Annotated in this window: 59 protein-coding genes (2 of these 59 cut by a window edge); 26 read left to right on the top strand and 33 right to left on the bottom strand. The window is 68.8% G+C overall.

The features are described 5' to 3' along the window. Both AB0E63_RS08415 and AB0E63_RS08410 read left to right on the top strand, forming a co-directional pair. On the top strand, nucleotides 1–323 hold the 3' end of the coding sequence (locus tag AB0E63_RS08415) for an amino acid ABC transporter ATP-binding protein (RefSeq protein ID WP_360363190.1). It extends 445 nt beyond the left edge of the window; 323 of the gene's 768 nt are visible here — the last part of the coding sequence; its start codon lies beyond the left edge, outside the window; the stop codon is at nucleotides 321–323. Between the two features lie 7 nt (nucleotides 324–330). Beyond that, nucleotides 331–1,578 carry an FAD-dependent oxidoreductase gene (locus AB0E63_RS08410; protein ID WP_360363188.1) on the top strand — a complete coding sequence of 416 codons (1,248 nt, stop codon included), beginning with the start codon at nucleotides 331–333 and terminating at the stop codon, nucleotides 1,576–1,578. On the opposite strand, the gene AB0E63_RS08405 is transcribed toward AB0E63_RS08410, so the two are convergent. Beyond that, complete coding sequence (locus tag AB0E63_RS08405) at nucleotides 1,553–1,984, bottom strand: DUF2000 domain-containing protein (protein ID WP_360363186.1); 432 nt, start codon at nucleotides 1,982–1,984, stop codon at nucleotides 1,553–1,555. The two genes, AB0E63_RS08410 and AB0E63_RS08405, sit on opposite strands and share 26 nt — an antisense overlap. Nucleotides 1,985–2,035: 51 nt before the next feature. Beyond that, nucleotides 2,036–2,866 carry a M55 family metallopeptidase gene (locus AB0E63_RS08400; protein ID WP_360363184.1) on the bottom strand — a complete coding sequence of 277 codons (831 nt, stop codon included), beginning with the start codon at nucleotides 2,864–2,866 and terminating at the stop codon, nucleotides 2,036–2,038. 12 nt (nucleotides 2,867–2,878) lie between these two features. Between AB0E63_RS08400 and AB0E63_RS08395 the strand changes: the two genes are divergently transcribed. Then, entirely contained in the window at nucleotides 2,879–3,682 is an 804-nt protein-coding gene (locus tag AB0E63_RS08395; protein WP_360363182.1) for an AraC family transcriptional regulator, read from the top strand. Here the strand turns inward: AB0E63_RS08395 and AB0E63_RS08390 are convergent. From AB0E63_RS08390 to AB0E63_RS08350, 9 genes are all read right to left on the bottom strand, one after another. Then, nucleotides 3,654–3,890, bottom strand: a complete 237-nt coding sequence (locus AB0E63_RS08390; RefSeq protein WP_360363180.1) for a hypothetical protein — start codon at nucleotides 3,888–3,890, stop codon at nucleotides 3,654–3,656. The genes AB0E63_RS08395 and AB0E63_RS08390 overlap by 29 nt on opposite strands. Before the next feature lie 186 nt (nucleotides 3,891–4,076). Beyond that, nucleotides 4,077–6,833: an AAA family ATPase gene (locus tag AB0E63_RS08385; protein WP_360363178.1), complete on the bottom strand. Its 2,757-nt coding sequence runs from the start codon at nucleotides 6,831–6,833 to the stop codon at nucleotides 4,077–4,079. 240 nt (nucleotides 6,834–7,073) lie between these two features. Then, a complete protein-coding gene (locus AB0E63_RS08380; protein WP_360363176.1) occupies nucleotides 7,074–8,606 on the bottom strand; it encodes an amino acid permease in 1,533 nt (510 codons plus the stop codon). A gap of 73 nt (nucleotides 8,607–8,679) precedes the next feature. Beyond that, on the bottom strand, nucleotides 8,680–9,399 hold the full coding sequence (locus tag AB0E63_RS08375) for an FCD domain-containing protein (protein WP_360363174.1): 720 nt from the start codon (nucleotides 9,397–9,399) through the stop codon (nucleotides 8,680–8,682). Between the two features lie 9 nt (nucleotides 9,400–9,408). After that, on the bottom strand, nucleotides 9,409–10,185 hold the full coding sequence (locus AB0E63_RS08370) for a 3-oxoacyl-ACP reductase (protein WP_360363172.1): 777 nt from the start codon (nucleotides 10,183–10,185) through the stop codon (nucleotides 9,409–9,411). Continuing rightward, the gene (locus tag AB0E63_RS08365) at nucleotides 10,186–11,532 is read right to left on the bottom strand and encodes an aldehyde dehydrogenase family protein (protein ID WP_360363170.1); all 1,347 of its coding nucleotides are present in this window, start codon (nucleotides 11,530–11,532) and stop codon (nucleotides 10,186–10,188) included. Between the two features lie 115 nt (nucleotides 11,533–11,647). After that, nucleotides 11,648–12,355 carry a gamma-glutamyl-gamma-aminobutyrate hydrolase family protein gene (locus tag AB0E63_RS08360; RefSeq protein ID WP_360363168.1) on the bottom strand — a complete coding sequence of 236 codons (708 nt, stop codon included), beginning with the start codon at nucleotides 12,353–12,355 and terminating at the stop codon, nucleotides 11,648–11,650. Further along, nucleotides 12,336–13,694: a glutamine synthetase family protein gene (locus AB0E63_RS08355; protein WP_360363166.1), complete on the bottom strand. Its 1,359-nt coding sequence runs from the start codon at nucleotides 13,692–13,694 to the stop codon at nucleotides 12,336–12,338. The genes AB0E63_RS08360 and AB0E63_RS08355 overlap by 20 nt, the downstream gene beginning before the upstream one ends. A 78-nt stretch (nucleotides 13,695–13,772) precedes the next feature. Then, nucleotides 13,773–14,597, bottom strand: coding sequence for an AraC family transcriptional regulator (locus tag AB0E63_RS08350; protein WP_360363164.1), 825 nt, complete (start codon nucleotides 14,595–14,597; stop codon nucleotides 13,773–13,775). A gap of 66 nt (nucleotides 14,598–14,663) precedes the next feature. Between AB0E63_RS08350 and AB0E63_RS08345 the strand changes: the two genes are divergently transcribed. The 3 genes from AB0E63_RS08345 to AB0E63_RS08335 all read left to right on the top strand — a co-directional run bounded on the left by AB0E63_RS08345 (nucleotide 14,664) and on the right by AB0E63_RS08335 (nucleotide 17,414). Then, nucleotides 14,664–15,104, top strand: coding sequence for a VOC family protein (locus tag AB0E63_RS08345; RefSeq protein WP_360363162.1), 441 nt, complete (start codon nucleotides 14,664–14,666; stop codon nucleotides 15,102–15,104). A gap of 132 nt (nucleotides 15,105–15,236) precedes the next feature. Further along, a complete protein-coding gene (locus tag AB0E63_RS08340) occupies nucleotides 15,237–16,211 on the top strand; it encodes a zinc metalloprotease (RefSeq protein ID WP_360363160.1) in 975 nt (324 codons plus the stop codon). 69 nt (nucleotides 16,212–16,280) lie between these two features. Further along, entirely contained in the window at nucleotides 16,281–17,414 is a 1,134-nt protein-coding gene (locus tag AB0E63_RS08335; protein WP_360363158.1) for a D-alanyl-D-alanine carboxypeptidase, read from the top strand. On the opposite strand, the gene AB0E63_RS08330 is transcribed toward AB0E63_RS08335, so the two are convergent. From AB0E63_RS08330 to trpS, 3 genes are read right to left on the bottom strand one after another with little or no spacing between them, the layout of a single operon-like run. Beyond that, entirely contained in the window at nucleotides 17,411–18,478 is a 1,068-nt protein-coding gene (locus AB0E63_RS08330; RefSeq protein WP_360363156.1) for a YihY/virulence factor BrkB family protein, read from the bottom strand. The genes AB0E63_RS08335 and AB0E63_RS08330 overlap by 4 nt on opposite strands. Nucleotides 18,479–18,506: 28 nt before the next feature. Further along, a complete protein-coding gene (locus tag AB0E63_RS08325) occupies nucleotides 18,507–19,019 on the bottom strand; it encodes a 2'-5' RNA ligase family protein (protein WP_360363154.1) in 513 nt (170 codons plus the stop codon). Between the two features lie 8 nt (nucleotides 19,020–19,027). Further along, complete coding sequence (trpS, locus tag AB0E63_RS08320; RefSeq protein WP_360363152.1) at nucleotides 19,028–20,083, bottom strand: tryptophan--tRNA ligase; 1,056 nt, start codon at nucleotides 20,081–20,083, stop codon at nucleotides 19,028–19,030. Between the two features lie 72 nt (nucleotides 20,084–20,155). On the opposite strand from trpS, the gene AB0E63_RS08315 reads away from it, so the two are divergent. Further along, nucleotides 20,156–20,722 (top strand): alpha/beta hydrolase, encoded by a 567-nt coding sequence (locus tag AB0E63_RS08315; protein ID WP_360363150.1) that lies wholly within the window; start codon nucleotides 20,156–20,158, stop codon nucleotides 20,720–20,722. Here the strand turns inward: AB0E63_RS08315 and AB0E63_RS08310 are convergent. From AB0E63_RS08310 to AB0E63_RS08285, 6 genes are all read right to left on the bottom strand, one after another. Continuing rightward, on the bottom strand, nucleotides 20,696–21,097 hold the full coding sequence (locus AB0E63_RS08310; RefSeq protein ID WP_360363148.1) for a hypothetical protein: 402 nt from the start codon (nucleotides 21,095–21,097) through the stop codon (nucleotides 20,696–20,698). The two genes, AB0E63_RS08315 and AB0E63_RS08310, sit on opposite strands and share 27 nt — an antisense overlap. A 90-nt stretch (nucleotides 21,098–21,187) precedes the next feature. Next, the gene (gene ngcE, locus AB0E63_RS08305) at nucleotides 21,188–22,537 is read right to left on the bottom strand and encodes an N-acetylglucosamine/diacetylchitobiose ABC transporter substrate-binding protein (RefSeq protein ID WP_360363146.1); all 1,350 of its coding nucleotides are present in this window, start codon (nucleotides 22,535–22,537) and stop codon (nucleotides 21,188–21,190) included. A gap of 23 nt (nucleotides 22,538–22,560) precedes the next feature. After that, nucleotides 22,561–23,454 (bottom strand): carbohydrate ABC transporter permease, encoded by an 894-nt coding sequence (locus AB0E63_RS08300; RefSeq protein ID WP_360363144.1) that lies wholly within the window; start codon nucleotides 23,452–23,454, stop codon nucleotides 22,561–22,563. After that, nucleotides 23,451–24,446, bottom strand: coding sequence for a sugar ABC transporter permease (locus AB0E63_RS08295; RefSeq protein WP_360363142.1), 996 nt, complete (start codon nucleotides 24,444–24,446; stop codon nucleotides 23,451–23,453). Before AB0E63_RS08295 ends, AB0E63_RS08300 begins: the two co-directional genes overlap by 4 nt. A 2-nt stretch (nucleotides 24,447–24,448) precedes the next feature. Continuing rightward, the gene (gene ngcE / locus AB0E63_RS08290) at nucleotides 24,449–25,867 is read right to left on the bottom strand and encodes an N-acetylglucosamine/diacetylchitobiose ABC transporter substrate-binding protein (RefSeq protein ID WP_360363140.1); all 1,419 of its coding nucleotides are present in this window, start codon (nucleotides 25,865–25,867) and stop codon (nucleotides 24,449–24,451) included. A gap of 23 nt (nucleotides 25,868–25,890) precedes the next feature. Beyond that, entirely contained in the window at nucleotides 25,891–26,682 is a 792-nt protein-coding gene (locus AB0E63_RS08285) for an SIS domain-containing protein (protein WP_360363138.1), read from the bottom strand. A gap of 209 nt (nucleotides 26,683–26,891) precedes the next feature. Here AB0E63_RS08285 and AB0E63_RS08280 point away from each other — a divergent pair, with 209 nt between their 5' ends. Further along, nucleotides 26,892–27,932 (top strand): BadF/BadG/BcrA/BcrD ATPase family protein, encoded by a 1,041-nt coding sequence (locus AB0E63_RS08280; RefSeq protein WP_360363136.1) that lies wholly within the window; start codon nucleotides 26,892–26,894, stop codon nucleotides 27,930–27,932. A gap of 1 nt (nucleotide 27,933) precedes the next feature. Here AB0E63_RS08280 and AB0E63_RS08275 read toward each other — a convergent pair whose 3' ends face one another. Continuing rightward, complete coding sequence (locus AB0E63_RS08275) at nucleotides 27,934–28,317, bottom strand: YciI family protein (RefSeq protein WP_360363134.1); 384 nt, start codon at nucleotides 28,315–28,317, stop codon at nucleotides 27,934–27,936. A gap of 169 nt (nucleotides 28,318–28,486) precedes the next feature. Between AB0E63_RS08275 and AB0E63_RS08270 the strand changes: the two genes are divergently transcribed. Continuing rightward, complete coding sequence (locus AB0E63_RS08270; RefSeq protein WP_360363132.1) at nucleotides 28,487–29,329, top strand: alpha/beta hydrolase; 843 nt, start codon at nucleotides 28,487–28,489, stop codon at nucleotides 29,327–29,329. 1 nt (nucleotide 29,330) lies between these two features. Here the strand turns inward: AB0E63_RS08270 and AB0E63_RS08265 are convergent, their stop codons facing one another. Then, a complete protein-coding gene (locus AB0E63_RS08265; protein ID WP_360363130.1) occupies nucleotides 29,331–29,465 on the bottom strand; it encodes a hypothetical protein in 135 nt (44 codons plus the stop codon). 57 nt (nucleotides 29,466–29,522) lie between these two features. Here AB0E63_RS08265 and AB0E63_RS08260 point away from each other — a divergent pair, with 57 nt between their 5' ends. Both AB0E63_RS08260 and AB0E63_RS08255 read left to right on the top strand, forming a co-directional pair. Then, nucleotides 29,523–30,116, top strand: coding sequence for a helix-turn-helix domain-containing protein (locus tag AB0E63_RS08260; protein WP_360363128.1), 594 nt, complete (start codon nucleotides 29,523–29,525; stop codon nucleotides 30,114–30,116). Nucleotides 30,117–30,118: 2 nt separating this feature from the next. Further along, complete coding sequence (locus AB0E63_RS08255) at nucleotides 30,119–31,411, top strand: MFS transporter (protein ID WP_360363126.1); 1,293 nt, start codon at nucleotides 30,119–30,121, stop codon at nucleotides 31,409–31,411. Here AB0E63_RS08255 and AB0E63_RS08250 read toward each other — a convergent pair. Then, the gene (locus AB0E63_RS08250; RefSeq protein ID WP_360363124.1) at nucleotides 31,353–32,681 is read right to left on the bottom strand and encodes a hemolysin family protein; all 1,329 of its coding nucleotides are present in this window, start codon (nucleotides 32,679–32,681) and stop codon (nucleotides 31,353–31,355) included. The two genes, AB0E63_RS08255 and AB0E63_RS08250, sit on opposite strands and share 59 nt — an antisense overlap. Before the next feature lie 168 nt (nucleotides 32,682–32,849). On the opposite strand from AB0E63_RS08250, the gene galT reads away from it, so the two are divergent. Continuing rightward, on the top strand, nucleotides 32,850–33,896 hold the full coding sequence (galT, locus tag AB0E63_RS08245; RefSeq protein ID WP_360363122.1) for a galactose-1-phosphate uridylyltransferase: 1,047 nt from the start codon (nucleotides 32,850–32,852) through the stop codon (nucleotides 33,894–33,896). Beyond that, a complete protein-coding gene (gene galK / locus AB0E63_RS08240) occupies nucleotides 33,893–35,020 on the top strand; it encodes a galactokinase (protein ID WP_360363120.1) in 1,128 nt (375 codons plus the stop codon). Before galT ends, galK begins: the two co-directional genes overlap by 4 nt. Here the strand turns inward: galK and AB0E63_RS08235 are convergent. Then, nucleotides 35,017–35,829: a DeoR/GlpR family DNA-binding transcription regulator gene (locus AB0E63_RS08235; protein WP_360363118.1), complete on the bottom strand. Its 813-nt coding sequence runs from the start codon at nucleotides 35,827–35,829 to the stop codon at nucleotides 35,017–35,019. The genes galK and AB0E63_RS08235 overlap by 4 nt on opposite strands. Before the next feature lie 79 nt (nucleotides 35,830–35,908). Here AB0E63_RS08235 and AB0E63_RS08230 point away from each other — a divergent pair, with 79 nt between their 5' ends. From AB0E63_RS08230 to AB0E63_RS08205, 6 genes are all read left to right on the top strand, one after another. Next, the gene (locus tag AB0E63_RS08230) at nucleotides 35,909–37,036 is read left to right on the top strand and encodes a GNAT family N-acetyltransferase (RefSeq protein WP_360363116.1); all 1,128 of its coding nucleotides are present in this window, start codon (nucleotides 35,909–35,911) and stop codon (nucleotides 37,034–37,036) included. A gap of 167 nt (nucleotides 37,037–37,203) precedes the next feature. After that, the gene (locus AB0E63_RS08225) at nucleotides 37,204–37,866 is read left to right on the top strand and encodes a GNAT family N-acetyltransferase (RefSeq protein WP_360363114.1); all 663 of its coding nucleotides are present in this window, start codon (nucleotides 37,204–37,206) and stop codon (nucleotides 37,864–37,866) included. 94 nt (nucleotides 37,867–37,960) lie between these two features. Continuing rightward, the gene (locus AB0E63_RS08220; protein ID WP_360363112.1) at nucleotides 37,961–38,764 is read left to right on the top strand and encodes a CAP domain-containing protein; all 804 of its coding nucleotides are present in this window, start codon (nucleotides 37,961–37,963) and stop codon (nucleotides 38,762–38,764) included. A gap of 181 nt (nucleotides 38,765–38,945) precedes the next feature. Beyond that, nucleotides 38,946–39,902 (top strand): CAP domain-containing protein, encoded by a 957-nt coding sequence (locus AB0E63_RS08215; protein WP_360363110.1) that lies wholly within the window; start codon nucleotides 38,946–38,948, stop codon nucleotides 39,900–39,902. A gap of 197 nt (nucleotides 39,903–40,099) precedes the next feature. Beyond that, nucleotides 40,100–41,950 (top strand): hypothetical protein, encoded by a 1,851-nt coding sequence (locus AB0E63_RS08210; RefSeq protein WP_360363108.1) that lies wholly within the window; start codon nucleotides 40,100–40,102, stop codon nucleotides 41,948–41,950. A gap of 24 nt (nucleotides 41,951–41,974) precedes the next feature. Beyond that, on the top strand, nucleotides 41,975–42,277 hold the full coding sequence (locus AB0E63_RS08205; protein WP_360363107.1) for a hypothetical protein: 303 nt from the start codon (nucleotides 41,975–41,977) through the stop codon (nucleotides 42,275–42,277). Here the strand turns inward: AB0E63_RS08205 and AB0E63_RS08200 are convergent. Next, nucleotides 42,272–43,213: a helix-turn-helix domain-containing protein gene (locus AB0E63_RS08200; RefSeq protein ID WP_360363105.1), complete on the bottom strand. Its 942-nt coding sequence runs from the start codon at nucleotides 43,211–43,213 to the stop codon at nucleotides 42,272–42,274. The genes AB0E63_RS08205 and AB0E63_RS08200 overlap by 6 nt on opposite strands. An 82-nt stretch (nucleotides 43,214–43,295) precedes the next feature. Here AB0E63_RS08200 and AB0E63_RS08195 point away from each other — a divergent pair, with 82 nt between their 5' ends. Further along, complete coding sequence (locus AB0E63_RS08195; protein ID WP_360363103.1) at nucleotides 43,296–44,057, top strand: MBL fold metallo-hydrolase; 762 nt, start codon at nucleotides 43,296–43,298, stop codon at nucleotides 44,055–44,057. A gap of 93 nt (nucleotides 44,058–44,150) precedes the next feature. Beyond that, complete coding sequence (locus AB0E63_RS08190; protein WP_360363101.1) at nucleotides 44,151–44,456, top strand: lamin tail domain-containing protein; 306 nt, start codon at nucleotides 44,151–44,153, stop codon at nucleotides 44,454–44,456. A gap of 30 nt (nucleotides 44,457–44,486) precedes the next feature. Here the strand turns inward: AB0E63_RS08190 and AB0E63_RS08185 are convergent, their stop codons facing one another. Continuing rightward, nucleotides 44,487–45,344, bottom strand: coding sequence for an MOSC N-terminal beta barrel domain-containing protein (locus AB0E63_RS08185; protein ID WP_360363100.1), 858 nt, complete (start codon nucleotides 45,342–45,344; stop codon nucleotides 44,487–44,489). A gap of 65 nt (nucleotides 45,345–45,409) precedes the next feature. Between AB0E63_RS08185 and AB0E63_RS08180 the strand changes: the two genes are divergently transcribed. Beyond that, nucleotides 45,410–45,928, top strand: coding sequence for a helix-turn-helix transcriptional regulator (locus AB0E63_RS08180; protein ID WP_360363098.1), 519 nt, complete (start codon nucleotides 45,410–45,412; stop codon nucleotides 45,926–45,928). Here AB0E63_RS08180 and AB0E63_RS08175 read toward each other — a convergent pair. Then, on the bottom strand, nucleotides 45,891–46,697 hold the full coding sequence (locus AB0E63_RS08175) for a fused MFS/spermidine synthase (protein WP_360363096.1): 807 nt from the start codon (nucleotides 46,695–46,697) through the stop codon (nucleotides 45,891–45,893). The two genes, AB0E63_RS08180 and AB0E63_RS08175, sit on opposite strands and share 38 nt — an antisense overlap. Before the next feature lie 16 nt (nucleotides 46,698–46,713). Next, nucleotides 46,714–47,805: a glycerophosphodiester phosphodiesterase gene (locus tag AB0E63_RS08170; RefSeq protein WP_360363094.1), complete on the bottom strand. Its 1,092-nt coding sequence runs from the start codon at nucleotides 47,803–47,805 to the stop codon at nucleotides 46,714–46,716. A 193-nt stretch (nucleotides 47,806–47,998) separates the two neighbouring features. Between AB0E63_RS08170 and AB0E63_RS08165 the strand changes: the two genes are divergently transcribed. After that, nucleotides 47,999–49,003 carry a malate dehydrogenase gene (locus AB0E63_RS08165; RefSeq protein ID WP_360363093.1) on the top strand — a complete coding sequence of 335 codons (1,005 nt, stop codon included), beginning with the start codon at nucleotides 47,999–48,001 and terminating at the stop codon, nucleotides 49,001–49,003. A 159-nt stretch (nucleotides 49,004–49,162) separates the two neighbouring features. Here the strand turns inward: AB0E63_RS08165 and AB0E63_RS08160 are convergent, their stop codons facing one another. From AB0E63_RS08160 to AB0E63_RS08150, 3 genes are read right to left on the bottom strand one after another with little or no spacing between them, the layout of a single operon-like run. Next, the gene (locus AB0E63_RS08160; RefSeq protein WP_360363092.1) at nucleotides 49,163–49,537 is read right to left on the bottom strand and encodes a hypothetical protein; all 375 of its coding nucleotides are present in this window, start codon (nucleotides 49,535–49,537) and stop codon (nucleotides 49,163–49,165) included. Between the two features lie 20 nt (nucleotides 49,538–49,557). Next, nucleotides 49,558–50,268, bottom strand: coding sequence for a transporter substrate-binding domain-containing protein (locus tag AB0E63_RS08155; RefSeq protein WP_360363091.1), 711 nt, complete (start codon nucleotides 50,266–50,268; stop codon nucleotides 49,558–49,560). A 9-nt stretch (nucleotides 50,269–50,277) separates the two neighbouring features. Next, the gene (locus AB0E63_RS08150) at nucleotides 50,278–50,721 is read right to left on the bottom strand and encodes a GNAT family N-acetyltransferase (RefSeq protein WP_360363089.1); all 444 of its coding nucleotides are present in this window, start codon (nucleotides 50,719–50,721) and stop codon (nucleotides 50,278–50,280) included. Between the two features lie 98 nt (nucleotides 50,722–50,819). Between AB0E63_RS08150 and AB0E63_RS08145 the strand changes: the two genes are divergently transcribed. Next, nucleotides 50,820–52,088 (top strand): glycoside hydrolase family 18 protein, encoded by a 1,269-nt coding sequence (locus AB0E63_RS08145; protein WP_360363087.1) that lies wholly within the window; start codon nucleotides 50,820–50,822, stop codon nucleotides 52,086–52,088. Then, nucleotides 52,089–52,379 carry a hypothetical protein gene (locus tag AB0E63_RS08140; RefSeq protein WP_360363085.1) on the top strand — a complete coding sequence of 97 codons (291 nt, stop codon included), beginning with the start codon at nucleotides 52,089–52,091 and terminating at the stop codon, nucleotides 52,377–52,379. Between the two features lie 110 nt (nucleotides 52,380–52,489). On the opposite strand, the gene AB0E63_RS08135 is transcribed toward AB0E63_RS08140, so the two are convergent. Further along, complete coding sequence (locus AB0E63_RS08135; protein ID WP_360363083.1) at nucleotides 52,490–53,455, bottom strand: helix-turn-helix domain-containing protein; 966 nt, start codon at nucleotides 53,453–53,455, stop codon at nucleotides 52,490–52,492. Nucleotides 53,456–53,526: 71 nt separating this feature from the next. On the opposite strand from AB0E63_RS08135, the gene AB0E63_RS08130 reads away from it, so the two are divergent. Continuing rightward, nucleotides 53,527–53,838: a cupin domain-containing protein gene (locus AB0E63_RS08130; RefSeq protein WP_360363081.1), complete on the top strand. Its 312-nt coding sequence runs from the start codon at nucleotides 53,527–53,529 to the stop codon at nucleotides 53,836–53,838. Here AB0E63_RS08130 and AB0E63_RS08125 read toward each other — a convergent pair whose 3' ends face one another. After that, nucleotides 53,839–54,611: the 3' portion of a hypothetical protein gene (locus AB0E63_RS08125; protein WP_360363079.1), read on the bottom strand. Its footprint extends 169 nt past the window's final position; 773 of the gene's 942 nt are visible here — the last part of the coding sequence; its start codon lies off the right edge, out of view — the gene reads right to left on this strand; its stop codon occupies nucleotides 53,839–53,841.

Here is a 54,611-nt window from a genome sequence, read left to right as displayed (position 1 = left end):
TGTCGGGCGGTGAGCAACAGCGGGTCGCGATAGCGCGGGCCCTGGCGCTGAAGCCTTCGGTGCTGTTGTTCGACGAGCCGACGTCGTCGCTGGACCCCGAATCCACCGCGGAGGTACTGCGTGTGATGCGTGAGCTCGCCGATGACGGGATGACCATGGTGCTGGTGACGCATGAGCTCCCGTTCGCGCGGGATGTGGCGGACTGGGTCGTATTCGTCGACGGCGGCCGGATCGTCGAGCAGGGTTCGCCTGCCGACATCCTTGGCAAGCCGCAGGAGCTGCGGACCCGGACGTTCCTCGCGTCGTTCGCGGCCGGGCAGTAGGTCGCCGATGCGCATCATCGTGATCGGCGGCGGGGTGATCGGTCTGTGGTCTGCTGTCGCACTGGCCCGGGCCGGCGCCGACGTGACCGTGCTGGATGCGGGGCCGCAGGCCGGCTTCGCTTCCCCGGCAGCGGCCGGCTGGGTCGTCCCGGCGCTCTCGGCTCCGTTGTCGGGTCCCGGCGTACTGCTGCACTCCGCCCGTCAGGCCCTGCATCGTGCGGCCCCGTTCAGCGTCTCGCCGCGGCTGACTTCTACCTTGCTGCGGTGGATCGTCGGTTTCGTGCGCAGCGGTTCGGCCCGGAGGTACTCCGCCGGGCTGCGCGCCGTACTGGATCTCGGTGCCGGATGTGTGGACGACTTCGGGCGGTTGCAGGAGATGGCGGATCTGGAGCTGCGGCAAACCGGTCTGTTGATGGCCGCGGTGACACAGTCCGGTCTGGATGACGTGGCTCAGCTGGCGGAAGCTACAACGGCCGCTGGATACAAGGGCGGCTACGAGATCCTGGACGGGCATGCGGCACGGCTGCGCGAACCTGCGCTGGGGTCTGCGGTGGCTGGTGCTGTGCACGCTGTCGACGAGGTGCAAGTGCGGCCGGAGCACGTCCTGCATGCGTTGCGCTCTGAGCTCGCCAAAGCCGGCGGCCGGTTGGTGATCGGTACGGCGAGCCGCCTCAGTCCGGGGTGGCGGGTCGAGAGCAGTGCGGGTACGTTCACCGCCGACCGTCTCCTGGTGGCCGCAGGTGCGTGGTCGACCGAGCTTCTCGCCGTACTGGGCGTGCGGATTCCTTTGATGGCTGCGACCGGCTACAGCATCACCACGGCCGGGACTGGGCTCGCGCCGAGGGTCGCGGTGAAGCTGGTCGAGCCGAGTATCGCGGTCACTCCGTTTGCAGACGGCGTTCGCGTTGCTGCACGGCTGGACCTGGGCCGGCCGGGCGGTCCGATCGCGGAACGCCGCCTGGCCACCGTCCTCGATCGAGTGACGCCTTACTTCGCCGACTGGCGCCCCGGGTTGTCAACGGCAACCTTCGCCGGCATGCGCCCCGCCACCCCCGACAGCCTGCCGCTGATCGGCCCGATCCCCGGCCACCAGGGCCTGTACGTCGCCACCGGCCACGGAATGCTCGGCCTGACCCTCGCCCCCGGCACCGCGCGACACGTCGTCCCCTTGGTCCTGGACAACGTGCGAGCGCCGGAGCTCACGCCCTTCGCCCCCGAGCGCTACCTCCTCAGGGGTGCATCGTGGCGCCCTTGAGGACCTTGTCGACTGCGTTCTTCGGGCCGTAGACGGCGATGCCGACCAGGTCGAGCTCGGCCGTCGGGACCGCCCGGACCGCGGCGCGGTTGTCCCGGTCGTTGCCAGTAGCAAACAAGTCCTGCGTGAAGACGGAGTGCTCGATCTCTCGCCGGAGCGCCCGCTCATGCGCGATCGCCATGAACTCCTTCGAGCCCTCGAACACCAGCACCGGCTGCCGGAACATCGGCAGATACCGGGTCCCGTCAGCATCCTCGTACGGCTCCCCGACGACCTCAGGATGCGTCCCCGCGATCCCACTCACCATGAAAGCCGTCACGTTCAAGCGCTGCCAGACCGCAAGGTCGTCCCGCAGCAGGACCGCGATCTTCGTGTCGAACCGGATCGGCTCAGCTTCATCAGTCACCCCAGCAGACTGCCCTGCCGCACACCTGCCTGGCTTGTACGTTCCAAACCTCTAGCAGTACGGCGGGTTGGAGGTGACGGCCGTGGCTACGCGGAGGAAGAGGTTGAAGAGGCGGTAGAGGTGGAGGGTGTCGCCTTCGACGGTCACTGTGCGGTCGTCGCGGCGGGTGACTCCGGGGATGGCGGTGAGGTGGGAGGTGACCGAGGCGGATTGCCAGCGGACGGTCAGGCGGCGGGTGGTGGCGGGGTTGGCGGTGATGCCGGGGAGGGTGCGAAGGGCTTCGGTGGTGGTGGTTTCGATCGCGGCGCGGGCCTCGGCGACGGGGACCAACTGGGCGGCGAAGCGGTCCTTGGCGTATTTGACCGGGATCGTGGCGACAGCGGGATCCCAGGCCTTCATCTCCGCGCAGGCGGTGTCGTCACCGGTCAGGAGAGCAACCGGTACGCTGTACGCCGAGGACGCGGCGTGGAGGAGGCCGATCTCGCCGGTGGCCTCGTCGTCGAGCCAGATGTCCTCGATCTCGTGGCCCATGAAGCTGTGGCTGAGTACGCCGAGAACGCCGGCGCGGGCGTGGAAGCCGACGCAGAGCACGGCGTCGTACTCGCTGGTCAGGCCCTCGATCATGCCCATCGGCTTCGGGCGGCCCTTGATCAGCGTGGCGCGGGGGTCGAGCAGTTCCGGGAGGAGGTTGCGCATCGGGCCGTGGGCGTCGTTCACGAGGACCGACGTCGCGCCGGCGCCGTACGCGCCGCGGACGGCGGCGTTCACGTCCTCGGTCATCAGCACGCGGCCGCGTTCGTAGTCCCGGCCCGGCGGCTGGACGTCCTCCGCGTCGACGAGTCCGGTGATGCCTTCCATGTCCGCGCTGATGTAGACCTTCACGGAAGGAAGCGTATGTTCTTGACCGTGAGTGGTGGCGCCGAGGTCAAGGCGTGGCGGCCCGGGTTGAGCGGGGTCGTCGAGGTCCTGCACGCCCACTTCCCGTCGCACGCGTACCCGAGTCACACGCACGACGCCTGGACCGTGCTGATCGTGGACGAGGGCGCCGTCCGCTACGACCTGGACCACCGCGAGCACGGCCTCGCCCAGGCGCAGGTCTCGCTGCTACCGCCGCACGTGCCGCACGACGGGCGGTCGGTCCGACCCGAGGGCTTCCGCAAGCGGGTGCTGTACCTGGAGCCCGATCGGCTCGGCGACAACCTGATCGGTGCGGCCGTCGACCAGCCCGAGTACGTCGATCCGCTGCTGAGGCACCGGATTCACCAGTTGCACGGAATCCTGGTCGACGGCCGGGAGGATCTGGAGGCGCAGAGCCGGCTGACGCTGATCGAAGAACGGCTGAAGCAGCATCTCCGTCGCCAGGTCGTCGATCCGGCCGAGCTGCGCGATCCAGGAGTCGCTTCGCGGCTGCGCGACGTACTGGATGCGAATGTGCCCGCCGGGATCACGCTGGACGACGCGGCGAAGCTCGTGCACGCGCATCCGGCGTATCTGGTGCGAGCGTTCAGCCGGGAGTACGGCATGCCGCCGCATCGGTATCTGACCGGGCGGCGGGTGGACCTGGCTCGGCGGTACCTGCTTGACGGGCGCCCGGCGGCCGAGGTGGCGACGCTGGCCGGCTTCTACGACCAGTCGCACCTGAACCGGCACTTCCGGAAGATGCTCGGGGTCACACCGTCGAGTTTTGTGCGGCGCTGACCTTTGCCGCCTTGTAGGCCCGGACACCCCAGGTGCCGAGCAGGGCGGCGATCAGCAGGTTCACGATGATCAGGATGGTGTGCGCGACGTAGTACCCGGTCGGGCGACCCTCGGTGTCGACGAGCGCCTTGATGAAGCGCAGGTACGTGACCACGTTCCAGACGGCGATCCCCAGCAGGACAAGCGCATGTTTGCGTTCGAGTTTCACCGGGCCATTGTCCCCCCGGACGTGAACTGTGTCTTCTTGCCCACTTCGTGAGCAGCGGGGCGGCCGCGCCTCACCCGGTCGCCCCGCTGAGGGGTGGTGTCACCCCACCGACCCTCGTCGATGGCTCGTCGAGCAGCAAGACATGGCAAGCTACTCACGGGTCACAACAAGGGTTTCCCTGCAGACTCAGGGGTTGGGGCGATCCACCATGCGGAGCAGTTGGGTGCGGTTGGCCACGCCGAAGCGGCGGTAGAGCCGGGTCAGCTGGGACTCGACGGCCTTCACGGACAGGTAGAGCGCCGCGGCGATCTCGCGGTTGGTCGAGCCGTCGCGGACCATGGCGACGATCTGCTGCTCGTTGTCGGTCAGCTCGGACGGCTGGCGGCTGCGGCTCGGTACGTCGAGGCGGGCGAGCTCGGTCTCGGCGACCTCGCGCCAGGCGGGAGCGCCGTACGCCTCGAACTGCTCGATCGCATCCAGGAAGGCCGTTCGTGCGACCGACCGGCGGCGGGCCTGCCGCGCGACCCGGCCCCGGGTCAGCTCGCAGCGCGCCAAGTCGAGCGGGTAGACGCGGTCTCCCGCCGTACTGATGGTTTCCTCCAGCAGGTCCAGCGCCGCGGCCGGATCGCCCTGCTTGGCGACCAGCAGAGCCTCGGACCGCGCCAGCCCGACCCGCACCACTGCGCGATCCAGAGTCTCCGCGCGGGTCCGGATGTCGGCGATCAACGCGGCGGCGTCCTCCAGCCGGCCGGCCGCGACCAGTGCCTCCGCGTAGTCCGCGTGCCACGGGATCACCGCCGGGTCGAACGGCATCGCCGCCTCCCCCGAGTCCGCGATCGCGTCGAACGACTCCACCGCACGCTGCGGATCGCCGGTCAGTACGCCGATCAGCCCGAGGCTGGCCAGCGCCGGGCCGGTCCATTCGTCGTTCCCGACCAGGCGGACACCCTCGAGCGCCGCCTCGGCCAGCTGCCGTCCCATCGCCGCCGAGCCGCCGGCCCACTCCGCGCGGCTGGCGATGATCATCCCGACCTCGGCCTCTTCGCCGATGTCCTGCATCAGCTGGTAGCACTCGTGGCCGGCCGCGAGCGCGTCCGCACCCCGACCGCTCCGCTCGTAGATCGCGGTCGCGGAGATCAGTACGGACGCCAGCCACCGCATCGCACCGTTGTCACGGACCTCGCCGACCAGGGCGGTGATCGCGCAGATCGCCTCGTCGGTCCGGCCGCGGAACAGCTCACGCATCGCGGCCATCTGCCGCGCGTTCACCACGGTCTTGGTCAGTGGCAGATCGTGAGCCAGCTCGGCCGCCTGTTGCAGCAAGGCATCCGCGGTCTGCTCGGCGTCACGCGCGATCTGCACCGAGCTCGCCGCACTCAGCGCGTCCACCAGCGCCTCGGTGTCACCGCAGGCGCGGGCCAGCCGCTCGGCGACGCGCGCATCCTCCTGCGCCTCGTCGAGCCGGCGATCGAAGTACTCGCTGTTGCTGCGCATGATCCGCACCCGCGCCTCGAGCTGCTCGTGGCCGACCGACGCCTCGAACGCCTCGTCCAGCAACTCGACCCGGCGATCCCGGTCCGGCCAGGCCGCATCCGCCAGCAGCAAGAGCGCGGGCACCTTGGTCTCGGACTTGGTCGCGGCCTGTACGGCGAGGCGCGCCATGTCGGCCGACTCCGCGAGATGCCCGGCGGCCGCGGCGTCGTCGGCGGCCCGGGTCAGTCGCCGGGCACGCTCGTCCGGCAGGGTGCTCGGCGTACGCTCCGCGGCCAGGCGCCACAGCGTCGCGGCGGCGCCGGGCGCACCCCGGCCGGCGGCGACCGCCGCGGCCTCCTCGATCGCGGACGCGAGCTCCGGGTCGGCTTCCTGCGTGGCGAGAGCGCGATGAGTCGCGTTCTCCACCGGCTCGTCGACGACGGCCGCCAGTTGGGCGTGCGCCTGACGGCGAGCGGCTGAGGTCGCCTCGGCGTACACGAACTCGCGGAGCAGCGGGTGCGTGAACCGGAGCCGCTCGGAGGAGACGTCGATCAGTCCGAGCGCCTCCGCCTCGGCCAGCTCGGTGTCGATCGGCCGGGCGAGGGACTGCGTGAGCTGGGTCGTGGTCGGGCGCGGTGACGAGGATGCGTGCAGCAGGAGCTCGTGCGAGCCGGTCGTGAGGTCGGACAAGCGGTCGCCGAGCAGGGTCTTGAGCCGGCTCGACACCGGCAGCGGGTCGTTGGGCGAGACGCCTTCCGGGTGACGCAGTACGGCGCGGCCGAGCTCGAGGGCCATGAACGGGTTGCCGGCGCTCGCGGTGAAGATGCGCCGGGCCGTGCGGACCGGGAGCGGGCTGGACAGGCGCTGCCGGAGCAGGCCCAGCACGTCGGGCTCCGTGAGCGGCGGGACCTCCAGCTGGAGCACCGGCTCCGGGCAGGCCTCAGCCATCACCGGGAGATCGCCGTCGGCCACCTGTTCGGTGGCGAGCATGTGCACGCCCTCGGACAGCCGGCGGGCGCAGAAGGTGAGCACCTCCAGGCTGGACGGGTCGACCCACTGGATGTCGTCCACGACGAGCAGGACCGGTCCGCTCGCGGCCAGGCGGCGGAGCACGTGCAGTACGGCGAGGCGCACGGCCAGCTCATCCCGCACGGTGTCGGGCGCACTGGCCTTGAGCAGGGCGACCTCGAGCGGCTGGCGGAGGTGGTCGGGCAGCACCTGCCACGCCAGCTCGAGCTGGTTGGACAGGAGGTCGAGGAGCGTGACGTACGGGAGACCGGCTTCGGACTGCGACGGGGCGGCGCTGAGGACCCGGCAGCCGGCCCGGGTGCGGTCCGCGACGAGGGCGCGGCCGAGCGCCGACTTGCCGATCCCGGTCGGACCGTAGAGCAGCACGCTGCCGCTGGTCTCGAGCTGCTTGTTCGCACGCTCGACCAGCCCGGCGCGCCCGACCAGCTCGTCGTCAGTCATCGATCACACATAACTCCTCGAAGGATTACCCTCGCCGATTATCACAGTTGCCGGCGATCCGACACGGCGAGTGTCATATGAGGAAACCATCCCGTCACCATCCTGTCACCCGTCGCTGCCCAGTTCAGAGCAGTCGCGACGGCACTAAAGTGCCGGGGCACGGCTGGGCAGATCCGGCGGTGGACAAAGTTCAACCGCCTGCCGCGCAAGAGCACGACAAGCGGTTGAAAGTTGTTGGGATCAGATGGACTCGAGGTCGCGCTCGATGGCGGCCAGCTCCTCTTCGGTGCCCTGGACCTGGGGACCCTTGAACCAGCGGCGGGCCGAGGCGAACCAGTAGATGGCGGCGAATCCGAGGACGACGAGGACCGCGACCGGGGTGTAGTTGAAGGTGCTACCACTGACCGGGCTGACCTGGGGAAGCATGAACAGCACCGTGATGAACGCGACCCAGACGATCGCGATGATGCCGATCGGACGGCTCCAGCGGCCGAGGGTCCACGGGCCGGGCTCGAAGCGGTCGCCCTGCATCAGCCGCAGCAGTGTCGGCAGCACGTAGGCGATGTACAGGCCGATCACCGCGATCGACGTGACCGCGGCGTACGCGGTCGCGTTCCACAGGTACGGCAGGCCGAGGACGAAGGCTCCGCCGGCGGCCAGCCAGATCGCGTTCGTCGGTGTCCGGGTCCGGTGGTTGATCTTGTGCCAGAACGCCGACCCCGGCAGCGCGCCGTCCCGGGAGAACGCGTAGATCATCCGTGAGTTCGCCGTCACCGAGGACATGCCGCAGAACAACTGCGCCCCGATCACCACCAGCAGCAGGATCTTGGCCAGCCCCGCGCCGACCGCGTCGATGAAGATCTGTGCGGGCGGTACGCCGATGTCGCTGTCGAGGGCACCGTCGTAGCTCTGGATCGCGAACGTGAGTCCGATCAGCAGCACCCACCCGGCGGCCAGCGACACCAGGATCGACATCACGATCCCGCGTGGACCGGACCGGGCCGCGTCGTGCGTCTCCTCGGTCATGTGCGCGGAGGCGTCGTACCCGGTGAAGGTGTACTGCGCCAGCAGCAAGCCGAGCAGTGCGACGTAGAAGGTGGAGCTCCACCCGGTGTTGTTGACGAAGTGGCCGAACACGAACCCGGCGGACTGGTGCTTGTCCGGCACGAACACGAGCGCGCCGACGATGAAGATCACGCCGACGATGTGCCACCACACACTGATGTCGTTGAGTCGCGCAACGAGCTTCACACCGAACGAGTTCAGCAGGCCGTGCACCAGCAGGATGATCCCGAACAGCAGGATCGTGTGGCCGGGCGTCGTACTGAAGCCGAACTGCAGGTCCAGGAACGCGTTCAGGAAGAACGCCGCCCCGAAGTCGATGCCGGCCGTCACCGCGACCTGGCCGAGGAAGTTGAACCAGCCGGTGAACCAGGACCAGGCCGCGCCGTTGGACGGTGCGAGTTTGGCGCTCCAGTAGTACAGCCCGCCGGCGGTCGGGAAGCTCGAGCACACCTCGGCCATCGCGAGGCCGACGAACAACGTCATCACACCGACGATCGGCCAGCCCCACACGATCATCACCGGGCCGCCGGTGTTCATCCCGAACCCGTACAGCGTCAGGCAGCCGGACAGGATCGAGATGATCGTGAAGGAGACCGCGAAGTTCGAGAACCCCGACATCGTCCGGGACAGTTCCTGCGCGTACCCCAGTTGGTGCAGGCGTCTCTCGTCGTCGGTCCGCGGGGCGGCTTCGGATTGGTCCTTGCTCACGGGGGACCTCCTCAATGGTCTTCCACCAGACCTTTGAGCAATTGAGGCACGCGTCACATCAGCTGTCAAGGAATCACGCAAGAAAGGCCCGCAGCAGAGCAGCTGTTCCGGAGAGGTGTTCCTGCATCGCGCTGCGCGCGGTCTCGGGATCACCCGCCAGGATCGCGTCGACGATCGCCTGGTGCTGGTCGTTGGAGTGCTCGATATTGCGTTCCAGCAAAGGGATTGCGTCCAGCAACTCGTTCAGGCGCATGCGTACGTCGGCGGTCGCGGACGTCAGCGACGGTGAGCCGGTCACCTCCGCGATCGCCAGATGCAGCCGCGAGTCGAGGCGGCGGTAGTCGGCCAACGACGCGGCGGACGTCTCCGCGAGACTGCGGCACAGATGGTCCCGCTCGGCCGGGCTCAACTCCCGGGACGCGGCGGCTTCCGCAGCCCCGGTCTCCAGTGCGGAACGCAGTACGAGTGCATCCTCCAGGCCGTCACCGAGTTCGCGGGCGAGCCGCTTGGCCGGCGTACGGCGCGGTTTCGGCAGCCGCTCGTTGACGAAGGTGCCGCCGTACCGGCCGCGCCGGGACTCGACGTACCCGGCCTCGGCGAGCGCGTGGATCGCCTCGCGGAGAGTGACCCGGCTGACGTTCAGGCGGGCGGCCAGGTCACGTTCGGACGGCAGCCGGTCCCCCGGCACGACGACGCCGAGCTTGATTGCCTGTAGCAATCGCTCGACCGTCTCCTCGAACGGGTTCCCGGTCCGGACCGGCCGGAACAACGCGTCGTCTGCCTGGCCAACCATGAGAACAGACTAGATCGGAGTTACATAGGCGCCCGAGATGCCGCCGTCGACGAGGAACGTGTTGGCGGTGATGAAGGAGGAGTCGTCGCTGGCCAGGAAGGCGACCGCGGCCGCGATCTCCTCTGGCTCGCCGAAGCGGCCCATCGGGACGTGCACCAGCCGCCGCTGCGCCCGCTCCGGGTCCTTCGCGAACAGTTCGGTCAGCAGCGGCGTGTTCACCGGTCCCGGGCAGAGCGCGTTCACCCGGATCCCCTGCCGGGCGAACTCGACCCCGAGCTCGCGGCTCATCGCCAGTACGCCACCCTTCGACGCGGAGTACGAGATCTGCGACGTGGCCGCACCCATCACGGCCACGAATGACGCGGTGTTGATGATGGAGCCCTTGCCCTGCCGTTGCATGTAAGGGATCGCGGCCTTGCAGCACAGGTACACCGAGGTCAGGTTGACCTCCTGCACCTTGCGCCACGCCTCCAGCCCGGTGTCCAGGATCGACGCGTCGTCCGGCGGCGAGATCCCCGCGTTGTTGAACGCGACGTCCACGCTGCCGAAGGTGTCGAAGGCCTGCTGGAACAGGTTCTCCACCGCGGCTTGGTCGGTGACGTCGGTGGCGACGTACAGTCCGCCGACCTCGTCTGCGGCGGCCTTGCCCGCAGCCGGGTCGAGGTCACCGATCACCACGTGCGCGCCCTCGGCGGCCAGGCGCCGTACCGCGGCCAGGCCGATCCCGCTGGCGCCGCCGGTCACCACCGCGACCCGGCCTTCGAGCCGATGAGCCTTGACGTCCATTCAGTCCTCCGTGCTGATGAAGATGTTCTTGGTCTCGGTGAACGCCGCCAGCGCGTCCGGCCCGAGCTCGCGGCCGAGCCCGGATTGCTTGTAGCCGCCGAACGGCGTCGAGTACCTGACCGACGAGTTCGAGTTCACCGACAGGTTGCCGGCCTCGACCCCACGGCTGACCCGCAGCGCGCGGCCGACGTCCCGGGTCCAGATCGAGCCGGACAGCCCGTACTCGCTGTCGTTCGCGATCCGCAGCGCGTCCGCCTCGTCCTCGAACGGGATCACCGCGACCACCGGCCCGAAGATCTCCTCGCGCACCGCCCGGTCATTTGCCGGCGCGAGCACGGTCGGCGGGAACCAGAACCCGGGCCCGGTCGGCGCCGTCCCTTGGATCGCAGGATTGTCGACAAAAGACGCCACCTGCTCGCGCTGCCCGGCCGAGATCAACGGCCCCATCTCCGTAGCCGGATCACTCGGGTCGCCGACCTTGAAATTCTTCACCGCCGGCTCGAGCAGCTCCATGAACCGCTCGTACGCCGGCCGCTCGACCAGGATCCGCGAGCGCGCGCAACAGTCCTGCCCGGCGTTGTCGAACACGCCGTACGGCGCCTGGGCCGCAGCCTTCTCCAGATCCGCATCGGCGAACACGACGTTGGCCGACTTCCCACCGAGCTCCAGCGTCACCCGCTTCACCTGGTCGGCACACCCGGCCATGATCTGCTTCCCGACCACGGTCGACCCGGTGAAGACCACCTTGCGTACGGCGGGATGCGTGACGAACCGCTGCCCGACCACCGTCCCCTTGCCCGGCACGACCTCGAACACCCCCGGCGGCAAACCGGCCTCCAGCGCGAGCTCGCCCAACCGGATCGCGGTCAACGGGGTGAGCTCGGCCGGCTTCAGTACAACCGTGTTGCCGGCGGCAAGCGCCGGAGCGAAACCCCAGCCGGCGATGGGCATCGGGAAGTTCCACGGCACGATCACGCCGACCACGCCGAGCGGTTCCTGGATGGTGATATCGATGCCACCGGCAACGGGAATCTGCTTGCCGAACAGGCGTTCCGGCGCGGCCGAGTAGTACGTCAGCACATCCCGGACGTTGCCCGCCTCCCAGCGTGCGTTGCCGATCGTGTGGCCGGCGTTCTCTACCTCCAACGCGGCAAGGTTTTCCAGATCGGCGTCGACCGCGTCGGCGAACCGGCGGAGCAATCGGCCACGGTCCGCCGGCGTGACGTTTCGCCAGGTCTCGAAAGCCTTGACGGCACGGGCGATCGCCTCGTCCGCCTCCTGCCCGGTGGCCAGGGAGATCGTGCGGACGACCTTCTCGGTGGCCGGGTTGATCACGTCGTAGGTCATGGGGCCTCCCGGCCTGGACTGAGGAGTGGAGGGAGCGCAGCGACTGGAACGACGAGGGAAGGCCGGGAGTTACAGCCCCATGACCCGCCGCGCCGGAGGCGTGGCATCAGTAGAGTCATGAAGCACTCCTGATCAAGGCGGTGAACAGCCGCAGGTCTTCGGGATTCTCCTCCGGGTGCCACTGCACGCCGAGGGCGAAGGCGTGGCCGTCCACCTCGGCCGCCTCCACCGTCCCGTCACCCGCGCGGGCGGTGACCCGCAGGCCCGGCGCGACGACGTCGAGCGCCTGGTGGTGGTAGCAGCTCCCGGTCGCGCGATCGCCGAGGATGCGACCGGCCAGCGAGTCGGGCTCGACCTTGACCTCGGTGGTCGCGAAGACCGCCGCCGCCGGGCGGTGCTCGTCGTTCGCGACGATCTCGGGCAGATGCTGATGGAGCGTGCCGCCGAGCGTGACGTTCAGCATCTGCAGGCCGCGGCAGATCGCGAGCAGCGGGAGATCCCGGTCCAGTGCGGCCTGGATCAGCACGCGTTCGTGTTCATCCCGTCCGGGTCTGGTATCGACCGTCTCCGGATGTGGCTCGGCGGCGTACGAGGACGGGTCCACGTCGCAGCCGCCGGCCACGATCAGACCGTCCAGGAGCTCGAGGACGGTCGGATCGGTGCCGACCGGGGGCAGGAGCAGCGGCACCCCTCCGGCCGCGGCCACCGCATCCAGGTACACCCGCGGGAGGATCGCGGACTCCCGCTGCCAGATCCCCCAGGTGGCCGGCTCGAGGTACGTCGTGATCCCGATCCGGGGTCGCCTAGAGCCGTTCGAAGCCACGGACACGCTCCCAGTCGGTGACGGCGGCGTCGTACGCGTCGAGCTCGACCCGCGCCGTGTTGGTGTAGTGGTCGACCATCTCGTCGCCGAACGCCGTCCGGGCGATCTTCGAGCCGGTGAACAGCGCGGCCGCCTCCCGCAGGGTGGACGGCACGTGCTCCTTGTCGGAGTCGTACGCGTTGCCCTCCAGCAGTGGCTCGAGCTCCAGGTCGTTCTCGATGCCGTGCAGGCCGGACGCGATGATCGCGGCGACGGCGAGGTACGGGTTCACGTCACCGCCGGGGAGGCGGTTCTCCACCCGGAGCGAGTCGCCGTGGCCGACCACGCGCAGCGAGCAGGTGCGGTTGTCCAGGCCCCACGCGACCGCGGTCGGCGCGAAGCTGCCGCGGACGAACCGCTTGTAGGAGTTGATGTTCGGCGCGAGCAGGTAGGTGAACTCGGGCAGGCAGGCGAGCTGGCCGGCGATGAACTGCTCCATCAGGTCGGAGAACCCGTGCTCCCGGTCCCCGGCCAGTACGGCGTCACCCTCGTCGGCGCGGAAGCTCAGGTGGATGTGACACGAGTTGCCCTCGCGTTCGTCGTACTTCGCCATGAAGGTCAGGCTCTTGCCGTGCTTCGCGGCGATCTCCTTCGCACCGGTCTTGTAGATCGAGTGGTTGTCGCAGGTGACCAGGGCCTCGTCGAACCGGAAGGCGATCTCGTGCTGGCCGAGGTTGCACTCGCCCTTCGCGGACTCGACGTACAGGCCGGCGCCGGTCATCCCGTTGCGGATGTCGCGCAGCAGCGGCTCGATCCGCGCGGTGCCGAGGAGCGAATAGTCGACGTTGTACTGGTTCGCCGGGGTGAGGTCGCGGTAGCGCTTGTCCCAGGCCGACTCGTACGTGTCGTCGAAGACGATGAACTCCAGCTCGGTCCCGACGTACGCCTTCAAGCCACGGTCGGCCAGCCGGTCCAGCTGGGCGCGCAGCACCTGCCGCGGCGAGGCCACCACGGGCGACCCGTCCAGCCACTGCACGTCACACAGCACCATCGCGGTCGCCTCGAGCCACGGGACCAACCGGAGCGTGTCGAGATCGGGCGCCATCACCATGTCGCCGTACCCACGCTCCCAGGACGACATCGCGTACCCGCCGACGGTGTTCATGTCGACGTCGACCGCCAGCAGGTAGTTGCACCCCTCGGTGCCGTGCTTCAGCACCTCCTCGAGGAAGTACCGCCCGCCGCACCGCTTCCCCTGCAACCGCCCCTGCATATCCGTGATCGCCACCAGCACCGTGTCGACCCGCCCCGAGGCCACCAGGTCCCGCAACTCCTGCACACCCAACTTGCCAGCGCTCACGGTTCACTCTCCGGCGGATTCTATTGGTCTACGTTCAGTCCATTGACTCAAGCCTAACCGCGCCTGTCAACGTGGCCGTCAGCTGTTGAAACGGTGTTGATACTCGGCGGGGGTCAGGCCGAGACTGCGGTGGAAGTGACGGTGCAGGTGACTCTGGTCGGCGAAACCGCTGGCTGTGGCGGCTTCGCCGATCGACGCCCCGGACTCCAGCATGAGGCGGGCGACTCGCAGGCGATGAGCGATCTGCAGCGCATGCGGCGGGAGCCCGGTGCGGCGGCGGAAGAGACGGATGAGACGGAACTTCCCGATGCCCGCGGCGGTGGCGAGTTCGTCGAGGCTGACGTTGCGTTCGGGCTGGTCCGCGAGGTAGTCGAAGGCGAGGCTGAGCGCTCCTTCGTCCCGTGCGGTGATCGCCGGCCGGCGCGAGCGGACAGCCGACGTGCGGTCGATCAGGAGGCGCAGCCACTCGGCCAGGCGCTCATCCTGCTCGAGTCGCGTGGCGGGCGACTCGAGGGTGGCGTGCAGTCGCAGGAAGCCTTCGGCGAGCACGGTGTCGGACAGCACCGGATCGGGGAACACGACGTCGGCCAGCGGGTCGGACTCGGGATCGCCGGCGAGCTCCGCGAGATCCGCGACCTCGACCACCACCAGGCGGGCTCGCCACGGGCGCTCATCGTCGACGGCGCTGCCGGCGTGCGCGCCGGACGGGTCCCAGGCGACGAGTTGACCCGGCCGGACGAGGCGGCGTTCCCGGCCGCGCCGTGAGCGCATCGGCTGGTCGCCCACGACTCCGAAGACATACTCGCCACGGGGCTCGACGGCGTACCGCGTGGTCCGGCCGGCCATGAGCAGGACCCGCTGCTCGTGCGGTGCGCGCCACATCCGGACCTGCTCGGTCGCCACGCCACCATCGTAGGACGGTGCAAGAACGTTCAAGACGGTTCCGCCAGACCGTCCTACGGTGCGGGTATGTCGATCACCGCACACCTTGTCGTTCACCTGGTCGTTCAGGGGGCCGACCGCGCCGCGGCCTTTTACCGGGAGGCATTCGGCGCCGAGGAGCTCGAACGGATCCCGACGCCGGACGGCCGCCTCATGTCGGTCCAACTACGCATCGGTGACAGCCTGGTCCACCTCGCCGACGAGTTCCCCGAGATGGGGGTGCTCGCTCCGCCCACGATCGGCGGGACCGCCGTGGTGCTGGCGCTTCGAGTCGCCGACGCGGAGGCCGTCTTCGCCCAGGCGATCGCCGCCGGCGCCGAAGTCCGCCAACCGGTCCAGGACACTTTCTGGGGCGACCGCCACGGCCAGGTCGAAGACCCCTTCGGCCACCGCTGGAATGTCGACCAGCACCTCCGCGACGTCCCCCACGACGAGGTCCTGGCCGCCGCGGCCGAAGCCTTCGCCTGATCGGGCAACCGCGGCGCGGTGGTGCCTTGGCACTGGGCTGTCAGTGAACCGGTTGTCACTCTCCGGGATCGTGGGGAAAACTCTGCGGATTCGGCCGCACCGCCCAAGCGGCCCGATTCTGGAGGACGCATCATGCGATCTTCAATACTTTCCCCACCCCACCGCCCCGGTCGTTTCATTACCCGCCCCCGCGCCCTGGCCGTTCTGCTGGCCGGTACGGCGCTCGCGTTCAGCCCACTCGGCGGACAGGCAACCGCGCAGTTGCCCGTCGACCACGTGGGGAACCCCTGTCTCACGCCGGCCGAGGGACCCAGCGCCCGTGGCGGCTTCGGGGCCGACCACCGGGACCTGTCGGCCAGTGAGCAGCAGTCCATCGAGGCCAAGACGGCGCAGATCCTGAAGGCGAAGGCCGCGCGCGGGCTGGCGCCGAAGGCCGGCAAGCTGGCCGCGGCGACCGTTCCGGTCTATATCCACGTGATGCGGAGCAGCTCCGGCGCCGGCGACGTCACCGCGACGCAGATCAACCAGCAGATCGCCGAGCTGAACCAGGACTTCGGCGGCGGCGAGTCGTCGCAGGCCGCGAACACCGGCTTCACGTTCACCCTGGCCGGCACCTTCCGGTACAACAACAACACCTGGCACAACGACGGCCAGAGCACGACGTACCGCTCGCAGACCCGCAAGGGCGGCAAGAACGCCCTGAACATCTGGCTGGTCGACTTCTCCTACCTCGGCATCGCGACGTTCCCGTGGGACTACGCAAGCAACCCGTCGATCGACGGCATCCGGGTGCAGTACAGCTCGCTGCCCGGCGGCTCGGCGACCAACTTCAACCTCGGCAAGACCGCGTCCCACGAGGCCGGCCACTGGTTCGGGCTCTACCACACCTTCCAGGGTGGCTGCACGAGCACGAACGACTCGGTGTCCGACACGCCCGCCCAGAGCAGCGCCAGCAGCGGCTGTCCGACCGGCCGGAACTCCTGCTCGCTGCCGGGCGTGGACCCCATCCACAACTACATGGATTACTCCTACGACTCCTGCTACAACCAGTTCACTCCCGGCCAGAGCACCCGGATCAGCAACATGTGGACCGCCTACCGTGCGTGACGTGGGCCTGACCTGGGGATGAGACCCGACTGTGACATCTGCCCCGGGTGGCAACTAGAGTTCCGGGCGATGCGTTTGCTTCTGACGGCCTGCGCGACCGCCGCACTGGTGGTCACCGGACCTCTGACAGCGACCGCCGCCGGCCAGGGCCCCCAAGGCCCGGTCGGCGGCGGCCTGCTGACCGCGAAGCCGACGGTCGTCGCCGACGGGGCGGCACCGCCGGCTGTCGAGGCGTCTGCCTATGTCGTCGCCGACGTCGACACCGGCGAGGTGCTGGCCGCCAAGGCGCCGCACGCCAAGCTGCGGCCGGCCAGCACGCTCAAGACCCTGACTGCCCTGGTCCTGCTCCCGCGGCTCAAGAAGACCGATCAGGTGATCGGTTCGGACGCTGACGCCGGCATCATCGGCAGCAAGGTCGGCGTGTACCCAGGACTGCGGTACACCGTCGACCTGCTCTTCCAAGGCATGTTCCTGGCGTCCGGGAACGACGCCGTCCACGCACTCTGCGCGCACGACCAAGGTGGCGTCCCGGCGACCATCCAGCGGATGAACCAGAAGGCCGCAGAGATCGGCGCGCTCGACACCCACGTGACCGACCCCACAGGCTTGGACGCGGACGGGCAGTACTCCAGCGCCTATGACCTGGCCCTGTTCGCGCAGGCCGGTCTTGCCCGGCAGGACTTCGCCAAGTACGCGGCGACGAAGTACACGGCGTTCCCGAACGCCGGGAACAAGGGCACCTACCAGGTCGCGAACCAGAACAAACTGCTGTTCAACTACGAGGGCGCGCTGGGCGTCAAGACCGGTTACACCACGCTGGCCCGGAACACGTTCGTCGGTGCGGCCCGCCGCAACGGGCACACGCTGGTGGTGACGATGATGAACGCGCCGCACGGCATCACCGAGGACGCCAGCAACCTGCTCACCTGGACGTTCAACAACTACAGCAAGCTCACCCCGGTCGGCACGCTGGTCAAGCCCGCGGCCGAGCCCAAGACCGCCACCGGTCCCAAACAGGGCGAGAAGAAGTCGGCAGAGTCCGGTACGCCGAACCCGCCGCGCAGCCGGACAGTCCTGAGCCCCGGCCAGGCCGTGCAGTCACTGGCCTTCCGCGTCCCCGCCTGGGCCTACGCCGGACCACCGGTATTGCTGCTGGGACTCTTCCTCCGCCGACCTCGCACCTTGCGCCGGCGGCGCCACTAACGCCGGAGCGATCGGGCGGCTTTGCCGATCTGCGACGCCAGAACGGACGCGGTGATGCCCAGCAGCGCACCCGCGGCGACCGCGACGGTATCCGCCTTGCGCTGCGGCACCGGGACGACCTTGTAGCGCTTGCCGGGTGGACCCGGCAGGAGCGGCTCTACCGCAGACTGCTCGGGCGGCAGCGGCGCCTCCGCGATCCGGAGACGCCCCTCGGCGCTGGACTTCCGCGCCGCCGCGTCGAGCGTGGCTTCCTTGGTCCACGCCGCGATGAGCATGATCGCGCGCGTCAGCAGGTAGATCCACACCAGCAACGCCAGCGGCAAGGCCAGCGTGCCGTACGCCGCGTTCGTCCCGATGACATGGGTCACGTACAGGTTGCCGAGCTTCTGCGCGAGGTAGTACAGGATGCCGCCGGCCAGAGCGGCGATCAGCGCGACCTTCCGCGGCAGGATGATCCGCGGCAGGGCTGTCTGCAGGTAGAGGACCAGGATGGCGCCGGCCCCGAGCCCGAGCACGAGGCTGGTGACGGACAGCAGGCTCGCGTCCAGATGCGTCCGGTCGACGATGCGCTGCGCCAGCGCGGACAGGACGGACGAGACGCCGGTGGCGATCAGACCGATCAGGCCCAGACCGACGAGCGCGCCGAGGTCCCAGAGCTTCACCAGCACAAAGTTGCCGGGCTGGTCGTCCAGCTCGTGCATCGACCGGATCGAGGCGCGCAGCGAGTCGACCCAGGCGAGTCCGGTCCACAGCAGCGCGACGCCCGAAATCAGTCCGATGGTGCCGGCGTGGGCGATCAGCGCGTCGATGTCGATCTGGTTACCGATGCCGGGAAGGTTCTTGTCGAGCGAGTCCTTGAGGGCCTGGATCGCCTTGTCGCCGAGCAGCGGCCCGACGATCGCCGCGGCCAGCACGATCAGCGGAAACAGCGACAGGAACGCGTAAAAGGTCGTTGCCCCGGCCAACCGGTTGCCCCGGCGGTTGCCGAACCGCGCCCACGCCCGCCAGAGCTGGGTGCGGCTGAACCGCGCCCAGATCGCCTTGCCCCGCTGGATGATGCCCATGTGTCTCCTGTACCCCTCGCGCGGAGACTCAGCCTGCCAGCGGGAACGACCGTTGCGGCCGCCACACGCCGTCGGAGCCGTGTTCGTAACGGCTGAAGGCGTCCACGTCGAAGGCACAGTCGTATTCGGCCAGGGCGTCGTACGCGCGGTCGAGGGCGTCCTTGTCCAGGTCGTGGGCGACCGTGACGTGCGGGTGGTACGGGAACCGCAGCTCGACCTCCAGCGGACCGGACCGGACCTGGGACTGCAGCACCTCGCAGGACGAGATGCCCTCGGCCAGCGGGACGAACACGACCGGAGAGATCGGCCGGAAGGTCGCCGTACCGCGCAGCCGGATCTTGAAGCTCGGGAACCGGGCCGCCACCTCGAGCAGGTGGTCGTCGACCAGGGCCAGGTCGGCGTCGTCGATCTCGGTCGGCGGCAGCAGGGTTACATGGGTGGGGATCGACGCGGCCATCGGATCGCCGAACTCGGCCCGGTACTTCTGCAGCTCCGAGCCATAGGGTTCCGCGATCGGGATCGCGACACCGATCATGGCCATCCGGGCCCCTACCGGCCCACTGCCGGACCGGGCACGAAGCCCAGCCGGTCGTAGACGCGTTGCAGCGTCGGCTCGGTCACCGCACGGGCGCGCTCGGCACCGGCGGCCAGGATCGCGTCCAGCTGCGCCTTGTCGTCGAGGTAGCCCAGCGTCTTCTCCCGGAACGGGGTGACAAACTCGACCACGACCTCGGCCAGGTCCTTCTTGAAGTCGCCGTACCCGCGGCCGGCGTACTCGTCCTCGAGCTCGCTGATCTTCTTGCCGGTCAGGGCCGAGTAGATGGTGAGCAGGTTGGCCACGCCGGCCTTGTTCTCCGGGTCGAAGACGACGTCGCGACCGGAGTCGGTGACGGCGGAGCGGATCTTCTTCGCGCTCGCCTTCGGGTCGTCGAGCAGGTCGATGATGCCGGCCGGAGAAGAGCTGGACTTGCTCATCTTCGCGGCCGGGTCCTGCAGGTCGGAGATCTTCGCGGTCTCCTTGACGATGTACGGCTCGGGCAGCCGGAACGTCTTGCCGAAGCGGTGGTTGAACCGCTGGGCCAGGTCGCGGGTCAGCTCCAGGTGCTGGCGCTGGTCCTCGCCGACCGGAACCCGGTCGGCCTGGTAGATCAGGATGTCCGCGGCCTGCAGGATCGGGTACGTGAACAGGCCGACGGTGGCCCGGTCGGAGCCGCCCTTGGCGGACTTGTCCTTGAACTGCGTCATCCGGCTGGCCTCGCCGAACCCGGTCAGGCAGCCGAGCACCCAGGCCAGCTGGGCGTGCTCGGGTACGTGCGACTGGACGAACAGCGTGGACCGCTCAGGGTCGATGCCGGCCGCGAGCAGCTGCGCCACCGACCGGCGGGTCCGATCCCGCAGCGCCTTCGGCTCGTACTCCACCGTGATCGCGTGCAGGTCGACGACGCAGTAGAACGCGTCGTGGTCGTCCTGCAGGGCCACCCACTGCCGCAACGCGCCGAGGTAGTTGCCGAAGTGGAAGGAGTCCGCCGTCGGCTGGATCCCGGACAGCACCCGAGGGCGACGCAGGGAACCGGCTGCGGAGGGGTCAGGCGCAGCTAGGGACATGCCCCCGATTCTGCCAGCGCCCCCAGTCCACGCCACACCGGGGCGGGTCCCGCTCCCCATACACTCCGTCCTATGACTTCGCGCACAGTGGTCGTTCTGCCTGGTGGACAGAACGGGCCGACTGCTCCGTTACCGATGTTCGCCTCCGACGCGGCCGAGCAGCGCGGTGCGCGCGTCCATCCGGTGTGGTGGGACGAGCCCGACCGCCCGTTCACCCTGACCGAGGACGAGCGCGGCCACTGGGTCGTTTCACAGGCCGCCAAGGCCGTCGCAGCTGCCACTGGCGACGTGTTGCTGATCGGAAAGTCACTCGGCAGTTATGGCTCCGCGCTGGCAGCTGAGCGTGGTTTTCCGGCGATCTGGCTCACCCCCGTACTGACCAGCCCCTGGGTGGTCGACGGCCTGCGCCGCTCGACCGCGCCGTTCCTGCTGGTCGGCGGTACGGCGGATGCCCTGTGGGACTCGGCTCTCGCTCGGGAGCTCACGCCGTACGTGCTCGAAGTGCCGGAGGCCGACCACGGGATGTATGTGCCGGGGCGGCTCGCGGCGTCGGCCGACGTACTGGGTCAGGTCGCGACGGCGGTCGAGGACTTTCTGGACCAGGTGGTGTGGTCACCAGGACCAGCCGCGAGAAGCTAGCTCCTGCTCCTCCAGCCAGCGTTTTTCTTCGCCGCGTTCGAGGTCGGCCTCTTCGCGGACGCCGGCCAGGCGGCAGGCCTCGTCGAGGAGGTCGTCGTAGGCCGCTTCGAGGGCCATCAGGCGGTGAGCTTTGGCATAGATCCGGGCGGACTCGACCCGGCGGATCTCCTCGGCCACGTGGCCCAAGCGGGTCTGCAGGCGCAGGGTGTCGAAGGGGTCGGGCTCAGGGACCGTATGCCGACGTAGGCGGCCGGTCAGCCGCGAACCCGACCGCTGCACGCGCCGGCGCCAGCGGGCCGGCGGGGGCTGCGGCAGCAGCAAGTTGAGCAGCACGCACAACCCCAGGAACACGAGCAGCACCGCTACCCACTCCATCGACCTCACCTACCTGCTTCGAGGGTATGTCGGCTTGCCGCCGACGGCGAGATCTTTTCCCAGGTCAGGCCCCGATTTTCCGGGTTTCTGTCAGTCCCGGTGGTACTTGGTGACCGCGTTGTCCTGTTTGAGCTTGTCGGCGGCCGCCTGGATCCGGCCGGTCCATTCCGAGAGTTGCAGGCCGCCCGCCAGGAACTGGCCGGTCGCCTCGGCCGCGGCGGTGGCGAAGGTGGGGTACCAGCTGTCGAAGTACCACGTGATGACCTGGTCACCGGCGACCGAGAGCAGGTCCCGGGCCGAGCGGAGCGCCGTACCGATCTCCAGGCCGTCGGCCGCGCCGCGGACGATCGTCAACTGGTTGGACTCGGACGTGACCTGGGCGGCGACGTCCTTCGACAGGGTGGCCCGCAGGTACTCCAGGCCGCCCGCCTTGTTCTTCGCCTTCTCCGGCACCAGGTACGGCGCGGTCGCCGCGACATGCAGTCCCCGAGCCAGGGCCGACGAGCCGTCCAGCGGCGGTACGCCGATCATGGTCAGCCCGAAGTTCGGCGGGATGAGCGCGTTCATCTCGTTCTCGAGCCAGTTGCCGCAGGGCAGCAGGCCGGCCTTCGAGGCGAGGAACCGCCGCTGCGAGCCGATGTGGTCGTAGTCGGTGGCGCCGGGCGCGATCAGGCCGCGCTTGGCCAGTTCGCCGACCGCGGTGATCGCCCGGGTTACGCTCTCGTCCTTCCAGGCGCCGTCGTCGAGGTTGTCGATCCGCTTCACCACATCGTGGCCGCCGGTCTTGGCGGCGAGGGTGAGCACCAGTTCGAGCACGTAGTACGGATGCGCGCCGGCGTAGATGAACGGGCCGAGCCTGGCCGCCTTCATTTCGGTGCCTAGGGCAAGCAGTTGCGGCCAGGTGCGGGGCACATCCCAGTCGTTGTGCTGGAACAGGCTCGCCGAGTACCAGAGCCCGTAGACGGTCGCGACGTAGTTGAGGGTCCGCTGCGTCCCGTCGTACCGCCCGAAGTCGAGCATCCCGGGCAGCAGCGCGTCCTCGACCGTCATGCCCGGGTCGTCCCAGGACGGCGCGTCCAGCAACGGTTTCAGATCCGCTAACTGATCGTCGCGCACCAGCGGGCGCAGTTCGAGCGGCTGACTGCCGCCGTTCAGCAGGACATCCGGCGGCGTGCTGCTCGCGAACCGCGGCTGCACCGCGTCCGACAGCTTGGCCGTGACCTTGGGCGTGAGCGTGGCGCCCGCGTACTTCTTCCGGTACGCCGCCGCCGCGAAGCCGCCGTACTCCTCGCCGATCGCGACGTCGACGGGCGCGGATCCGTCGACCATGAACGGGTTGCCGGGCGACGCGGCCGGGCGGGTGCTCGTCGGACCCGACGAGCACCCGCTCAGGACCGCTCCGGCCAGCGCGCTCTGCAACAACGTCCGCCGTGTCAGCATCACGGCAGGCTATTACGTCTCGCCTACTTCACGCCTCCGGCGGTGACGGAGACCTGCAGTTGACGCTGGAAGATGATGTAGACCACCAGAACCGGCGCCACGGTGATCACCACGGCCGCGAACAGGGCGCCGAAGTCCACCGCATAACCGGCTTGCGATGCGAACGAGGCCATACCCTGCGAGAGCACGTAGTTCTTCGAGTCGGTGTTCAGGGCGACGGGGAGCAGGAACTGGTTCCACAACCCCAGGAAGTTGAAGATGGCGACCGACGCCATCCCCGGCCGCGCCATCGGCAACATCACCGAGAAGAACGAGCGCCACTCACCTGCCCCGTCGATCTGCGCCGCCTCGTAGACCTCGCCCGGCAGTGCCTTGAAGAAGCTGTGCAGGAAGAAGACGGTGAACGGCAGCGCGAACGCGACATAGGTGATGATCAACCCTGGCAAGGTGTTGAGCAGCGAAAGGTTCTTCAGCACGAAGAACAGCGGCACGATCGCCAGGAAGACCGGGAACGTCAGCCCCGCCAGCATGGAGTAGTAGATCAGCCGGTTGCCGGGGAACGAGAACCTGGCCAGCACGTACGCACACATCGCACCGAGGATCATCACCAGCACCAGCGCGCAGCCGACGACGACCACCGTGTTCAGGAAGTAGCGACCTATACCGGCCGTCGTCCAGGCATTGGCATAGTTGCTGAACCGCAGCTTGCTCGGCAGCGCCAACGGGTTGCCCAGGACCTCCTGCGTCGACTTGAACGAGGACAGCAGAGTCCACAGCAGCGGCAGGATCACCAGCAGCGACCACAGGATCAGCGCGATGTGGGCGGTCGTGGCAACGCCCCTGCCCTCCCGGGCCCGATGGTCGGGCGCGCGGGACCCGACGACGACGTCGGCCCGGTCGGCGGCGGTGGTTGTCATCGGCGTTCCTTCACTTTCCGCTCACGTCCGCCGGTCAGGGCGTTGACTGTGAAGACCAGGAGCGCGAACAGCATCGTCACCGCGGCCAGGATCACGCCCATGGCCGTCGAGTAACCGAACTGGCCCTTGGTGAAGGCAGTGGTGAACAGCTGCTGGGGCATGACCAGGGTCGAGTTCTGCGGCCCGCCGCCAGGGTTCAGCGCCTGCATGTAGACGAAGGCGTCGAGGGCGGCGATGCCGAGATAGATGTACGCCGTCTGCACATTGTCGCGAATCAGCGGCACCGTCAGGAACACCGCCGTCCGGAAGCGTCCGGCGCCGTCGATCCGGGCCGCCTCGAACACCTCGGGGTCGATCCCCCGGATGGCGGCGATGAACAGCACCATGTAGAAGCCGACGAAGCCCCAGATCATCACGAACATCGACGCCGGCATGGCGGTCCGCGCATCACCGAGCCACGCGTAGTTCTCGAACTGGTGGAGCCCGATCTTCGACAGCACCGCGTCCAGAATGCCCGAGCTCGGCGTGAACACCTGGGCCCAGATCAGGCCGATCACGATCGCGGGGATCACGTACGGGAAGAACGAGACGATCCGGTAGAAGCCGGAGTTGCGCAGTCCGCGGACTGTCCCGGTGCCCGAGCCACCGATCGTCACCAGCGTGGCAAGAGTCAGCGCCAGCACGATCGTCACGATCGGCACGACGATCGCGAGCTCGATGTTGTTGCGTACGGCCTTCAGGAAGATGTCGTCGTGGAACAGCTTGACGTAGTTGTCGAAGCCGACGAAGTTCATCCCCGAGCTGAACCCCGACCAGTCGGTCAGCGAGTAGTACAGCGCCTGCACGAACGGAGAGACCACGAAGATCACGAACACCGCCAGCGGCAGGCCGAGGAACACGACCATGAAGCTGACCCGGTCGAAGGTCAACGGCCGGCGGCGCCGGGTGACGGACCGCTTGGGTCCGCCTCCCGGCACAGCCTCTTGCTGCATGGTCACTTCGTGACCGGGATCTTCTTGACGGAGCTGTCGTTGCGCACCTTGTCGGTGATCTGCTGCAGGCCCTTCGTCAGGCCGGCCGCGTCGAGTTGGCCGGACAGGAAGGAGTTCCAGACCACCAGCTGGTCGGTGTTCATGCCGTACAGGCCGAAGACCTGGTAGTCGAAGACGTTCGTGCCGGCAGCGTCCAGCATCGCGGTCTGCGACTGCAGCGCGGTCGAACCGAAACCGTCCGCGGGCACCAGGCCCTTGACGATCGTCGGCGCCAGCCGCGTCTTGGCGAAGTTGGTCGCCGCCTCCTTGGACAGCATGGCGCGCAGCAGCTCCTTGCCGCCGGCAACGTTCTTGCCCTTCGACGGGACGATGAACGGCTCGCCGGCCGCGCTGCGCAGCGACTCGTACGGCAGCTTCGGGCTGTCGGTGAGCGTCGGCTCCGGGACGCCCTTCATGTCGAAGCCCGACTTGGTGGCCTTCTTCATCTCGTTCTCGATCCACGAGCCCGAGGGGTAGAGGATGGCCTGCTGGTCGTTGCTCCACTTCGCCTGCGCGGCGGTGAACTGGGTACCGGCGCCACCGGGGACGAAGTACCCGTTCTTGACCATGGTCTCCATGGCCTTGAAGATGCCCTGGAACTGCGGCATCGACCAGCAGTTCTCCTTCAGGTTCTCCAGCGCCAGCCGGACCTCGTCGCCCCCCTCCTTGATCGCGCCGTCGACGGCCATCGTGTGGTAGTAGGTCGCGGCTTCCTTGCCCCAGACGAACAGGTACTTGCCCTTCGCCTTGGCCTTGGCGCCGAGGTCGAGGAGCGCGTCGTACGTCTTCGGCGGCTCCCAGCCGTTCTCCTTGAACAGGCTGTCGGAGTACCAGATGCCGTACAGGGTGAGGACGTAGTTCATCGCGACGAACTTGCCGTCGTACGTACCGGGGTTCTTGGCGCCCGGGTACAGGGTGTCGGCGATCTTCGTGCCCTCGTAGTTGTTGGCCTCGAAGACGTCGTCCAGCGTCGCCAGCTGGTCCAGGATCGTGTTGAAGCCGATCTGGTTCGCGCCGGAGTTGTCGATCAGGTCCGGCGGGTTGCCGCCGACGAAGCGCGGCTGCAGCTGCTGGGCGATCTGGGTGGACGGCGCGACCTTGAAGGTCGAGCCCACGAACTTCTTCTGCGCGATGTCGGCCGCGAACTGCACGTAGTCGTACCCGTAACCGCCGTTGAAGATCACCGCGTCGACGGTCGCCTTGTCCGCCATGCCGAACGGGTTGTCCGCGGTCTTGTCGGCGCCGCCACCGCTGGAATCGCTGCTGTCGTTGCCGCTGCTGGCACAGGCGGCGAGCAGCGTGCTGCCGCCGGTCGCCAGCAAGGTGCCGACCGCTGCGCGCTGCAGGAACAGGCGCCGCGACAGGTTGTTGGGAGTGGTCATTGTCCTGCCTTCCAAGGAGTGTTTCACGCAGTACGCCGGATGCGACCGGCATACCGTGCTTCAAGGGCGTGGTTGTGTTCGTCGCCACCGGGGATGTTCGCGGACAGGTAGACCGGCGGCGTCTCGCCCGCGTCGGTCATCCGGCGCAGCACCTCGGCGACCAGCAGCTGGGCGATCAGCGCGGCGGTGATGGACGATACCGCGCAGACCTTGCCCCCGCCGTCGGGGAGGTCGAGCACGGAGTCGCCGTACGGCGCGTGGTTGTCCAGGACCACGTCCGCGAAGTCGATCAGCTTCTTACCCGACGGGTGCCGGGACTCCATCCCGCCGGTGTGCTGCAGCGAGGTGATCGCGATCAGCGGGTGGCCGTGCTCCTTGGCCACGCTCGCGAGCTCCACGATCGAACCGTTCACGCCGGAGTTGGAGGCGATGACGAACAAGTCACCCTCGCGGGCAGCGGACAGCTCGTACAGCTTGCGGGAGTACTTCGGGTCGCGCTCGAGCTCGGCGCTGCGCAGCAGCTCCGGCGGCTCGCCACCGAGCAGCACCAGGTCGCGCAGCGCGATCCGGTTGGTCGCGATCAGGCCACCGGCGCGGCCGGCGATCTCCATCGCGAGCGCCTCCGAGTGGCCGGAACCGAAGGCCTGGATGACGCCGTCGGCGCGCAGCGACGCGGTCATCAGGTCGGCAGCCTGCTGGATCGGGCCGTCGATCTGCTCGGTGACGGCGGCCAGAATCGGTGTGAGGACGTGAACATAGGACTGCGCGCTCACCCCGCTCGTCTGGCCCGATCCCCCGTGCTTACTGCTGGCCATCAGCGGCCCCACCCCTCGATTAATCTGTTCGATGCGACACTCCTGGTGCCGACAAGTGCGCAAGTTTGCTGTTTGCTGGACAGAACTTTTCTCAACTGGCAGCTAAAGTCAAGGCTCATCTCACTCTTTCTGCCAGATCGGGACCGTTGCGTAACCTTGTGCTTTTGTGCTTGTTAAGAGGCTCTTTTGAGCAGTTTGGAGCATTGCGTATGTCGGTCGAACGCTCGCTGCCGGAACCTGCCGACCCGGTGGTCTTGATGCCAGGCACAGCACTGGTCCTGGGCGGCGACCTCGGCGGCACCTCCACCCGGATCGTGATCGCGGACGCTGAGGGCAACGTAGTCGGCCGAGGTGCCGCCGCGGGCGGAAACCCGACCAGTCACCCCGTAAGTGCGGCAGCCAACTTCGGTCAGGCGCTTCACGCGGCACTCGCCGGGCTGGACCCGACCGCGGTCAAGGCGGCAGTGGTCGGCGCGGCCGGCGGCTCGGCGCTGGCACGACCCGACGTCGCGGCCCAGTTCGACGCCGCGTGGTCCGGCGCCGGGCTGATCACCAAGCCCGACTTCATCGGTGACCTCGAGGTCGCCTTCGCCTCCGGTACGGCGGAACCCGACGGCACCGTGCTGATCGCGGGGACCGGGAGCAACGCCGGCCTGGTCCAGGGTCATCAACTGATCCGGACCGCGGGCGGCCACGGCTGGCTGCTCGGCGACGAAGGCTCCGGGTTCTGGCTGGGCCGCGAGGCTGTGCGCAGTGTGTTGCACGCTCTCGACCTCGGCGAACCGATCGGTCTCCTCGGGGAGGCGGTCGTCCAGGCGATCCTGCCGGACCGCGACGAGCAGGCACCCGTGTCGCGGGCCGGTTACGACGTACTGCGTGACGATTTGATCAGAACGGTGAACAGCCGGCCACCCGTCCTGCTCGCCGAACTGGCGCAGCCGGTCGTGGCGGCGTACGAGCAGAACGACGAAACGGCACACGCGCTGGTGAAACGCGCAGCCGAGTTGCTCATAGAGACAGTGAGTCAGCTCAGGACAACGTCGGACAACGGCCCGATGGTCCTCGCGGGCAGTGTCGCGGGCGGATCCTCACCGGTCGGCCGGCTGATCCGGGAGACCATTCACCAGGACTTCGCCGGTGAGGTGCTGACCGCGCGGGACGGGGTCGGCGGCGCCACCTGGCTTGCCCTCGGCGCCCTCGACCCCGCCCTTGCCACCCGGGCGAACCACACCCGTTTGGTGCAGCCCTGACCTAGTCGAACACTGACGCCTTGCGGACTTCCACTGCGTAGAACTCAGCCTCGGGGATCGTCGCGGCGATCTCCTCGGCCCGCTCGGCGGTGTCGACGTCGATCAGGAAGACGCCGGCGAGCTGCTCCTTGGCCTCGGAGTAGGGGCCGTCGGTGGTGGCGCGAATGCCCTTGCGGACCCGGACCACGCGGGTGTCGGACGGCGCGTCGAGCGGTACGGCGTTGATGAGCTCGCCGGAGTCGTCCAGTTCCTGGAGGAGCTTTTCCAGTTGCGCGGCCAGCGCGTCGCGGGCCTTCTTCGGGAGCGCCTGACCTTCCTCGGTGTTCAGGAAGGACGGGTGGCCCCAGGTGATCGGGTTGCTGTGAATCAGCAGCAGGTACTTCATGACGGTTCCTTTCGGAGTCTGGATGGATCTTCGCAGCAGAGGTCGGAGACCGCCGGGCGGACTCGACATTTCACCTTCGGGCAGGATCCGCTGCCTCCGAATGTCGAGTCCGTCCGCGGGTGTCCGACGTACCGCTCGGCAAGACCCCGACGAACCTAAGGTGAGCGACATGGACGAGACGGACCTCCGGCTGGCGGACGGCCGGACCCTGCACGTATACGACAGCGCGCCCGGCGACGACGGCCGGCTCGCGGTCGTCTGGCACCACGGCACGCCGAACCTCGGCGTCCCGCCCGAGCCGCTGTTCGAGGCCGGTGAGTGGCTCGGGATCCGGTGGATCGGCTTCGACCGGCCCGGGTACGGCGGCTCGACCGCGGCCCCCGGACGCACGATGGCCTCGGTCGCGGCCGACCTGACCAGGGTCGTGGACGCCCTCGGGGTCGGCAGCTTCGCGCTGATGGGCTACTCCGGCGGCGGGTCGTACGCGCTCGGGGCGGCCGCGGTCCTCGGCGAGCGGGTCGAGGCCGTCGCCACCTTCGCCGCGATCGCGCCGTACGACGCCGACGGTCTCGACTGGTACGACGGCATGATCCCCTCCGGACTCGCGTCACTCCGGGCGGCAGCCGCGGGGCGAGACGCGAAGGTGCGGCACGAGACCTCGGGCGTCGAGTACGACCCGGAGTTCACCGCCGCGGACCTGGCCATGTTCGACGGACCGTGGGGCTGGCTGGGCTCGGTCGCCGGTGACAAGTCGATGCCGAACGGCCCGGACGGGCTGATCGACGACGACTGTTCTTATGTAGTGCCGTGGGGCTGCGACCTCGCCAAGATCACCGCCCCGACGCTCCTCGCCCACGGCACCGACGACGGCATCATCCCCAGTCCCCACGGGCAATGGCTGGCCGACCACCTCCCGACCGCCAAGCTCGATCTCTACCCAGGCCTCGGCCACGTCTCGGTTCTGGCCCACGCCGAGTCCGGTCTCGAGTGGATCCGCGAGCAGACCGGCTGAATCAGGTCGCCAGCAGGTGGCGGGTGCGCGGCCGCTCGAGGGAGAAGTCGGCGGCCGCGCGGTAGAGGTCGGCATCCGGGCCGGTGATGCGCTCGTGGTGCTGGCGCAGATGCTCGGCCCACGTACGGCGTCGCACTGGGCATATTCCAAGCAATGGCTTGACATCGGATGCAGGCCGATGCATATTCCAAGCATGTCTTTGGAGAAGGATCCGCGGCGGATGCGACTGCTGGCCGATCCGCTGGCTATTCGGGCGATGGCCCACCCGGTCCGGTTGGACCTGCAGTCCCTGCTTGGGCGGGAAGGGCCGATGACCGCGGCCGACGCGGCCCGGCGGCTCGGCATCAGCCAGGCGTTGGCATCGCATCACCTGCGGCAGCTGGCGAAGTACGACTTCGTCGAGCCGGCCCCGGGCAAGGACAACCGGGAACGGCCATGGCGACTGGTGTCGACCTCGCAGTCGTGGCGCGACGCGGCCTCGACTCCCGAGGGCGCCGCGGCGGCCGACGTCCTCGAGCAACTGCTGGCCGAGCGAGCGCTCGAGCGACTCAGCCAGTGGCAGCAGGACCGCACCACCGAGGACACGGTCTGGCGGGAGAACTCGGGCATCGGCCAGAGCGGGTTCTACCTGACCAGCGACGAACTGGCCGAGCTCGTCACCCAGATCGATGCCCTGCTGCAGCGGTACGTCGACGAGCGGCCGATCGACGACAAGTCCACCCGCCCACCGGGCAGCCGGCACGTCTCCATCACCCAGATCGTCACGATCACCCCTGAGGAGCAGTAGCGATGAAGGACTTGTGGGGCATCCTCGCGCGGCAACGCGACTACCGGCTGATGCTGAGCGCCGGGCTGATCTCGCTGATCGGTGACTGGCTGCTGCGGACCGGACTCGCGTTCCAGGTGTACGTACTGACCGGATCCACGCTGGCCTCCGGCGGACTGCTGCTGGCCTCGTTCGTGCCGCCGGTCCTGCTCGGCTCACTGGCCGGGGTCTTCGTCGATCGCTGGGACCGGCGCAAGACGATGATCGTGACGAACATCCTGAACGCGGTGGTCCTGCTGCCGTTGCTGGCGGTGCGCGACGAGAGCGCGATCTGGATCGTGTACGGCGTCGTCCTCGCGCAGAGCTGTTTGCAGCAGTTCTTCAGCCCGGCCGAGCAGTCACTCGTCCCGGTGCTGGTCGACTCCAAGCAACTAGTGACGGCCAATGCATTGAACAGCCAGATCCGTGACCTCGCCCGCCTGGTCGGCGCCGCGCTCGGCGGCGTCCTGGCCGCCGTCGGTGGTCTCACGCTGCTCGCCTTGGCCGATGCCTGCACCTTTCTGATTGCCGTCGTGCTGATCGTCGGCATGCGGCACCGCCGCACCGCGACCTCGCACGAGCACGAGCACGAGCACGACGACGCGACCGCGGCCGAGGAGGCGGGCGGGGCGATCCGCCGCCTGCGGGCCGAGTGGACCGAAGGTTTGCGGCTGTGTGTCGCGGGTCAGGCGATGCGGCTGCTGTTCGTCTTCTGCCTCGTCACCGGCGTCGGTGAAGGGATCATGAGCACGCTGTTCGCACCTTTTGTCAGTGCCGAGCTCGGTGGCGACGGGACGGCGTACGGCCTGATCGTGTCGTCGCAGGCGATCGGCGGCATCGTCGGCGGCCTGGTTGCCGCCGCCATCGGCTCACGGTTGCCTGCAGCAACAATGTGGGGTGTCGGAGCGTTCTTCTTCGGCCCGGTCGACCTGACGCTGTTCTGCTACCCGCTGCTCTCGGACAGCCTGATCCCCGCCTTCGCCTGCATGATCATCGTCGGCCTGCCCGGCGCGTTCACCGTGGCCGGCATGATGACCGTCTTCCAGAACCTGACCGAGGACGGCACCCGCGGCCGGATCTTCGGCGCCATCACCGCCACCGAGAGCATCGCCGTCCTGATCGGCATCACCTCGGCCGGCTTCCTCGGCGATGCCGTCGGGATCATTCCGGTCTTGGTCTTCCAGGGCCTCGGCTACGTGGTCGGCGGCGTGGTGATCCTCAGTCGGCGGAGGGTGCTGGTTCCTCGCCCGGAGCCGGTTCTTCCCCAGCCGGCCTGACCCGGTGGATGCGGACCCGGGCCACCCGGCGGCCGTCCATCTCCAGGACGGTGATGGTGTGGCTGTCGACCCGGGCCTCGTCGCCCTTGCTGGGGACCTTGCCCAGCTGGGCGGCGAGGAAGCCGCCGACGGTTTCGTACGGGCCGTCGGGGAGCTCGAGGCCGGTCTCGTCGGCGAAGTCGTCCAGGTTGAGCAGGCCGTCGACCTCGATGTCGCCGCTGCGCAACCGCGTCGTCTCGGTGGACTCCTCGTCGTACTCGTCCTTGATGTCGCCGATGAGTTCCTCGACCAGGTCCTCCATCGTGACGATGCCCGCGGTGCCGCCGTACTCGTCCAGGACGATGGCCAGGTGCGTCGAGCGGCGGCGCATCTCGGTCAGCGTGGGCAGCAGCTTCGCGGTGTCCGGCAGCATCAGCACCTCGCGGGCCAGGTCGCCGACCCGGACCGAGCGCGAAGCGACCGCCGGGTCGAACAGGTCCCGGACGTGCACGAAGCCGGCGATGTCGTCGGCCGAGCCGTTCATCACCGGGTAGCGCGAGTGCGGCCGCTCGGCGGCGAACTTGACCGCCTTGTACGCCGGCATCTCCGCGTCGACGAAGTCCACCTCGGTGCGCGGCAGCATCAGCTCACGCAACTGCCGGCCGCCGGCCTCGAACACGTCGTCGACGATCCGGCGCTCCTCCTCACCCAGCGACTCGTGGGCCGAGACCAGGTCGCGGAGCTCCTCGTCGCTCATCACCTCACGGTTCGCGTTCGGGTCGCCACCGAGGGCGCGGACCACCAGGTCGGTGGACTTCGACAGCAGCCAGATGACCGGGCGGGCGCCGGAGGCGATCTTGTCGACCAGCGGCGCCAGGCCGAGCGCGAACGTCTCGGCCCGCTGCAGCGCGAGTCGCTTGGCGGCGAGCTCACCGAGCACGATCGAGACGTAGGAGATGGCGATCGTGATCAGCACCAGGGCGACGGTGTTCGCGACCGACTCGGGCAGACCGATGTTCTCCAGCTTCGGGGCCAGGCCGTCGGCCAGTGTCGCGCCACCGAAGGCGGCGGACAGGAAGCCCATCAGGGTCACGCCGATCTGGACGGCGGACAGGAACCGGTTCGGGTTGGCGGCCACCTTGGCCACGATCTCGCCGCGCCGGCCGCGGTGCGACAGTGACTTGAGCTGGCTCTCGCGCAGTGAGACCAGGGCCATCTCGGCCGCGGCGAAGACCCCACCGATCAGCACGAAGACGAGAATCAGGACGATGTTGAGCAGGGTGTCGTTCATGGGTGGGAGTTCCTAGCGCCCTCTCGTCGACTGTCGAGAGGGCGTTCGTTGGGCGTAGTCGTCCATTCAGCAACTGTAGCGGTGGCGGGTCCCACGGTGCATGTTCGAGTTTGTTGGTTTACGATGATTCCTGGCCGTCCACGTCGGACGTCCTGGGAGGGTCACACGATGAAGACACCGCGCGGTGCCCGGCGGACCGACACCTTGCTGTCCGATGGACGCGAGCTGATCTACTACGACCCGGCCGATGCCCCGGCCCGGGTGCCGCTCGAGGACACCCGCGGGCTGCCGGCCCCGCAACCCCAGGTCGAGCTGCGGACCGACCCGCTGACCGGTGACGTGATCACCTACGCGACCCACCGCAACACCCGGACGTACCTGCCGCCGGCCGACCAGTGCCCGCTGTGCGCGAGCAAGCCGGGCAACCCGACCGAGATCCCGGACCACGACTACAACGTCGCCGTGTTCGAGAACCGGTTCCCCTCCTTCGCCGGTCCGGGCCGGACCGAGGTGGTCTGTTTCACCAGCGACCACAACCAGTCGTTCACCAACCTGTCCCAGGGCCAGGCCCGCCTGGTGGTCGACACCTGGGCCGACCGGACCGCCGAGCTCGGCGCCCGCGACGACGTCGAACTGGTCTTCCCGTTCGAGAACCGCGGCCGCGAGATCGGCGTGACGCTCAGCCACCCGCACGGCCAGATCTACGCCTACCCGTTCCTGCCGCCGCGGATGCGCACCCTGATGGCGCGGGCCCGGCAGCACCAGGAGGTTGCCGGCAGCAACCTGTTCGCCGATGTCCTGGCCGCCGAGCGCAAGGAGGGCACCCGGGTCGTCGCCGAGAACGGCAACTGGACCGCGTTCGTGCCCGAGGCAGCCCGCTGGCCGGTCGAGGTGCACCTCTACCCGCACCGCCAGGTGTTCGGCATCGACGAGTTGTCGGTCGGCGAGCGCGACGACTTCGCCGAGCTGTACCTCGAGGTGCTCGGCCGCCTCGACGGCCTGTACGGCGATCCGCTGCCCTACATCGCGGCCTGGCACCAGGCCCCGGTCCGGACCGACCGCGAGCTCGGCTACCTGCACCTCGAGGTGTTGTCGATCCGCCGGGCCGCCGACAAGATCAAGTACCTGGCCGGCTCGGAGTCCGGCATGGGCGCGTTCATCAGTGACACCCGGCCCGAGGATGTGGCCGAGACCCTGCGGAAGGTCGGTTCGTGAGTTTCGAGACTGTTTTCGGTACGGCGCCGGACGGCAGCTGGCGGGCACCCGGCCGGGTCAACCTGATCGGCGAGCACACCGACTACAACGATGGCCTGGTGCTGCCGATCGCCCTGCCGAACCGGATCGTGGTGACCGCGTCCAAGCGCGACGACGGCCGGATCGGGGTCGCGTCCAGCGGGCACAAAGGCATCACCGAGTTCGCCATCGACGAACTGACCCCGGGATCCGTCGGCGACTGGGCGGCGTACCCGGCCGGTGCGGCGTGGATCCTGCGCGAGTCCGGCTACCCGATCGGTGGCGCCAACCTGCTGGTCGACTCGGACCTGCCGTCCGGCGCCGGCCTCTCGTCGTCGGCAGCACTCCTCTGCGCGACCTCCGTGGCCCTGCTCGGCCTGCGCGACATCGACGTCGACCCCGCTGAGGTCGCCCGGCTCGCGCAGCGGGCCGAGAACCAGTACGTCGGCGCACCGGTCGGACTGATGGACCAGATGGCGTCGATGTGCTGCACCGAAGGCCACGCCCTGTACTTCGACATCCGCGCGATGTCGACCGACCAGATCCCGTTCGACCCGGCGGCTGACGGCCTCGCGCTGCTGGTCGTCGACGTGAAGGCACCTCACCGGCACGTCGACGGTGAATACGCCGCCCGCCGGAAGAGCTGTGAACAGGCCGCGGCCGAGCTCGGCGTACCGGCCCTGCGATCGATCGAGTACGACGATCTGGACGACGCACTCGCCCGGTTGAGCGACGACGTCGTACGGCGCCGGGTCCGGCACGTGGTCACCGAGATCCGCCGGGTCGAGGAAGCCGTGGCTTTGATGCACGCCGGCCGGCTCCGTGAGGTCGGGCCGCTGTTCACCGCGTCGCACGCGTCACTGCGCGACGACTTCGAGATCACCGTCCCCGAGCTGGACGTCGCGGTCGACACCGCCCTCGAGGCCGGTGCCCTCGGAGCCCGGATGACCGGCGGCGGTTTCGGCGGCTGCATCATCGCCCTGGTCGACGCAGACGCGGCCGAGTCCGTCCTGGCCGCGATCGAGAAGGCCTTTGCAGAGCACGGTTTCACCGCACCCAACGCCCTCGCCGCAACCCCTTCAGCAGGGGCGTCCCGGCTCAGCTAGGAAGCGATGACGAGCTCACACCCGGTGTCGCGCATGGCTTTGCGGGCGGCGGTGGAGAGGCCGCTGTCGGTGACGATGACGTCGAGGTCGGCCCAGTTCGCGAACGTGCTCAGGCCGACGGTCCCCCACTTGGTGTGGTCGGCGACCACGATCACCTCACGACTCGCGGCGATGAAGGACCGGTTCGTCTCAGCCTCCATCAGGTTCGGCGTGCTGAGCCCGTGCTCGGCGTCGACGCCGTGCGCGCCGAGGAAGAGCAGATCGAGGTGCAGCGACGCCAGCGCAGCGGTGGCGATCGGACCCACCAACGCGTCGGACGGAGTCCGGATGCCACCGATCAATACGACCGTACGGTCCGAGCGGCCGTTGCCGTGGAACACGTCGGCGATGCGCGCCGAGTTCGTGACAACTGTCAAGTTCTCCACGCGCAGCAGTTGACGAGCCAGCGCGTACGTCGTCGTCCCGGCACCGATACCGATCGCGCTGTCGGGCTGGACCCGGCCGGCCGCTTCCGCCGCGATCGCCTGCTTGGCCGCGGACTCCTGGGTCAGCTTGGCGTCGAAGCCGGGCTCGTGCGCACTGCGCAGCCCCACCGACGTGGCACCACCGTGCACCTTGTGCAGTAGCCCGCTGGAGTCGAGCGCGTCCAGGTCGCGCCGGATCGTCATGTCCGACACCCCGAACCGGTCGACCAGCTCGGCGACCGTGATCGCGCCACGACTGTTGACCTCGGCAACGATCGTGGCCTGTCGCTGGGCGGCCAGCTGCCCACCCCGGCCCCGCGACGGCTCTGTTCCGGCTGCGTTCACGCCCCCAGCCTAATCTCGATTCCCGGCGCTGTCAGGGAAATGACGTTGCCTCGCCGGTCGCACCGCGTCACGCTGAAGCATGCGATTCCCCGAGGACGTTCCGGTTCTGACCGATGGCGTGGTGACCCTTCGTGCACACACGACGGACGACATCGAGTGCGTCTACGACATGTGCCAGGACCCGGACATGCAGCACTGGACCACCATCCCGGTGCCGTACGACCGCCAGAACGCGGAATCCTTCGTGACCCAGATCGTCCCGATGGGCTGGCGCGACGGTGGCTCCTGGGCCTGGGCGATCGAGTACGACGGTCGCTTCAGCGGCACCGTCGATCTGCACGACGGGCAGGGCAAGGTCGGCGAGATCGGGTTCTCGGTCGCGCCGTGGGCCCGGGGCGCCGGAGTGATGACCCGGGCGGTGAAGCTCGTACTGCGGTACGCGTTCGACGTCTTCGGCTGGAACCGGGTGATCTGGCGGGCGTTCACCGGCAACTGGGCCTCGCGCCGGGTCGCGTGGAAGTGCGGGTTCCGCGGCGTGGTCGTCGTACCCGAGGGAGGACTGGCCCGCGACGTCCGGCGGGACGAGTGGATCGCCACGGTCGGGAAGGACGACGACCTCGAGCCGCAGGGCAACTGGTGGTCCGTGCCGGGGCTCGAGGACGGCGGGATCCGGTTGCGCGCGTTCCAGCCGGCGGACGCGCCACGGATCGCGGAGGCGTGCAACGACGAACGGACGCAGTACTGGCTGGCCGGCATGCCGTCGCCGTACCAGCTGAGCGACGCCGAGGGGTTCATGCGGACCCGGCAGGACAACCTCGCGAACGGCGAAGGGGTGTCGTGGGCGATCGCCGATGCGGCGTCCGATCAGCTGCTCGGCTGCGTGAGTGCCTTCGATCTCAACAACAGGATCGACAAGACGGTCGGCGAGATCGGCTACTGGCTGCACCCCGAGGCGCGCGGCCGCAAGGTGATGTCGACCGCGGTCGGGCTGGTCATCGGCCACGCCTTCCGGCCGATCGCGGAGGGCGGTCTGGGCCGGCGCCGGCTGACGATCTTCGCTGCCGAGGGCAACACCGCGTCGGCGCACGTTGCCGAGGTCAACGGCTTCACCCGGGTGAGCACCGAGCGGCTGGCCTCGCCCCGGCGTGACGGGGAGTACCTGGATCTCCTCGGCTACGACCTGCTCGCCACCGACCCGCGCCCCTGACCCGCCAGCCCCCTGGAATTTGTCTGGGCGCCGGGGTGGGTGGGGTTGCGGACGGGGCTGCCGGAGCGGTAGTGGTGACCGCCCGAAAGCGACGGAATACGGCCAGTTGGTGTCAAGCGACACAAGTTCCCCTCGCCGTGGCGGGTTCTGACTGCTTGAATCGTCGGGTGAGAGATCGTGAGGAACTCGTCCGCCGCTGGCAGGCCGGGTGGTCCGTCTCGCGGGGATGGACCACAGTGGAGGACGACAACGACGGCATCTTGGTCGTCCGTGCGGGTGAGGAGAACCGCGCCACGGAGTACGTCGTACTGGATGCCGATGACAAACCCGAGCGGGTCGAGCGTGCCGCCGAGCTGGCCTCGGCCGGTGGCGGTGGTCGTGGCGCCGGCTGGATCACGCTGGCCACCGACGACAAAGAGGCCCGGATCGAGCAGCTGGAGGATCTCGGCCTCGAGGTCCAGCAGGACCAGGACTGGCTGATGACGATCCAGCTGTCGGAGCAGCCTGCCCTGAAACTGCACGAGCGCTATGCCCTGCACACCGAACTCGAGTCCGACCTGATCATCACCCGGGCCACACTGCACGGCGGGGTGGTGTCGAGCGGCCGAATGGCTGTGGTCGGCGAGGACGCGGTCGCAGACCGGATCGAGACCGACCCGGCGCACCGGCGGCGTGGCCTCGGCAGTGCCGTGATGGCCTCGCTGGTCGAGACGGCCGCGGCCCAGGGCGCCAAGCGCGGGATCCTGATCGCTTCGATCGACGGCCTGCGCCTGTACCGGAGCCTGGGTTGGAAGGTCATCGCGGACATCGTCATCGCCCGATCGCGCTGAAGGGTGCGTTTCAAACGGCTGAGATAGTCAAAGGTTCGTGAAGTGCGGTCCGTGCGGGAGTGGGCAAGCGCTGACCTGGGCAAGGCTGCTCACCATGACGAACCACAAACGGTCACTTGGCAGTGGAGTGGCCGGACCTCTCATCGCCTCGTTGTCCGCCTTGGTCCTCTTGGTGGGCATCAGCTGGTTCGTCCTGCGTGACACCGGTGACCGCAAGCCCACCGGCCAGGCGAATCCGGTGACCTCGGTCACCACGGCGTCCGACGACGCCCCGCTCACGACTCCGGTGACCCCGATCCGGCCGACCAGTCCGTCCGTCACACCTCGTCGTACGACGCCGACCCCGACGCCGACCCGATCCAAGACGAAGAGCCCGACGCCGACGCCGACCCGATCGAGTACGCAGCCCAGCCGCGACGGGACCCGGACCCCGAAGCCGTCGCCGCGACCGACCCGCACCACCACGACGTCGAAACCGCCGACCACCAAGCCGGGCGGCGGGTCGGGAACCGCCGAGGCACAGGTGCTTGCCCTCACCAACCAAGAGCGGGCCAAGGCCGGTTGCGGGGCGCTGCGGACGAACAGCGCGCTGACGAACGCGGCCGAGGCGCACGCCGCGGACATGGTCGACAAGCACTACTTCGCGCACGACAGCCAGGACGGCCGCAGCCCGTTCGACCGGATGAAGGCGGCCGGGTTCAAGGGCGGTGCGATGGCCGAGAACATCGCCGTCGGCTACTCCAGTGCCGCGGCCGTCGTGAAGGGCTGGATGAACAGCCCGGGCCACCGCCAGAACATCCTCAACTGCAGCTACACGATGATCGGGATCGGCTACGACTCCGGCCAGGTGAAGCCCGAGTGGGGCAACGGGAGCTGGGTGCAGGACTTCGGCGGCTGAGCCGCGTCGTTAATCGTTTCCCGGAGAACCTTCGGGGAACGTTAAGAGCCGTCGCGAACCTGTAACGGTGACCTTACCCATCGGTTAAGGTCGCTGTTCGGTGACCAGGGGGGACCTGGCAGCAACCACGGGGAACGACGAAGCACTCGGTACGACGAAAACGAAGAGGATTCGCCCACCCATGACGGATTCGCCTACCCCCCGGCGACACCGCGGAAGTCGACGTGCTCCTCGACGGAGCCGTGGCCTGATCGGCCCGATCGTCAGCGCGCTGTCCGTACTGCTCGCCATCGGCCCGGTGCTCTGGTTGATGTCTCGCGACCACTCGACGGTCGAGGACGCCACCAAGGTGCTCAACGTTTCCGAGGACACCGGCCAGGACTCCGGCCCGTCCGAGGTCGAGGGCACGACTGCCGGCGTACCCGGTGTCACCGTGACCAAGACGCTGCCGAACGGCGTGACCACTCCCGTCGTCGGTACTCCGGCTCTCGGGTTAGCGGCCACCTCCACGTCCACGTCGCCGGGCACCCCGGTCACCAGCGGCACGCCCGCGAACAGCCTCACCACGCCGACGGCTCCGACGGTCGGCGTGACGACCGTGACGGTGCGGCCTTCGACGCAGCGGACCCCGGATGCGCCGAGGACCAAGCCGCGGCCGTCGAGCAGTACGCCGACGAAGACGCGGACGACCGAGCCGACGCCGCGGGACACCGAGCAGCCGCCGGCAAGTGGTGGTGGAACCAGCGCGCAGGAGCGCCAGGTGCTCGACTACACCAACCAGATCCGTCAGCAGCAGGGCTGCGGCCCGCTCCGGCTGGACAGCAGCCTGGTCGCGGCCGCCGGCAGGCACGCGTCGGACATGGTCCGCCGGCACTACATGGACCACACGAACCCCGACGGGCAGGACCCCGGCGACCGGATGTCGGCCGCCGGGTACCGCGGATCGAGCTGGGGCGAGAACATCGCGGCCGGCTACGACAGCGCACAGAAGGTGGTCGCGGCCTGGATGCAGAGCGACGGCCACCGCAAGAACATCCTGAACTGCCGGTTCACCTCGATCGGCGTCGGATACGACTCGGGGCAGGTCAGGTCCGACTGGGGACCGGGCAGCTGGGTCCAGGACTTCGGTCGCAGCTGAGGCCGGGGTGTCATTGTGTCGAACACACCGAGTGTGGCGGAGATGTTGTCTCACGGCCACAATGTCCGGCCGGTTCACGGCCGGTCACTGCGGGTAGATCCGTCCTTGTCATGTCGCCGGACCGTCCCGGGGGGCTCCGGTGAGATGAGTGATAAGGAACGTCTTGGGGGCGAGACAGTGAAGGGAACAACGAAATAATGTCCGACTCCGGCAACAGCCGGTACAAGCCACGCAGGAAGGCGACCCGCGCCGCCACGCGCTCGTCGCGGTCCGGCAACCGGTCCACTCCTCCGGCTGACACCACGCCAGCGCCCCCGCCCGAACCACCCCGGTACGCACCGCGCGGTAGCGACGAGTCCCCGTTCTGGGCGACCGCGCAGTCTGCGGGTGCCGCCAACGAATCCCCGTTCTGGGCCGACGCCCAGTCCCGTCCGGCCACTCCGCAGTACGCACCGCGGCCGGCCATGCCCAGCTACAGCCCGCCGGACGCGGACTCCTCAGGCCTGGGCTCCCGCCCGGCGGGCTCCCCCTCCTGGGTGGCCCAATCCATCGCCGGCACCGACCCCACTCCTGCTCCCAGCCCAGCCCGCCGAGCAGTCGGCCGCCGGAGCCGAGGAACCACAGACGCGCCGCCCGCCACCGAGACCCGCCCCTCGGGCCTCGGCGACACCGCCGCCACCTGGTCCTCCCGCCGCGCCGCGGCTGACCCGCAGTCCTCGGGCCTCGGCGACACCTGGTCCTCCCGGCGTGCCAGCACGCCAGACCCGCAGTCTGCCGGCCTCGGTGACACAGCCGGCACTTGGTCCACCCGCCGCGCGAGCGGTGAGCCGCAGTCCTCTGGGCTAGGCGACACCGCGGGCGCGTGGTCGGCGCGGCGCGCTAGTACGGCGGACTCGCAGTCGGCCGGCGCGGCCGATGACTGGGCTCTGCTGGGTGGCTCGACTGCTGGCGCGGTCGGCGCCGAGTCGGCGTACGGCTCGACAACTGCGCCGGCAACTGGCACGACTGGCGACGGTATGACTGCGAGCGGCTCCGCCGCGTCGGTCGGGATAGGCTCGGCCGCCTCCGCGAGCGCGATGGACTCCACCGGGACGATCGGCTCCTCGAGTGCGGCCCGCTCCAACGGTGCGGCCGGTGGACGTGGTGGCTCGGGCTCTGGTGGGCCGGAACGTGGCGGGTCCGGGGCCGACGGGCGTGGTTCGTCCGGTCCGGGGCGTGGCGGGTCTCGGGCGGCAGCTCGGTCTGCGGCAGCTGGGAAGGCCGCGCGGACCCGGCGGACCGTGATCGGGATCGCGTCCGTACTGCTGGTGATCACCCCGATCTCGTGGATCCTGCTGCACCAGCCGCAGAACGACCCGGCGGATGCCTCCGTCCCGATCGTCACGCGGACCGACGACACCTACATCACCCCGACCGCGAAGCCGGTGGTCGCTCCCCCGAGCTCCCGCGTGAGCACCCCACCCACGGTGCCTCCGACGGCGACCCCCACCCAGACCCCGACGGCCACCCCCACCGACACCCCGTCGACCAGCACCACCCCGACGGATGGCCCGACCGGTACCCCCACCAAAGATCGGGCGACCACGACGCCGACAACGGCTCCGACGTCCCCGGGCCGCACGGTCTCGACGACCCAGCCCCGCCCGACGCAGACGACCACCGCGCCGCCGCCGGTTGACGGGCAGATGACGGGCGACGAGAAGCAGCTGTTCAACCTCATCGACAACGCCCGCGTCAACAACGGATGCGCACCGCTCAAGCAGGACCCCAACCTCACCCTCGGTGCACGCGGGGAGGCCGGCGACCGGGCGTCGTCCGGCAAGAGCCTCAACAAGAGCTCGGGGTCGGAGACCGGCGCCGGCGGTGACAACATGTCCGCGCAACAGGCGTTCGACCAGATGATGAGCAGCAGCAAGAGCACGGTCCTCAGCTGCGGTCTTACGACGCTGGGTGTCGGGGCCAAGGGATCGCCGTACGACAGCGGCATCCTGTGCCCGCTGATCTGCTCCAGCAAGACCCGGGTTGCGTGGGTGGCGGATTTCTCGTAGGACCTGCTGGAGGTTGGTGCGACCATGGGGAGACTGCTCATGGTCGACCAACCTGCGGGAGGCTGGATGTTCGGCGAACGCGATGATCTGGAACCGGCTCGGCCCGCGCATTTCGGGATTCCGCCGGACGCGCTGTCGGACGAGCGCCCGGATCCGCGCCCCGAGGAGGCCCGGCGGATGGGGCTGAGCCGGCACACCGAGGAAGGCGCCGTGCTCTACTTCGCGTCCTCCCTCAGCCGGGACAAGCCCCGGCACCGGATGATCGCCTGGATCCTCTTGATCACCTTCGCCGCACCGGCCTTCTACATGCTTCTCCTGGTGCTATAGCGCACCGAACTCCTGCCGATGCCGCTGCGGCGTCGTCCCCAGCACCGCATGGAAGTGATGCCGTAGCGCCGCGCTGCTGCCGAAGCCGCTCTCCCCGGCGACCCGCTCGATCGGATGGTCGGTCGTCTCCAGCAGGAGCCGAGCCCGGTCCAGCCGCTGGCGCAGCAGCCAGGCCTGCCCGGAGCTTCCGGTCCGGGCGCGGAACTGCCGCGTGAACGTACGCCGTGACATCGCGACCGCAGTCGCCCATTCGTCCAGTGACACGGGCTGATCGAGCCGCGCGCGAGCCCACACCATCGCCTTCTCGATCACGTCGTCGCTGGGATCCGGTGGCACCGGCACCGGGATGTACTGCGCCTGCGAACCACTGCGATGCGGAGCGACCACGATGTCCCGGGCCAGCCGCTCGGCCACCTCGACGCCATGATGCGTGCGCACCAGATGCAGACAGCAGTCGAGTGACGCCGCCGTCCCCGCGGACGTGATGAGATCACCGAGATCCGACCAGAGCACATCCGCCCGTACGGTCAGCTCCGGATGCCGCGCCTGCAACTGCTCCGCCCAGCGCCAATGCGTCACCACCTCCCGCCCGTCCGCGATCCCACTCGCCGCAACCAGGAACGCACCGACGCACAACCCGACCACGGTCGCTCCCCGCGCGTGCGCCCGCCGGATCGCATCGATCAGTACGGCGGACGCCTCGCGACCCGGATCCCAGCTCGGCAGCACCACCACGTCGGCCTCGTCCATCACGTCGAGCCCGCGGTCGACCGTGACGCCGAAGCCGGCGTTCGTCCGCAGTGATCCCGGTTGCTCGGCACAGACGAGTACGTCGTACCGGCTCGGCGGGACGTGTCGATCGCCGAGGACCAGGCAGGGCACGGACAGGTGGAACGGGCTGATCCCGTCGTAGGCGAGGACGGCGACTGTACGCATGGGAACAGTATGGCCCGATCTTCAGGAACTGTGGCTCTCGGGCCAATGGTGGATCCGCGGGGCGGAGCCGAGGATCGTGGACATGAAGATCACGCACATCGGCGGCCCGACCGCCGTCCTCAGTCTCGGTGGCCTGACGTTCCTGACGGACCCGGCGTTCGACGAGCCCCGGGACTACCAATTGCCCGGCCGGGTGATGACCAAGCTGATCGGCCCGGCGATCCCGGCCGCGGAGCTTGGTCCGATCGACGTCGTCCTGCTCTCGCACGACGAGCACAAGGACAACCTGGACGATGCCGGCCGGGCCCTGCTGCCGTCGGTACCGACCGTGTTGTCGACTCCAGGAGCGGCCACCCGGATTCCCGGCGTACGAGGTCTGGCGAACTGGGAGACGAGCGAGCTGCCGCGTCCGGACGGCGGTGTGATCACGGTGACCGGCGTACCCGCACTGCACGGTCCTGAGGGTACGGAGGCGGTCCTGGGTGTGGTCACCGGGTTCGTGCTGAGCGGCGAAGGGCTGCCGACCGTGTACGTCTCCGGCGACAACGCGTCGGTCGACCTGGTCAAGCAGGTCGCCGATCGTTTCGGGCCGATCGACGTGGCGGTCCTGTTCGCGGGTGGCGCGCGTACGGCCCTCCTCGACGGCGCGGCGCTCACGCTCACCTCCGAGGCCGCGGTCGAGGCCGCCCACCTCCTCGGTTCCGCGACCATCGTGCCCGTCCACACCGAAGGCTGGGCCCACTTCACCGAAGGCCCGGATCAGTTCGTGAAGGCGTTCGCCGACGCCGGTCTGGCGGACCGCGTCACGCTGCTCGAGCACGGGGTCGCGACGACTGTTGGTTGAGCACTTGACGAGCACGGAGCGTGACGGCTAACGGGTGCGACCGCCGGGGGGAACCGGCACCCGCCCGGTACGGACGTCCGCACCAACGCGCAGTTGAACCAGGAGTTCTTCACCATCCGCAACATCAGTACGCGGCCGATCAACCTGTCCGGCTTCCGCGTGCTCGACGTGGCGAACCATGTCTTCGTCTTCCCGAGGGGCTACGTGCTCGCCGGCCGGACGACGGCGATCGTCCGCACCGGCAAGAACCGCAACCGCGCGCTGACCCTGTACTGGAACCAGGGCAACTACATCTGGAACAACACCGGCGACACCGCCCGGTTCCAGACGCCGGCCGGGAAGACCTTCGACACCTGCACCTACAAGGCGGTCACAGGTCGATACCGGGTCGCCTGCTAGTTCATCGCGTGTGCGGTCCACCTCAGGAAGCTACCGGCGGTCGGGCGCCGGATCGGTTCCGGCCGGGATCCATTCGTGGACCACGATCTCATCGCCGACCGAAATGGTGCCCTCGGCAAGCACCGCGGCCTTCATCCCGAAGCTGACCCCGCCGCCGTAGTCGGGCTGCCGCCGGTACGACGCCAGCGTCCGGGTCGGCTCGGGACCACACTTCTCGCCGGTCGCCTGGTCCACGGTCGGGACCGCGCACCGGATCGAACGCGCCGAGTACCCGATCTCGACCGAACCCGCGGACATCCGCAGCACCTTGTCCTCGGTGTGCGGCTCGGACCAGCCGGCCACGACGATGTTCGGCCGGAAGCGGTTGATCGGGATGGCGTCACCGCCACGCTCGACGATCCGCTCGTTCAGTCCGTCCAGCGAGGACATGGACGCGATCATGAGCGCGTGCGCATCGCCGAACCCGGTCTGACCCCGGTGCACACCCCAGCCGGGCCGATCGTGCTCGGGGGTCACCCGGACCAGCGCGGCCGGCTTGCCGAGGCGGTCGGTGAACCACTCGTCGGCGGCCGGGTCCTGGACAACGCCCTGGCCGAACCACTTCCCGAACAGGCTGACGTCGCGCCGCTTGCCGTCGTACTGGATCGGGATCTCGAGATCCGGGGCGCCGGGACCGGACAGCCGGAGCGCCTCGCCGGCGATCTCGGCGCGCAGCGACGCCATCGCGGGCAGGCTGCGCTGACTGAGGAACGTACCGTCCGGCTCGACGAGCATGAAGCTCCGGTCGTCGCGCAGGCCGGCTGGTCCGACCTCGGCCCGGTCGACGGACACGCCGGACAGGCCCTTCACCGGGTAATAGGTCAGAGCGGCAACCCTCGCGGCAGACATGGCCCAATCGTAACTTGACCCCTGTCACTTGATCTGTTTGATCATGTTGAGTTATGTTCGATCACGTGCAGGATATAGAGGCCCTGGCCGCCGCGTTGCAGCGAGTACGACGGCATTCCGGCCTGACGTATCGCGAACTGGCCGAACAGGCGCACTACTCGCACGCCCACCTGGTGCGCGCGGCGAGCGGCAACCGGCTGCCGACCTGGGAGGTCACCGCCGCCTTCCTGACCGGTTGCGGAGTGGCCGCCGACCTCCTGCCGGTCTGGCGGCGGCACTGGGAGTCCGCGAGCCGCGACCCCCAGGACATCGTCGAACTGCTGCAGACCACCGAGACCCTGGAAGACCTGGGCAGCGCGCTGTCCGCACTCGCCCGCCCGCGGTCGCTGCGGGCGTTGGAGCAGCTCACCGGCATCCCCCGGGCCACCATCCAGGCGTGGTTCCAGGGCACTCGGCTGGCCCGACGGGATCGCCTCGACCACCTCGTCCACGCGGTCGGCGCGACACGCACCGAGCGAGCGGCGGTCGCGCAAGCGCTCGACCGGCTCAGCTCCGGAAGGTACCGGGCGGCGCGGGCGGCGTGACGAAACCCTCGGCGTCGGTGAGCGGCTCCGCCTTCCCGGCCAGGTCAGCCAGCGGCATCACGTCGTACGGCGGCTGAGCCCGACGGCCGGCCGCGGTGAGATCGGGGACGGGCCGGCGTGACGCGACCAGGATGACGTTCCCGAATCCCTTGCCCCGCAGGACTTTCCGCTCCGCGAGTAGGACGCCGTCGCCGATCACGGTCCACACGGTCGCCGCCGTACGGCGGATGAACGGCAGGCCGGCGGATCCGTCGATCAGGTTCGCCACCAGTACGCCGGTCGGCCGGAGGACGCGCGCGCACTCGGCGAAGAACTCGGTGGTCACCAGGTTCGCCGGGACGGCCTCGTTCTCGAACGCGTCCAGGATCATCAGGTCCATCGAGTCGTCGTACAGCTCGGTGATCCCGGCCCGGCCGGTGACGCCGCGCACCTTGATCCCGGAGCGCTTCGGCAGCGGGAGCGCCTCGCGGACGAACTCGGTCAGGTCCTCGTCCGGTTCGAGGACGATCTGCCGGGAGCGGGGACGCGTCGTGGCGACGTACCGCGGCAGGCTGAGCGCCGCGCCGCCCACGTGCACGACGGCGACCGGCTGACGTCGCGGCGCGAAGGCGTCCACGACGTCACCGATCCGGCGCATGTACTCGAAGGCCAGGTGGGTGGGATCCGCAAGGTCGACCTGTGACTGCAGGGACCCGTCGACCCGGAGCACGAAGGTGCCATCAGCCGCCGCCTCGACAGTCGCGGTCCCGGACTCGACCTTGCGTTCCACCCACCCATCCTTTCAGCTAGCGCGCCTCCCGCTCCTGCGCCACCGCGATGTCGGTGTTGTCGGTGAACAGCCCGTCGATCCCGGCCTTGCGGTACGCCGCGATCTCGCCGAACAGATTGCCCGAGTCGGTCTGCACCGCGGAGCTGTCGAAGTCGGCCGGGAGGAAGGAGTTCTCGACCCGGAAGGTGTACGGGTGGACGACCAGGCCGGCCCGGTGCGCGTCGGCGACCAGGCTGGTCGGCTTGCCGAGCTTGCCGGTCGCGTCGAGCGGGATGACCTGATCCTTCGAGGGACCGAGGCCGTCGGCGTACTTCGCGACCTCACGAAGCCCGGCGGCGCTCACGATGTCGGCGTACGTGCGCTTGTCGCCGGACGCGACGAAGTCGTACGGCGCGCCGGCCGAGCTCGTCAGCTGGACCAGCGGGACCCGGAGCTGCGGGTGCAGGGCCTTCAGGTTGGATACCTCGAAGGACTGCACGAACACCTTGGCGTCCTTACGGTTCAGGCCGTTGCGGTTCAGGACCTTGACCAGCTCGGGCTCGAGCGCCAGGCCCTGCTGCTGGAAGTAGGTCGGGTGCTTGGTCTCCGGGTAGATCCCGATCGGGCGGCCGAGCTCCTTGGAGAGGCGGCGGCTGAGGTCGATCACTTCCTGGAACGTCGGGATCTGGTAATGCCCGTCGAACACCGTGTTGTGCTGCCGGATCGCCGGGATCCGCTCCTTGGCACGCAGCGTCTTCAGCTCGGCCAGCGTGAAGTCCTCGGTGAACCAGCCGGTGACCGCGACCCCGTCGAGCAGCTTGGTCTTCTTCCGCCCGGCGAACTCCGGGTGCGCCGCGACGTCCGTCGTACCGCCGATCTCCGGCTCGTGCCGGGCGACCAGGACGCGGTCCTTGGTGGTGACCAGGTCGGGCTCGATGTAGTCGGCGCCCATCCGCGCCGCCAGCTCGTACGACGCCAGCGTGTGCTCGGGCCGGTATCCGGAAGCCCCTCGGTGCCCGACGATGACGAAGTCGTCGTGGTTGCCGGCTTCGACGGTCTGGGGCTGCGGGACCAGGAACGAGGCAGCGAGGGCGAGCGCCGAAACAGCGACCGGGACCAATCGCTTCATGAAAGTCTCCTTACAAATCAGGAATTGTGAGAAACCCTCAAGCACAGCAGCGGCGGCCCCACGTACGCCGGATGGCCGGTCGGTGAATGATGCATCGGGATGTGAGCAATTCGGTCCGCCCCCAGCGTTGGGGTTGGGCGCGCGGCTTGCTAGCGTCCGAAGCACACAGTCAAATGAGTTCGAGGAGCGTGTCGTGAGCACTACACCGGTGAAGGTGGCCGTTACCGGGGCCGCTGGTCAGATCGGCTACAGCCTGCTGTTCCGGATCGCGAGCGGCGCACTGCTCGGGCCGGACACGCCGGTCGAGCTCCGGCTGCTGGAGATCACCCCGGCACTGAAGGCGCTCGAGGGCGTCGTGATGGAGCTCGACGACTCCGCCTTCCCGACGCTGGCGGGTGTGGAGATCGGCGACGACCCGAACGTCATCTTCGACGGTGCCAACGTCGCGCTCCTGGTGGGTGCACGGCCGCGGACCAAGGGCATGGAGCGAGGCGACCTGCTGGAGGCGAACGGCGCGATCTTCACCGTCCAGGGCAAGGCGCTGAACGAGCACGCCGCGGACGACATCCGGATCACCGTGACCGGCAACCCGGCCAACACGAACGCGCTGATCGCGAAGAGCAACGCGCCGGACATCCCGGCCGAGCGGTTCGCCGCGCTGACCCGGCTGGACCACAACCGCGCGCTCGCGCAACTGGCGAAGAAGACCGGTACGCACGTCACCGACCTGAAGAAGGTGACGATCTGGGGCAACCACTCCGCGACCCAGTACCCGGACATCTTCCACGCCGAGGTGGCGGGCAAGAACGCGGCCGAATTGGTGGCGAACGACCCTGAAGGCACTGCGTGGCTGGAGAACGACTTCATCCCGACCGTGCAGAAGCGCGGCGCCGCGATCATCGAGGCGCGCGGCGCGTCGTCGGCGGCGTCCGCCGCGGCCGCCACCATCGACCACACCCGCGACTGGCTGCGCGGCTCGGCCGACGGCGACTGGCTCTCGATGGCGGTCGTGTCCGACGGTTCGTACGGCGTCCCCGAGGGGCTGATCTCCTCCTTCCCCGTCACCACCAAGGACGGCAACTGGGAGATCGTCCAGGGCCTGGACATCAACGACTTCTCCCGAACCCGAATCGACGCCAGCACCACCGAACTCGCCGAAGAACGCGACGCGGTAGCCGCCCTCAAGCTTCTGGGCTGACCCCACCAAAAACAAAACCAGAACCGCGCCCCGGGCTTCGCCCGGGGCGCGGGTTAGTTGGAGAAGCCGCACGCTGCAGCAACCATCGCAGCGCCCCTCGCGGCTCCTCGGCTCTTCTGTTACCGCGTGCCCCGGGCGGAGCCCGGGGCACGCGGGCTTTTATCGGAGGGGGTAGGCGTTGACGACTGTTAGGTCTGTGGTGTTGCCTGTGGCGTCTAGCAGGTGGGACTTGAGGGAGATCGTGGTGCCCTTGGGGGTCGCGAAGATCGCCTTGTAGGTGCCGTGACCGGACGGCACGACGCCGGCCGGGTGCCAGGTCTTGCCGCCGTCGACGGAGACCTGGATCTCCAGCTTCTTGATCCCCGGCACCGTCGCACCCGGCTGGGCGTCGATCAGCACCGGCAGCACGGTGACCGGCTTGCGCTCAGCCGTGTTGTGGCTGTCCACCACCGGCTGGTAGCGAACCCCGAGCAGGGGCAGCGGCGTCTCCTCGGTCGTCGCGGCCGACGAGAACGTCCAGCGTTGCCTGCTCACTGCCCGTTAGGGCAACGGCATCAGGCGGGCGGGGCGACGGCGGCGTCGGGTTGGTTCGAGCGGATCAGGGATTCGGCGACGAAGCCGCTCGCCTTGAGCTCCTCGACCACACCGTGGAGGTAGGCAACGGTCTCGGAACTGCGCGTCTTGGTCGTACCGACGGCCTGCCGAATCTCCATGAATCGCTCGTCGATCAGCCGGACCCCGGGGTTCTCGGCCACGAACTGGGTGATCGGCTGCCGAACCCCGGCCGTTGCCTCCAGCCCTTCGGCCAGGAACACGTCGACACCTTCGTCACTCCGGACAACCGTTGCCTGCCGCAACTCGCGGGTCAGGTACAAGTCGTACGCCGACCCCTTCCGCACGCCGATCCGGACACCAGGAGCATCCACCTCGGCGACCGTGGTCAGCCCGGACCCGGCCGGAACGGCGAAGACGCCTTCGATCACGACGTACGGCTCGGTGAACGCGACCTCACCCGCACGCGCCGGGTCGATCGCGAGGAAGCAGATGTCGGCCTGACCGGTCGTCATCGCCTCGAAGGACTTCCGGGCCGCGTCGAAACAGACCAGTTCCACCGGCACCTCGAGCCGCCGGGCCAGCTCGCGTGCGATATCGACGGTCACCCCGGCCGGCTCCTCCGGCGTCCCCTGCGCCAGCACCGGATTCCCCAGGTTGATGAACGCCCGCAGTACGCCGGACGGCGCCAGATCCTCACGCACACTCGTCATACCGGGACCCTACGTGAGGCTCTTCCGGAAGAAGACGCGGTGCCGGTCGCCGACGGTCTCCCGGCCGGTCTCGACGTACCCGTGCCGCGGGTAGTAGGCGAGGTTCTCGGTCATCGCCGCGTTCGTGTAGAGAACGATCGCCGCGTAGCCGCGGGCGCGCGCCTGGGCTTCGGTGAACGCCAGCAACGCGGCCCCGAGGCCGCGTCCCTGGGCGGTTGGGGAGACCGCGAGTACGTCGAGCAGCAGCGCATCCGGCTTGTCCTCGAGCAGCACGAAACCGGCGACCACCGCGTCCACGACCGCGACCCAGACCTTGCCGGACCGGATGACGGCCGGGTAGTCGACCAGCATCGGGACCGGCGGAAGCCCGATCCGCGGGATGTAGTGCTCGAACGCCGCTTGGGCGATCGCCGTGACTGCCTCGGCATCGGACTCGGTCGCAGGTCTGATCACCACCCCAGACTAGTTTTTGCAGAGACATTGTGTAAGTCCACGGAACCGGCCTACTGTGTGCGCAATTCGTCCCTTGGACCGCCCGATGGGGGTTGCAAATGAAACGTCGGAGCGTGGGGTTGCTGGTGGCGTCCGCGGTGGTGCTGGCGGGGGTCTCCGCCGTACCGGCCGAAGCACACGGCAGCGACAAGCGCGTGGTGGGGTACTACACCAACTGGAGTGGGTACGCCCGGAACTTCCTGGTCAGCGATCTGGTCAAGAACGGGTCGGCGGCCCGGCTGACCCAGATCAACTACGCGTTCGGATTCGTCGACGCACAGGGGAACTGCGTGAGCAGCGACCCGTGGGCCGACTACCAGCGGCCGTTCACCGCCGAGCAGAGCGTCAACGGCACGGCCGACGCACCCGGGCAGGTGCTCAACGGCAATCTCAACCAGCTCAAGCAGTTGAAGCAGAAGTACCCGAAGCTGCACATCAGCATCTCGCTCGGCGGCTGGACCGGCTCGGCCACCTTCTCCGACGCCGCCCTCACTCCGGCGTCGCGAGCCGCGCACGTGAAGTCGTGCCTGGACATGTGGCTGAAGGGCAACCTGCCCGGCCTGCCCGCGGGCGCGGCGAAGGGGATCTTCGACGGGATCGACCTCGACTGGGAGTGGCCCGGCAGCGAAGGCAATCCGGGCAACGTGATCCGGCCCGAGGACAAGCAGAACTTCACCGCCCTCGTGCACGAGTACCGCACGCAGTTGGACCGGCTGTCCCGGCCCGGTCGCTACAACCTGACCGCGTTCCTGCCGGCGAACCCGACGATGATCGACAACGGCTTCGAGGTCCGCAAACTGTTCAAGGACCTGACCTTCGGTACGACGCAGGGCTACGACTACCACGGCCCCTGGGAACAACTGACGAACCAGCAGTCGGCGATCGACGGACCGAAGGCCGATCCGACCACGCCGGAGTTCAGCTCGCAGGTGACGATCGACGCCTACCTGTCCCGCGGTGCGCCGCGGAGCAAGCTGGTGATGGGCGTGCCGTTCTACTCCCACGGCTGGACCGGCGTGACGAACCAGAACAACGGCCTGTTCCAGCCGTCGACCGGTCCCGCACCGGCGACGTTCGAGGCCGGTACCGAGGACTACCGCTACCTCAAGGCGACCCTGTCCAACTACACCGTCTACCGGGACAACAAGGCCGGATTCGCCTGGCTGTTCGACGGTACGACGTTCTGGACCTGGGACGACCCGGTCGAGATGAAGCGCAAGGCGCAGTACATCTCGCACCGCGATCTCGGCGGCGCGATGATCTGGTCGCTCGACGGTGATACCGCAAATGGGGAGCTGATCTCGGCGTTGCACCGTAATCTTCGGTGAGTGGATCTTGACGCTCTGGTGGATCGGTTCGGCGCTTCCGGCGCCGAGCCGATCCACCTCGGGAACTCCGCGGCGACCGTCGTACGGCTCGATCGTGGGCCGGAACGCCTTTACTACAAGGCCGGACCGGGGATCGACGCCGAGGCGGACCGGCTCGCTTGGCTCGGTGCGACCGGGTTCCCCTGTCCGCGGATCGTTGATCGCGGCAACAACTGGCTGCTGACCAGCGAACCGGCATTCTCGACCTCAGCCGACTCGGCGCCGGAGATCGGTACGTCGATCTCGCGCTGATGTTCAAGAGCCTCCGCGGCGAGCTCAAATCCCCAGTACGGCGGATCGTCGGCCGCTCGCCGTTTCGTCGAGACGTACGGAGCGGATCCGGACGACCCGCGCATCGCCTACTACATCGACCTCGACAACTCCGGGGACTTCATCGGGGACTTCTGAGCGCGGAAGGCGCGCCGGTAGGCGCTGGGGGTCGTTCGCAGGGCGGTGCGGAAGCGGCGGCGCAGGTTGGTGGCCGACGACAGGCCGACGCGGGTGGCGATCGTGTCGACCGGGAGGTCGGTTTCCTCCAGCAGGACTCGGGTTCTGGCGATGCGCTGGGCGAGCAGCCATTGTCCGGGCGCCGTACCGAGTTGCTCGTCGAAGCGGCGGGCGAGCGTCCGCGGTGAGACGTTGAGCCTGGCCGCGAGGTCGTCGACGGTGATCGGCTCGGCGAGGTTGTCGGTGGCCCAGTCGAGTATGCCGCCCAGTGACTGGGTGGACTGTGGGGCCTCGGTCCGGTACTGCACCTGACCACCCTCGCGATGCGGCGGCATCACCATCCGTCGGGCGACCTGAGCGGCGTACGCGGCGCCGTGGTCGTTGCGGACGAGTTGGAGGCACAGGTCGATCCCGGTGCCGGAGCCGCCGCTCGTCGCGATGTCACCGTGGTCGATGTAGAGCACGTCGGGATCCACCTGCACAGCGGGGAAGCTGCGCTGCAGCTCGTCGGCGTACCGCCAGTGGGTGGTGATCCGGCGGCCATCGAGCAGGCCGGTCGCGGCCAGCGCGTACGCCCCCGAGCAGATGCTGACCAGGCGAGCTCCCCGCCGATGCGCCCGGCCGAGCGCGCGCAGTACGACGGAAGACGGCTCACGGCCGATCGGCAGCCAGCCGGGGACGATGATCGTGTCGGCCCGGTCGAGGGCACGCAGCCCGGAGGTGACCAGCATGTCGAAGCCCTCGGTGGTCCGGATCGGGCCGGGCCGTTCGGTGCACACGCTGAAGCGGTAGCGCTCGGTGCGGAACACCGCCGCCGCGCACCCCAGTTCGAAGCTCGCCTGCGGTGCCGTCACGAGCGCGACGACACGATGCTGGTCCATGGCAGAAAAGTACCTGATCAGGACTATCCAGACACTGGGGACAAGCCTGTGGAAAACTGCATGATCGAGGCATGCAGACCTTCGAGTCGGCGTCCGTCGCCGACGTACCCGTGCGCGAACTCTTCCCCGGCATCAGGCTGCGGTCGCTGTGGTCCGGCGGCGTCGCCACGGCCCATGTGCTCGAGATGGACCCCGGCTCCAGCTGGGAGGGCATAGACGTCCACGAGCCCGGGCCGGAGGAGGTGTACGTCGTCGACGGCGTCTTCAACGACGGGACCCGCGACTACCCGGCCGGCTCGTTCATCCATTGCCCGGCCGGGTCGTCGCACGTACCTCAGTCAGCGCAGGGGTGCACCCTGTTCCTCTTCTACCCGGAGGGCTGATCAGGACTTGCCGAGTTGGACCACGTCGAAGTCGGTACCGGGCGGAGCGCCGGGCCCGAACGGCGGCGGGGTCCCGAGGTCGCGGCGCCCGTTGACCAGCGCGAGCCGGTGGCCGTCCTCCGCGATCGTGGTCGGCATCCGGAACAGGTCGTCGGTGACGACCTCGGTGATGCGGCCCCTGGTCAGGTCGCGGCTGAGTTTCACCCTGACCAGGCGGTTCGCGAAGTTCTCCACGACCCACAAGGTCCTGCCGTCCAGCAGGATGCCGCCCGGCGCACCAGCAGTGAGCTCCCCGCCGGTGATGTCGATGGCCCGGCTGGCGCCGGTTGCCGGGTCGACCAGGTACAGCGTGGCGCGGGAGGAGTGGGCGAGAATCAGCCGTCTGCCGTCGCGGGTGGCGTCGATGCCGTTCAGGTTCGGGCTGTCGTCCATCACCGCGGCCGGTCCGCTCAGCCGCACGGTCCGCGGTGCGCCGATCCAACCGCGAGGGCCGATCGGGATCTTGTAGACCACCGGCTTGAACGTATCGGTGAAGTAGGCGGCGTTGCCGGTCACCGTGACGTCGTTGATCAAGGTGTTGGTGGTGCGGGTCAGCCTCAGGTCCGCGACCGTCGAACCGCCGTTGGTGCTGTACACGAACGCGTGTCCAGTGGCACCGCCGGCGACCCAGAGCCGCTTGGCGGACCGCCCGACCCGCATCCCGACGGCTGCCCGGCCCGGCGGCGCGTGGACGAAGATCTGCCCGGCACCGGTCCGCAGGCTTCCTCGATAGA

It is taken from the genome of Kribbella sp. NPDC026596 (assembly GCF_040638415.1).
Taxonomy (GTDB): Bacteria; Actinomycetota; Actinomycetes; order Propionibacteriales; family Kribbellaceae; genus Kribbella.
This window is presented reverse-complemented; position numbering and strand designations above follow the sequence as displayed.

What these genes read in the sequence shown, in the direction of transcription:
- AB0E63_RS08185 (WP_360363100.1), bottom strand. Translation starts at nt 45,344, where the DNA reads ATGTCTGCCGCGAGGGTTGCCGCTCTGACCTATTACCCGGTGAAGGGC.
- AB0E63_RS08215 (WP_360363110.1), top strand. Translation starts at nt 38,946, where the DNA reads ATGACGGATTCGCCTACCCCCCGGCGACACCGCGGAAGTCGACGTGCT.
- AB0E63_RS08375 (WP_360363174.1), bottom strand. Translation starts at nt 9,399, where the DNA reads ATGGTTGGCCAGGCAGACGACGCGTTGTTCCGGCCGGTCCGGACCGGG.
- AB0E63_RS08300 (WP_360363144.1), bottom strand. Translation starts at nt 23,454, where the DNA reads ATGACAACCACCGCCGCCGACCGGGCCGACGTCGTCGTCGGGTCCCGC.
- AB0E63_RS08340 (WP_360363160.1), top strand. Translation starts at nt 15,237, where the DNA reads ATGCGATCTTCAATACTTTCCCCACCCCACCGCCCCGGTCGTTTCATT.
- AB0E63_RS08295 (WP_360363142.1), bottom strand. Translation starts at nt 24,446, where the DNA reads ATGCAGCAAGAGGCTGTGCCGGGAGGCGGACCCAAGCGGTCCGTCACC.
- AB0E63_RS08280 (WP_360363136.1), top strand. Translation starts at nt 26,892, where the DNA reads ATGTCGGTCGAACGCTCGCTGCCGGAACCTGCCGACCCGGTGGTCTTG.
- AB0E63_RS08325 (WP_360363154.1), bottom strand. Translation starts at nt 19,019, where the DNA reads ATGGCCATGATCGGTGTCGCGATCCCGATCGCGGAACCCTATGGCTCG.
- AB0E63_RS08270 (WP_360363132.1), top strand. Translation starts at nt 28,487, where the DNA reads ATGGACGAGACGGACCTCCGGCTGGCGGACGGCCGGACCCTGCACGTA.
- AB0E63_RS08170 (WP_360363094.1), bottom strand. Translation starts at nt 47,805, where the DNA reads ATGAAGCGATTGGTCCCGGTCGCTGTTTCGGCGCTCGCCCTCGCTGCC.
- AB0E63_RS08335 (WP_360363158.1), top strand. Translation starts at nt 16,281, where the DNA reads ATGCGTTTGCTTCTGACGGCCTGCGCGACCGCCGCACTGGTGGTCACC.
- AB0E63_RS08220 (WP_360363112.1), top strand. Translation starts at nt 37,961, where the DNA reads ATGACGAACCACAAACGGTCACTTGGCAGTGGAGTGGCCGGACCTCTC.
- AB0E63_RS08155 (WP_360363091.1), bottom strand. Translation starts at nt 50,268, where the DNA reads ATGACGAGTGTGCGTGAGGATCTGGCGCCGTCCGGCGTACTGCGGGCG.
- AB0E63_RS08395 (WP_360363182.1), top strand. Translation starts at nt 2,879, where the DNA reads ATGTTCTTGACCGTGAGTGGTGGCGCCGAGGTCAAGGCGTGGCGGCCC.
- AB0E63_RS08365 (WP_360363170.1), bottom strand. Translation starts at nt 11,532, where the DNA reads ATGACCTACGACGTGATCAACCCGGCCACCGAGAAGGTCGTCCGCACG.
- ngcE (WP_360363140.1), bottom strand. Translation starts at nt 25,867, where the DNA reads ATGACCACTCCCAACAACCTGTCGCGGCGCCTGTTCCTGCAGCGCGCA.
- AB0E63_RS08385 (WP_360363178.1), bottom strand. Translation starts at nt 6,833, where the DNA reads ATGACTGACGACGAGCTGGTCGGGCGCGCCGGGCTGGTCGAGCGTGCG.
- AB0E63_RS08330 (WP_360363156.1), bottom strand. Translation starts at nt 18,478, where the DNA reads ATGGGCATCATCCAGCGGGGCAAGGCGATCTGGGCGCGGTTCAGCCGC.
- AB0E63_RS08315 (WP_360363150.1), top strand. Translation starts at nt 20,156, where the DNA reads ATGACTTCGCGCACAGTGGTCGTTCTGCCTGGTGGACAGAACGGGCCG.
- galT (WP_360363122.1), top strand. Translation starts at nt 32,850, where the DNA reads ATGAAGACACCGCGCGGTGCCCGGCGGACCGACACCTTGCTGTCCGAT.
- AB0E63_RS08285 (WP_360363138.1), bottom strand. Translation starts at nt 26,682, where the DNA reads ATGGCCAGCAGTAAGCACGGGGGATCGGGCCAGACGAGCGGGGTGAGC.
- AB0E63_RS08195 (WP_360363103.1), top strand. Translation starts at nt 43,296, where the DNA reads ATGAAGATCACGCACATCGGCGGCCCGACCGCCGTCCTCAGTCTCGGT.
- ngcE (WP_360363146.1), bottom strand. Translation starts at nt 22,537, where the DNA reads ATGCTGACACGGCGGACGTTGTTGCAGAGCGCGCTGGCCGGAGCGGTC.
- AB0E63_RS08275 (WP_360363134.1), bottom strand. Translation starts at nt 28,317, where the DNA reads ATGAAGTACCTGCTGCTGATTCACAGCAACCCGATCACCTGGGGCCAC.
- AB0E63_RS08145 (WP_360363087.1), top strand. Translation starts at nt 50,820, where the DNA reads ATGAAACGTCGGAGCGTGGGGTTGCTGGTGGCGTCCGCGGTGGTGCTG.
- AB0E63_RS08370 (WP_360363172.1), bottom strand. Translation starts at nt 10,185, where the DNA reads ATGGACGTCAAGGCTCATCGGCTCGAAGGCCGGGTCGCGGTGGTGACC.
- AB0E63_RS08200 (WP_360363105.1), bottom strand. Translation starts at nt 43,213, where the DNA reads ATGCGTACAGTCGCCGTCCTCGCCTACGACGGGATCAGCCCGTTCCAC.
- AB0E63_RS08130 (WP_360363081.1), top strand. Translation starts at nt 53,527, where the DNA reads ATGCAGACCTTCGAGTCGGCGTCCGTCGCCGACGTACCCGTGCGCGAA.
- AB0E63_RS08250 (WP_360363124.1), bottom strand. Translation starts at nt 32,681, where the DNA reads ATGAACGACACCCTGCTCAACATCGTCCTGATTCTCGTCTTCGTGCTG.
- AB0E63_RS08230 (WP_360363116.1), top strand. Translation starts at nt 35,909, where the DNA reads ATGCGATTCCCCGAGGACGTTCCGGTTCTGACCGATGGCGTGGTGACC.
- AB0E63_RS08210 (WP_360363108.1), top strand. Translation starts at nt 40,100, where the DNA reads ATGTCCGACTCCGGCAACAGCCGGTACAAGCCACGCAGGAAGGCGACC.
- AB0E63_RS08255 (WP_360363126.1), top strand. Translation starts at nt 30,119, where the DNA reads ATGAAGGACTTGTGGGGCATCCTCGCGCGGCAACGCGACTACCGGCTG.
- AB0E63_RS08410 (WP_360363188.1), top strand. Translation starts at nt 331, where the DNA reads ATGCGCATCATCGTGATCGGCGGCGGGGTGATCGGTCTGTGGTCTGCT.
- trpS (WP_360363152.1), bottom strand. Translation starts at nt 20,083, where the DNA reads ATGTCCCTAGCTGCGCCTGACCCCTCCGCAGCCGGTTCCCTGCGTCGC.
- AB0E63_RS08260 (WP_360363128.1), top strand. Translation starts at nt 29,523, where the DNA reads ATGTCTTTGGAGAAGGATCCGCGGCGGATGCGACTGCTGGCCGATCCG.
- AB0E63_RS08310 (WP_360363148.1), bottom strand. Translation starts at nt 21,097, where the DNA reads ATGGAGTGGGTAGCGGTGCTGCTCGTGTTCCTGGGGTTGTGCGTGCTG.
- AB0E63_RS08135 (WP_360363083.1), bottom strand. Translation starts at nt 53,455, where the DNA reads ATGGACCAGCATCGTGTCGTCGCGCTCGTGACGGCACCGCAGGCGAGC.
- AB0E63_RS08345 (WP_360363162.1), top strand. Translation starts at nt 14,664, where the DNA reads ATGTCGATCACCGCACACCTTGTCGTTCACCTGGTCGTTCAGGGGGCC.
- AB0E63_RS08205 (WP_360363107.1), top strand. Translation starts at nt 41,975, where the DNA reads ATGGGGAGACTGCTCATGGTCGACCAACCTGCGGGAGGCTGGATGTTC.